Genomic DNA, 55,800 nt, shown 5'->3' on the forward strand with positions numbered 1-55,800 from the left:
GCACCCCGTCCAGCGACGCCTTCAACTCGCCCGAGATCGCATCGGTGCGACCCTTGAACCGGTCGAAAGCGGAACGCCCCGCACCCTGGAAACGGCCCTCCAACGGCTCAGCCGCCTCCAACAACTTCCGCACCAGCAGCGACAACTCATCACTCGAACCACTCGTCGCCTTCGACAACACCGACAGCGTGTCGGCTCCCATCGCAAACTTCATCCGAACCCTCCGCCTCCGGTGATCGTCGACACTTCGTCGAACGAGAAAACTCCTCCAGGCTAACCCGGCCCACCCAATATGGGATGGAGACAAATCCCCATGTGCCAGCTGCGGCGTCCGAGTGCGAGCCCCTGGTACACGACGCAGGCGCCGGATGCCTCGCCAAGAACGTCCAGGATCGCCACGCCGATCGCCCTTCGGGCGGCCACGGCGTGTACGCGTCGGTCCACCACGAGACATCCGCATGGGGTTCTGTCGCACGGCGAAGCGGCTGACCGGAATGTCGAGGGGAGTCAGAACGTCACCCTCGCGTCAGCCCACACCCCGATCGGTGGGGTACTTGTCGGGGATCCGCAAGCACACGCGCCGGTCGAGTTCGGCAGTGAGCCCGGTGAGGTCATCGAGCCGGCGCGATCAGCTCATTGTTGCAGTCGACCGCGCCCTGGTCCTCGTGTCGCTCCTTCGTGACATACGTCGGGGAGCCTGACCCGGTTTCCCGGACGGTTCTTGTGTGTTGATCATGCCGCGATCTCGGTGGCGGCGTGAAGGGTTTCGTAGTCGGCGGGGCTGAGGTCGCCGAGGCTGGTGTGCCGGCGGCGTGGGTTGTGGAAGCCCTCGATCCACTCGAACATCGCCGAGGCGAGCTGGCTCCTTGAGTCCCCGTTCGTGGGGTCCAGCAGTTCGTGTTGCATCGTCGACCAGAAGCTCTCGATGAGGGCGTTGTCGACGCTGGACGCGACTCTGCCCATCGATCCGAGTAGCCCGGCCTGCCGCAGCCGGTGCCCGAAGAGCCAGGACGTGTAATGCGCTCCACGATCCGCGTGGACCACGGTTCCGGGCTCGGGGCGAGGACGCCAGCGGGCCATCTCGAGCGCGTCGACGACGATCTCTGCGGTGATCCGGTCACTGATCGACCACCCCACGATCCGTCGCGAGTAGGCGTCGATCACTGCGGCGCAGTAGACCCATCCGTCTCTCGCGCGGTGTTGTGTGATGTCGCAGAACCAGAGCCGGTTCGGGGCGTCGGCGCGGAACTGACGCTTCACGAGATCCTCATGCGTTGCCGTGTCCGGCTTCCAGCCGCGGCGCTTGCGGCGATGTGAGACCCCGACCAGCCCGTCGACACGCATGAGCCGGGCGACGCGTTTGCGGCTGACGTGGACGCCGAGCCCGAGGCGCAGTTCCGCGAGCATCCGTGGTGCACCGTAGGTCTCGCGGGAGTCGGCGTGGATGCGCCGGATCGTGGTCGTCAGCTCCGCGTCCGCGACCGCCCGCGGTGACGGCGGTCGCGTCAGCCAGTCGTCGTAGCCGGAGGTCGAGACGTTCAGGAACCGGCAGGCCACCGCGACAGGGATCCCGCCAGCGGCGAGCTCAGGGACCAGCCGGAACCCTATTTTGGGAGGACGTTCTCCCTGGCGAAGTACGCCGACGCGCGCTTGAGGATCTCGATCTCCATCTCCAGCACGCGGTTGCGGCGACACAACTCGACGAGCTCCTTGTGCTCGTCGGTCGTGACACCGGCCTTACGGCCGGGGTCAACCGCGTCGCGGTTCATCCAGTTCCGCAGGCACGATTCGCTGATCCCAAGATCGCGGGCGGTCTGCGCGACAGGGTTGCCTTGCGCGACCAGGTCCAATGCTCGACGCCGAAACTCCGGCGGGTGGGCAGCAGGCATCTCACGGACTCCTTCCGAGACGATCATCGCCTCAACTCAGGTGTCCAGGAAACCGGGTCAGGCGCCTTCCCCGTATCTTCCCCACAGTGCGATCAGCGCGGCTAGCAAATGCAAAAAACCCCTGATCTCTCAGGGGTTTTCGTCTGTGCGCGATACTGGGATCGAACCAGTGACCTCTTCCGTGTCAGGGAAGCGCGCTACCGCTGCGCCAATCGCGCCTGGAAAGGCTATTCAGTTGTCGGCGAGGTGGCGACGGGATTCGAACCCGTGTAAACGGCTTTGCAGGCCGGTGCCTAGCCGCTCGGCCACGCCACCGCGTGTGGTTTGACCCCACGTGCCGTGGCCCTCTTCTGGACTCACCAGAAGCCGACCCCTGCACTCGAGCGGATGACGAGACTCGAACTCGCGACCCTCACCTTGGCAAGGTGATGCGCTACCAACTGCGCTACATCCGCATTTCGTTCCCGTGGCTCTCGCCCCGGGCACTTGGAAAACTCTATACGAGATTGGCCTACGTGCAAAACCAGACGCACCCCGCGCGTGTCATGCAGGTGTGGTTCGAGGCGGGGCCCGGCATCCGGTAGGATCGTTTCTCGTGCCCCTTCGGGGCCACGGGCGATTGGCGCAGTTGGTAGCGCGCTTCCTTCACACGGAAGAGGTCATCGGTTCGAGTCCGGTATCGCCCACAGCGGAGAACCCCGAGCGCGATCGCGCCGACCGCGGCTTGGTCGCCGCGACCCAGGCCGCGCACGAGTCCGTCGCTGGACTCGCCGCCGATGGGCCGGTGCGCCTCGTGAACGCCGAACGCGCCCGCCTGATGGAGCAGATCGAGCGTGCCGATCGTGCGACTGCCTGGTGGAAGCAAGCGGCAGCGGCCCTGGGGCGTCAGGTGCGGGAGCAGCGGGTCGAGGCCGACCAGCAGGAGGCGATCGTCACCGCAGCAGAGGCGACTGCTGCGCGGGTGCGGAAGGAGGTCGCCACACCACTGATCGAGCAGGCCACCGCAGACGCCACCGCCCGCCTCGCTGCACAGGATCGGATGTGGGCGGCATCGGCCGCACACGGGACCGCTCGGCGAATCGGCAGGCGTCGCACCGCCCGCGCGGTTGCTGGCGCCAACGAAGAACACAACACGGTTGAGACGGCAGGGCGGGCACGCTGGCATTCCCTGCCTGAGACGGAGGCAGGGGTCGAGGCATGGGCCACATCCATGGCGCACCGCGAGGCTGACGCCGACCCTCGCGTGACCACGGCGCAGGAGCGGGCAGCCGAGGCTCGGCAGGAACAGCACCAGCTCACCGCCAGGCAGATGCAGGAGCGCGCGGACCTCCGCGGCCAGGTGTTCGGCGACCGCAAGCCGAGCGATCCCCACGCGCAGGCCGCGCGGTGGCAAGAACGCGCCGAGACCGCCCGTCGTGACCTCACCGCGATCGAGGCCCTGCCAACCGTCGAGGCGGCGCAGCTCATCCGCACCCGCGCCGCCCAAGAGCAGGCGGCGCGCGAAGCCGCCGAGCATGCTCTGGCCGAACGGAGGGCGCGCGCCGCGCAGCTCGACTTCACTCCTCGCACGCGCGGCCACGGGCCGACCCCGCCCAGCCGAGGACTCGGACTGTAGGCCGATAGCGTTCTGGTGCCCGACGGCTCCCAGAGAAATGATCTCCGTGCCTGAGTTGTCGATGCTCGCGGGCTGGAAGCCCCGCGCAACCAGCGGCATCGCCGCGATCGCTCAATCACCAGGCATCGCCCTATACCTGGCATTACCGGGTATAGTCGAAGCGTGAGCGCCGATGACCGGGTGACGACGAATCTCCGCAAGGGGGTTCTGGAGTTCTGCGTGCTCGCGCATATCCAGGCCGGTGACGCCTATGGCTTCGAGTTGGCCCGTGTGTTGGAGGCAGATGGGCTGATCGCCGGGGAGGGCACGCTCTACCCGCTGTTGACGCGGCTGCGTTCCTCCGGGCTGGTCGAGACCAGGTGGGTCGAGTCGGACGCCGGCCGGCCTCGGAAGTACTACACGCTCACTCCCGTGGGCGTGGCGCAGCTCGAAGCGTTCCAGCGTGCCTGGATTCCGCTTCGGGACGCGGTGGATCAGACCATGAGGAGGTCGTCATGACGAACGCACTCGCATGCTCCGCTGCGGCACAGGCCTGGCTGGCGGAGGTCGAACGGCGGATCGGATCGCTGCCCGCCGCCTACCGCGACGACATCTTGGGAGGGCTGCGCGCCCATCTGGACGACTCCCTCGCCTCGGGGCTCAGCGAGGCCGACGCCTTGGCCCGGTTCGGCGATCCGCGCACGGTCGCTGACGGCGCGCTCCAGCAGTATCAGCAGGACACCGGCATCGACCCCGGGCCCCGCTACTTCACCGTCAAGCGGTGGCTCCAGTTCATCGTCCTCGCCCTCGCGCTGGCCGCGGTACTGGCGATCGCATTGCTGCCGAACTATATCCAGGTCAGCCAGACCACCGGCAGTGACGGCACGGATCAGGAAGTGATCGGTTCGGCCACCGTCCTCCAGGTTGTCGGCCTGTGGTTCCTGCTCGTGCTGGCGATCCCGATACTGCTCGCCCTGCTGCCAATCCTCGCCACGGGGAGGGCATGGCAACCCCTGTCGATCGTCTCCGCTGTGCTGCTGGGCATCTTCGCCGTCGTCGGCTCGCTGAGCATCGGCTGGTACTTCCTGCCCGCCACCCTCGTCGCGATCATCGCCGCCTGCCTCCCCACTCGACCACGACGCAATCGGACGACGGGGCGCGCTGCATGAGCCTCAGCCCCACCCCGCGAAGAACCCGATCGTGAACGCGATGCGTATCGCGGTGATCGGTGCCGGGATCGGCGGGCTGACCGCCGCTGCCGGGCTGGGCGCGGACGGGCACGAGGTTGTCGTCTACGAGCGCCGCGACGAGCCCGGCGCGGTCGGCGCTGGCCTGACCCTGTTCGGCAACGCATTCGGTGCGCTCGACGCGATCGGCCTGGGCGACTCGGTACGCCAGGTGAGCAGCGATGCGATCGCTCGGATGCGTGCGGGACAGCGCACACCGTCCGGTGACTGGCTCGTGTCGATGCCGTCCGCGATGGTCCCGACGCTGCGCAGCCTGCACCGGGCCGAGCTGCACCGGGCTCTCGTGGAGTCTCTGCCTGCCGGGAGCCTCCGGCTCGGACAGAGCACCACGGTCGCTGGAGACGGCGAGCCGGTCGTGCGCCTGGACGGAGCCGAGGAGCGGTTCGATCTGGTGATCGCGGCCGACGGGCTCCGCAGCGACGCCCGTGCACTGCTCGGGCTGGATCGCGGCGTGCGCTACGCCGGATACACGGCCTGGCGCGGCGTCACCGGATCAGGCGTCGATGTGGAAGGCGAGGCCGGCGAGACGTGGGGGCGCGGGCGCATCTTCGGCATCGTGCCGCTGCCGGATGAACGGGTCTACTGGTTCGCCACCGAGTCCACGACCGCAGGCCAGCACGCCGACGATGAGCGCGAGGCGGTGCGGGAGCGGTTCGGGAACTGGCACCGGCCGATTCTGGCGTGCATCGACGCGACACCGCCAGGCGCGGTGCTCCGTCACGACATCTACGACCTCGCCCGCATCCCGGCATCGTTTGTCAAGGGCCGGACGGTGCTGCTCGGCGACGCCGCCCACGGCATGACCCCGAATCTCGGGCAGGGCGCGGGACAGGCGATCGAGGACGCCGCCACCCTGACCCTCCTGCTGCGAAGCGGCGAGCTGGACGCGGCGCTGTCCCGGTACGACGAACTGCGGAAGAAACGGACTCAGGCGATCTGGCGGCAGTCACGCCAGATGGGGAAGGTCGCGCAAGCCTCCCATCCGATCGGCGCGGGTATCCGTGACGCGCTGCTGCGGGCGACGCCGCCCCGGTTCATGGGACGGGCGACGCAGAGCATCCAGCGGTGGACTGAGCCGTAGGAGGCAGCGCCGGGTTCAGGGCGTGTTCGCGGGGATCCCGGCGAAGTAGGCGCTCAGCACGCGGGCGGCGTCGATCGGTGCGGCCCTGGCCGTGCGGTACATCAGGAGCGCGTCGATCAGGCCCACGAGGTCGGGGGCGTGCGCGGCGGGATCGGCCACGCCGATCGCCCGCAGTAGCTTCTCGGCCTCGGCGGTCAGCGGTGCCCGCACCGGGGCGTGCGCGGTGAGCGTGTCGCGCAGCTCGTCGTCGTCGCGCAGCTCGAACATCAGGGCGAAGCGTGCCGCCTGCGCGTCCTCGCGGCGGGCCATGTGGTCGAGGACGCCCGCGGCCACATGGACGGCCTCGGCGCGGGTGAGCACGGCCGGAACGCTCGCCCCGTCGAGGTCGGCCTGGGAGCCCTCGGAGAGCCGACCTGTGACGAGGGCGATCAGGTCGCGGCGGGTGCGTGCGTAGTAGGACGTGGAGCCGCGGGGAAGGCCGGCCTCTGCGTCGACCGCGAGGTGGGTCAGGGCGTGGACGCCGCCGCGCGCGATCAGTCGCACTCCCGCGTCGGCGATCTGCTCCCGTCGCGTCACGTTGCCCTCCCGTTGGCTTGTCCTCTACGATCTTAGAGACTCTATGATCGTAGAGGTTTTGCGAGGAGAGCGAAGGAGAGCAGGATGCGGGTAGCGGTCGTGGGCGGCGGAGCATCCGGCAGCGCGATCCACCGAGCACTCGGCGAGCGTGGAGCGGACCCCGAGCTGTTCTCCCGCACCACCGGGTTCGACGTGCTCCGCGACGACGCGACCGCACGCCTGGCCGACGCCGACGTGATCGTGGAGGCCACCGGCCGGTTCACGATCAGCCGCCGCGCGGCGACCGACTTCTTCACCCGCTCGACCCGCGCCGTCGCCGCAGCCGCCCGCGCTTCCGGTGCGCGCCACATCCTGCTCTCGATCGTGAACGGCGATCTGCCCCAGGTGCAGGGCTACGGCTACCTCGCGGGCAAGACCGCGCAGGAGCGCGTCGCCCGGCAGGAGAGCCCGGACCTGACGATCGTGCGCTCGACGCAATGGTTCGACTTCGCCGGGCAGAACCTCGACCGGATGAAGCTCGGCCCATTCGCGATCGTGCCCGCCATGACGATCCAGCCCGTCGCACTCGACGCCGTGGCCGACGTGATCGCGGACGCCGCGACCGGCGCTCGGCTTGGTGTGCTCCACGAGGTCGCCGGCCCCGAGGTCACGACGCTGTGGGACATGACCACACAACTCCCCGACAAGCGCGTCACCCCGATACCGCTGCGCATCCCCAGCCGCTACGGGCGAGCGTTCCGCGACGGGACGCTCCTGCCCGCACCCGGCGTCGAAGTGATCGGCCCTCACTACGCCGACTGGCTCAACACCCGAAGCGCCTGAGCACAGGCCTTGCCCGCGCGGACGCGGCCTAGGCCTGTGGCGGCCGACGCTTCTGCTCCTGCGCGGAGCGGAACCACCGCCACAGCGCGGGAGCGGTGGCGAGCAGGAAGATGGCGAACACGGTTTGGTTCACGACGCCGAACAGAGGATTGCCGCCGATAGTGAAGAAGACAGTCCAGTTCACGGTGATGTCGGCGAGGATGACGACGAGGCCCAGGGCGATGCCGGCGCGCTTCCGAAGCAGGAGGAGCAGCAGCGTCAGGGGGTCGAGGACGGTCAGCGAGAGCCAGAACACGCGCAGCGTGGGCGGAAACTCGCTGTAGGTGTCGGCTCCGCCCACGATCAGGTCAAGGACATGACTGGCCGTGCCGATGAGGAAGCCCGTGATCCAAACGACCAGGATCACCAGGCGGAGGCGATCAGCGGTCGAAGGCGACATGCTCACAGACTAGGAGAGCCAGGATCGTCGGCGTCCTCCAGGCTCGGAGTCAGGACTTGCGGCGGTGACCCTGGGAGAACGGCGGGTTGCTGCCGTAGAGTTGACGCATGACTCCAACCGTTGCAGAAGTGCTCGACGCCGCCAAGGCGCTCCCGCGCGCCGAGCGAGCGGAGATCGCGCAGGAACTGCTCTCCACGCTCGGCACCGCGGATGTCTCGGATGAGGCGCGGCTCACGGCACTCCGAGCAGCCGTTGACGCCGGTATCGCCAGCCTCGACGCTGGCAAGGGCATCCGCATCCCGGCTGGTGGTCTGCGGGACTACCTGCGAGAGCGCGGACGGCTGGCGACCGAGCGCGCCGACGCCAAGACCGCGTGACGTTCGACCTCGACCTCGCCCCGGAAGCCGAGGCGGACATCGACGACATCCTGGAATGGTCGGTGACACAGTTCGGTGCGGCGGTCCGCAACGGATACGAAGCACTCATCGACGTGGCTATCCTCAGCATCCTGGACAACCCGAATCGCGCCGGCTCGCACGATCGCACCGACCTGGGGCCGCGGAATCCGCACCCTGCATCTGGCGTCGAGCCGGGATGACGTCAGCCAGGACGTACGAAGGATCGCCAGCCCCCGTCACTTCGTGGTCTACCGTCAGGTCGAAGGCGTGATCCAGGTCGTCCGTCTGCTCCACGAGGCGATGAACCTGCCCGAGCAGCACATCCCCTGACGCGCTGAACCGCTCACCCCGAAATCACCCCGACGACGGCTTCAAGGGTCTGTGAGCCACCCGGAGGCCCCGGAGAATCAGGGGAACCCGCGACCCGGGCGCCTTCACACGGAAGAGGTCATCGGTTCGAGTCCGGTATCGCCCACCACACAGAGCCCTTGGCAGCACGCCAGGGGCTCTCGGCTTCTTGCAGGGGTCGCCTCTGTTGACCCGGGGTGCGGCCAGAGTCTTCGCACGCGCTCGACACGCTCAACACCGCGGCATCCAATGCCCCCAACGAGCGCGCCAAGAAACTCCCCGACACAGCAGCTTCGGCGCCGCGCCCACGCGCCGCCATCAACGCCGCGCTCGATGCGATCCGCACCCGCCGCGACCTGAAATGGGGCGTGCCCGCAATGCTCCTGACGGGGCCCTACCTCCTGGCGGGTCGGAACTTCACCGCGATGGTCTGCGCGGATCGGATCGTCGAACGCTGCGCCGTCCGTCTCTTGGAACCGTGGGGTATTCGTTCGATCGCGAAATTCATCACGGTTTCGTAACGAACGATTGCGCCACAACCGCGTCGTTCTGCGGGATCGGCTTTCCCGCGGGAATGGTTTGTCGATCCCCACCGCTTGCGCACGACTCACTCGCTTGCTCTGGTTCTACCAGAGCGTTAATAATGGCGTAGTAGTGCTCGGTGATGCACCATCGCCGAGCAACGCGAGCAGGCGCCCAACGTCGCCGTCTCACTACCCAGCCTCGAAGGAAACAACAATCCAACGAGGTGCGATATCTCAAGGAGGAGATCACGTTGAAGAAGACCACCACCGTGGCGCTACTCACAGCTTCCGTACTTGCGCTCACTGCGTGCTCAGGCGGCACTCCAACCGGAGACAGCGTCGATAACGAGTCCTACAGCTGGGACATGACGATCACCGTGTCGGAGACCTCGACCTGGTGGGCAGGCGCCGAGAAGTTCGCTGAACTCCTCGATGAGAAATCGGACGGCCGTATCACGCTCAACATCTTCGCGAACGAGCAGCTCTCTGGCGGCGATCCTGCGGCTGGCGTCGAGATGCTCGCGAACGGCGACAAGGCCTTCTCCTACAACTCGCCGATCATCTACTCGGGTATCGATCCTCGGTTCTCCGCGATCACCGCGCCATTCCTCTATGCGGATTACGACGAGGCGGACGCGTCCATCGCTGGCGGCGGCGCCGAGGCGTACCAGCAGCTCACCCAGGAGATGGGTATCAAAATGCTCGGCTTCGGAGAGTCGGGGTTCCGCCAACTCACCAACAGCAGGCACGAGGTCACCACGCCGGACGACGTCAGGGGCTTGAAGCTCAGAGTTGCAGGCTCCGAGCTCTTCCTCGACATCTACAAGCAGCTGGGATCCGATCCCGTCACCATGAATTTCTCCGAGGTCTTCACCTCACTGCAGAACGGCACGATTGACGGACAGGAGAACCCCTTCGATGTGATCTACTCGAACGGCCTGATGGAGGTCCAGGAGTACCTCACGGTCTGGAACTATGTCTACGATCCGCTGATCCTCGGTATGAACCTGGATCTCTACGAGAGCCTGAGCGACGAGGACCAGAAGCTCATCGCAGAGGCCGCCGCCGAGGCGAACGCCTACCAGATCGCGCTGAGCCGCGACAACGAGGCCGAGCAACTCGCCGAGATGAAAGAGCGGATGACGGTCACCGAACTCACGGCCGATCAGCTCGCAGTATTCCGTGAGGCCATGCAGCCCGTCTACGACCTGCACGCCGACAAGTGGACGGCAGAGGTCGCCGAGGCCGTTCGGCCCAAGTGAAGCGCTCCGTTCGAGGGGCGGTGCTGCCCACCGCCCCTCGAGGAGTCGGATAGCCATGCTTGATCTGATCCTGCGGAGGCTGGAGACCGCGATCATTGCGATCACGTTCCTCTTCATCACGCTGTTGGCATTCGCCAATGTGATCGCGCGGTACGTCTTCCACGCTTCCTTTTCGTTCACCAGCGAGCTGCTCATCAATCTCGCTGTGCTGCTGACCATGGTCGGCGCCTCCGCCGCAACACGGCTTGGCACCCATCCCAGCTTCAGCCTGCTCCGCGATTCCACTCGCGGGGCGCTCCACAAGATCATCATCGCCCTCGTGTGCGCCGGCATGCTGGTCTTCTTCTTGATCCTGATGTGGCTCGGATTCGAGACCGCGATGAAGCAGTTCGACTCGGGCCGCCTCACACCCGCTTTGCAGATGCCTCAGTGGCTTTTCTCGATGGGCCTGCCGTTCGGTGCTCTGCTGGGCGCCATTCGCAGCGTGCAGGTCGCGGTCATCGCGTTCCGCGGCGGCGAGGCGTTCAAAGGTGAGGAGGCGGAGGCGCTCGAGACAGTCGAAGCCTTCGAACAGGCCGAGGCTGCCACCACCCGAACGCCCGCCCCTCCGTCCACCCCACCGACCAAGCGCGATGCGAAGAAGGGAGATTGCTCATGATCGAGCTCGTACTCTTCGGAACCTTCGTCGTCTGCCTGTTCCTTGGTGTTCCGGTCGCGGTGTCGATGGGCCTGTCGGCGTTCGCCACGATCGTCTTCACCAGCGGCGTGAAGGCGCTCGCCCCCGCCTCAAGCATCCTGTACGCGGGGCTCTCCTCCGAGACGCTGCTGGCGATCCCCTTTTTCATCCTCGCCGGCGTCATCATGGAACTCACCGGCATTTCGCGACGCCTGGTTGAGTTCGCGGACGCCTGCTTCGGGCACATGAAGAACGGCATCGCCCTCACTGCGATCCTCACCGCCCTGCTCTTCTCCTCGATCTCTGGCTCTGGCCCCGCGACGGTGGCGGCGATCGGCGGCATCCTCATCCCCGCGCTCGCGAAGCACGGATACAGCAAGCGTCACTCGGCGTCGCTCGTCGCGACCTCGGGAGAGCTGGGGATCATCCTGCCTCCGAGCATCGCCTACATCGTGTTCGCCGTCGTTGCCGCCGACTACGCCGGACCCGGCGTCGGCCGCGTGACGATCGGCCGGCTCTTCATGGCGGGCGTCGTACCTGGTCTGACCCTCGTGGTGGTGCTCTACCTCATCGCCCGGTTCCTTCCGCGCGACATGGAGATCGCCAAGGTGAATGCCGCAGCACACCTGAGCCAAGCGATGGGCGAGAGCACCAGGCGACAGAAGCCGACTGTCACCGCAACCGGCGCTATCGCGAGCACGGCGGACGACACCGGGCTGCTGACCATGAGCGAGGTGACTCCCGAGAACGCCACCTCTGGCGGCGAGATCGGCATGCCCGTCAAGCGCGCGCGAGCGAGCGTCGTGTTCAAGACGTTCCTGCGCGCAGTGCCGGGCCTGCTGGTGCCCGTCATTATCCTCGGCGGCATCTACGGCGGCATCTTCACGCCGACGGAATCCGCCGCGGTTGCCTCGGTATACGCCCTTGTGGTGGGCCTCTTCGTGACCCGCGAACTGAAGCTCTCCGAGGTGTTCAAGATCTTTACCACGGCGGGGGTGATGTCGGGGCGGATCATGCTCATCATCGCGTCGGCGACGCTTTTCGCCTACGTGATTACGCGGAACCAGATCGCGCGTCACGTGGCCGACTGGATGCTGAATCTGACCGACAGCATCGTGCTGCTCGTGCTCATCGTCAACCTTGCGCTGCTCATCGCGGGCATGTTTCTCGACGCGATCTCGGCGTTCTACCTCTTCATCCCACTCTTCGTGCCGGTGCTCCTCGAACTCGGTATGGACCTCACGACCATCGGCGTCATGATGACGATGAACCTCGCGATCGGCCTCATCACGCCACCGGTGGGGATCGACCTCTTCGTGGCGGCGAGCATCGCCAAGATCTCGTTCGGCGAAGCGGTGAAGGGCATCATCCCCTTCGTCTTCTCGGGCGTCGTGGTGCTCCTGCTCGTCACGTTCATCCCTGCCCTGAGCAACTGGCTGCCAGACCTGCTCGGGCTATGACGTCTCAGATTCCCAAGGAGTGAACAGCACAATGCCACAAGAACTCTCCGGAAAGGTCAGCGTCGTCACCGGCGGGGCCGGGGGTATCGGCGCGGCGATCGCGGAAGAACTGGCCTCTCGCGGGTCGGATGTCCTCATCATTGACATGATCGACGCGGTTGATACCGCCGACAGGATCGCGGATCGGACCGACGATGCCGTCCGGGTGCGCAGCGAGGTCGTCGACATCAGGGATCGCGCCGCGGTGCGAGCCTGCCTCGACGGTCTCGTTGCCGACTGGGGGTCGCTCGACGTGCTCGTGAACAACGCTGGCACCGCCGGTCGACTGAGCCTCGAGGACATGACCGACGAAATCTGGGAACGCGACATCAAGACGAACCTCACCGGCACCTTCCTGATGACCCAGAGTGCGGTCTACCCGCACATGAAGACAGCCCGCTCTGGTGCGATCGTCAATGTGAGCTCGATCTCGGGCATCATCGGCGGCGCCAACTCCGGGGCTGAGGGAGCCGCGGCGCGGACGGGGCCGGCTTATGCCGCCTCGAAAGGTGGCGTGATCGCCTTCACACGATGGGTAGCGAAAGAGGTCGGCCCGCTAGGGATCACCTGCAATACCGTCGCCCCCGGCCCAGTGGAGACCTCCATGACACGGGGGGTGCCATACCCCGTCGAGGCGCAGGCCATCAAGCGCATCGGCCGGCCGGAGGATGTCGCGGCAGCTGTGGCGTTCCTCGCCTCACCGGGAGCCACCTATGTGACGGGCGAGACGCTCAAAGTCTGTGGAGGCACTGCTATCGGTTGAACCCTCCATCGGCACCCCGGTGGTGCGCTCACCATCTCCGCGCGCACCACTGGCCACAGCCCCGCACCAGGGGCGACACCGTGGACTCCCCCACCTCCCCGAAGTCACGAACTGTAAGGAGGCTTCGATGCAACCACTCGTGCATCCCGGCCCGCCCACCCAACCTCGGATCATCTCAGCAGCCGTGCGCACGCGACGCAGCGTCTGCGATCTGCAGCCGAACCGGCCCCTCGTCGACCAACTCCACGAGGCGTTGGCTTCGCTCGGCTCGGACAGCGGCTTCGCAGAGATCCACGGCGGCGACTACGCGCCTCTGAGCTACTGCATTCCCGACGTCGGGACAGAGGAGCGGGCGCTGAGCTTCTCCGACACCCGAGCGCGAGAGCGCGCCCACCTGATCTACGGGTCTGTCACGCTCGGTCTACGCGAAGAGACGCCCTACATGCACAGCCACTGCTTCTGGCAGGCGCCCGACGGGAGCTACGAAGGCGGGCATGTGTGGCTCGAAACCGCGGTCGGCGAGCCCCCTCCGTTCGTCACTGTGACCGCCATTTTCGACGCGCAGTGGCGAAGCGCGACTGATCCGGAGACAAGAATGCCGGTGTTCACGCCGGTGGAGCGGAGGACAGCCATGGGAACGCAGGACAGCGGTGACGTCGACACGATCATCTCGCGCGTGCTCCCGAACGTCGACATCACCGAAGCGCTGCTGGAGGTCTGCCGCAGAGCAGGATTCGAGCGGGCCTCAGTGCGAGCCGGTCTCGGGAGCCTCGCCGGAGCAACTTTCGTCGACCGCGCAAGCGGCAAGCAGATCTCGGTCGACGGTCCAGCAACCGAAGTCATCGCCCTCTTCGGCGATGTGCGGACCGTCGACGGGGAGCCGGCCGCGCGCTTGAGCTGCACGTTGGTCGACCGCCACGGGGAAATGCGCGCAGGTGAACTAATGCCCGGAGAGAACCTCGTCGCGGCGACGTTCGAACTCACCGTGCAGCGCATCGACCCCTCTACGCGGACGGTGCAGTCGCAGCCGACCCCTACGGAATACAAACCCAACAACTGACGAGCAAGGAGAAACAGCATGGATGTGAAACTCACCAAGGACTTCCTCGGCGACGAAGAGGACGCCGACCTCGTGGAATGGCTCATCGACGACGGCGCGACCATCACCGAGGGCCAAGAAATCGCGATGATCGAAACGTCGAAAGTCGTGACTGAACTCACCGCACCCATCGGCGGCGTCATCTCGCTCAAGAAGCAAGCAGGCGAACTGGTCGAACTCGACGAGACCATCGCTACGATCCAGTGAGGACCGGGATGTCGAGCTACGTCGCAACACAACAGGGCCTCGCCGGACTTGAACTCATGGCGAAGATCCGTGAGTTCGAGCGCCGCATGCCGCTGCTGTCCGAGGAGGGCTTGATCCGCGGATCCACACACCCCTCGCTCGGGATGGAGGCGGTCGCCGTCGGCGTCTCCCTCGCCCTCACGGAGGACGACGCGATCGCGAGCAACCATCGCGGACACGCACACACGCTCGCCAAGGGGGCGGACTTCGGTCGCACCATGGCTGAGATCCTTGGGCGATCCGATGGCTACTGCGGAGGCAAGGGCGGATCGATGCACATCGGGGTGAAGGAGATCGGCGTTCTCGGAACCAACGGGATCGTCGGCGCCGGGATCGGCATCGCCACCGGTGCCGCCCTGGCGGCGAAGCAAAAGGGGGACGGCACTGTCGCGGTCTCGTACTTCGGCGACGGTGCCTCCAACCAGGGTGTGCTCGCGGAGGCCTTCAACCTCACGGCGATCTGGCGTCTTCCGGTTGTCTTCGTGCTCGAGAACAACCACTATGCGCAGTCCGCGTCGATCGAGGAGATGATTGCACAGACCGACCTCAGCCAGCGCGGCGAAGCGTACGGCGTGCCCTCGGTGAACGTGGACGGAATGGACCTACAAGCCGTGTTCGAGGCGGCGGAGGCCGGGGTAGCGCGCGCCCGTGCAGGCGAGGGACCGAGCTTCCTCGTCTGCGACACCTACCGGTATCTCGGCCACATGGCCGGCGACACGGAGATCTATCGCAACGCGGCCGAAGTCGAGGCGGCGAAGACCAAGGACCCGATCGCGAACCTGCTCGCTCGGCTCATTGAGCAGGGCGTCATCACCCAAGAGGAGTGGGACACCACGACCGCGAGGATCTTCGAGGAGGTCGAAGCGGCGGAGCAGTTCGCACGCAACTCACCCTTCCCGAACCCGACCGAGGCCTTCACCGACGTGTACTCGAAGGGAGCGCGCGCATGACCGCAGAGACGAAGAACATGGTGACGTGGCGATCGCTCAACACTGCCCTGCATGACATCCTGGATGACACCCCCGAAGCGTTCGTGCTTGGTGAAGACATCACCACTTGGGGCACGGGTGGCGGAATCTACGGTGTCACCCGCGGGCTGCTCGAAAAGTTCGGACGCGACCGCGTGCTCGACACCCCGATCAGCGAAGAGGTGTTGCTCTCTGCCGTCTCTGCCGCCGCCGCGCGCGGCACAAGGCCGATCCTCGAGATTATGTACTCCGACTTCTCGTTCCTCGGCTTCGACGGGATCATCAATCAGGCCGCCAAAGCGCGGTACATGTTCGGCGGCCAGTTCGATACGCCACTCGTCATCCGAACCAACGGCGGATCGGGCATCGGCAAGGCGGCGCAGCACTCACAATCGCTGGAGACCCTGTTTGCCCACATTCCTGGCCTCGAGGTCGTCGTGCCGGGAACTCCAGGCGACGCCTACGGCCTGCTGCGGCACGCGGTGACGACGGACAACCCGACGATATTCCTGGAACACAAGAACCAGTACTACGACCGGGGTCCCGTCGACTTCGCCCCGATCCCCTTCGGCCGGGCGCGCGTCGCACGCGAGGGCCAGCACGCGACCGTCGTCGCGACCCAGCAGATGCTCGCTCGCTCGTTTGCGGCGGCCGAGGAACTCGCTGCGGACGGAATCGAGATCGAGATCATTGACCCGAGAACGCTTTACCCGCTCGACATGGACACGATCTACGCGTCCGTCGGCAAGACCAGACACCTCGTCGTCGGTCACGAGGCCGTGCGCGACTTCGGCTGGGGCGCGGAATTCGTCGCTCAGACGGTCGAAGCGGCCTGGGACAAGCTCGACGCCGCGCCTATCCGAGTCGGTGGAGCGCGAACTCCGATCCCGTACTCTCCGCCGCTTGAAGAGGCTGTGATCCCGTCGAAGGACGACTTCGTGACTGCGGTCAGACGCTCGCTCGCGTGAGCGCACGGTCTGAACCCACTGGGAGGGTGGAGGCCGCCTCTCCATCCCGAACTCGCTCGAAAGGCGATCCATGAATCGGCTCCTGAACAAGATCTGCCTCATCTTCGGAGGCGGCTCTGCCGGTGGCGAAATCAACAACGGTCTCGCGGCGGCCGTCACCTATGCGCGAGAGGGAGCCTCCGTCGCGATCGTCGATATGAACGAGGAGGCCGTACGGGGTGGCACCGGCCGCATACGGGCGGAGTGCACGGCGCTCGGGATCATCCCGAACGTGCTCGGCATCGTCGGAGATGTCACCGACGAGGAGTCGGTGCAGTCGGCAGTCGCACGCGCGATCGCGGAGTTCGGCCGCATCGATGTGCTTCACAATAACGTCGGGATCGCACGCATGGGCGGTCCCACCGAACAATCCGTCGAAGAGTGGCGGTATGTGCTCGACGTGAACCTCACCAGCATGTTTCTCACCTGCAAACACGTGCTTCCACACATGCTCTCGCAGGGCGCCGGCAGCATCGTCAACATCGGCTCCGTCGGGGGGATGCGCTACATCGGATACAACTACCCAAGCTACTCGGCGACGAAGGGGGCCGTTGCGCAGTTCACTCAGAGCCTCGCCCTGGAGTATGCCTCAAGGGGCATCCGCGCGAACACCATCGCACCCGGCTACATTGCCACACCCATGATGTACCACCAGATCAGCGCCGCCTACGGCACTCTCGAGGAGATGGTGGCCGCCCGCCACGCGCTCTCACCGACCGGACGGATGGGCGACGCCTTCGACGTGGCCAACGCCGCCCTCTTTCTCGCATCCGACGAGGCGCGATACATCAACGGCATCTGCCTTCCCGTCGACGGTGGGCTCGTCCAGAGCTCCGCCCCGCCACGCTCCCGGCCCTAACCTAGCCGTCTCATTCGGCAGGCTCCCTTTCGGCAGCCTCCCTTTCGCGCAGCACGCCCAGCCAGGCGAAGTGAGCATCGATCGCCTCTGTAGCCGCCTGCGGATCCCGCTGTCGCACCGCGAGCAGCACGTCGTTGTGCACGCGGCGCATCGTCTCGAAGTCCTGCTCCAACGTGAGGTGCCGCAGCGTGCCCCGCAGGACCGCATAGAGCATCTGAGAGAAGAAGATCAACGCGGGCGAGGCGGACGCCGCGAACAGTGCACGGTGGAAGGCGTCATCGGCCTCAAGCAGTTCCCTGCCGTCCTCGGTGCGGTGCATGGCCGCCGCACTCTCGCTGAGCGCAGTGAAGTTCTGCTCGTCTCCGTTCACGCACGCTTCGATCGCGGCTTGGCGTTCGAGAGCGTGGCGCACAGATGTCAAGGACTCCAGCGTCATCTGCTGGAACATGAGGCTGAGAAGCAGCACATCCCCGGTGCGCTCCGCCTGGACGCCCGTGTAGTAGGTGCCGAGCCGTTCCTTGCGGGTCAGTGCTCCCATCGACTCGAGGCGCCCTATTCGATCGCGAAGGGTGTTCCGGCTCATGTTCAAGGTCTGTGTGAGCTCGCGCTCGCTCGGTAGCCGCGCTCCCGGTTCTGTGTCGAGGAGCAACTCCACCAGTGACCGAAGAGCCGGGTCGTTCAGAAGATCCGCGTAGAAGCGATGGTTCTCCAGCGAGGTTTCCGGTGCTCGACGGTTCTGCTCAGCCCGCACCATGTGTCGCGCTCCTCACTTCGCCTGCCGTTCAAAGATATACCGCCGTGCATTCAGCGCACCGCCCGACGAGTCTGCTGCACGAGTAGATGTCATCGGATCCGGCGGCGGCCTATCTATGGCAGGCAAGCCTGCTCGGGAAGGCTCTACCGGCTCGTGGCTGAGACCGCCGACGCGAGTTCTGGACGCGGCGCTGCGCGGCTGCGCGCGGCCATCAGCCGGTCATCTTTGACCAGTACTCCCCGGCGACGCCTCGCATTCAGCGAGCGCGTCCGTGCCAGGCGCAACGCCCACAGCCCGCCGATCACCGCGAAGGCGACACCGCCGCCCCGAGTGGGCCACGTGCGCATCGTCAGCGAATTCCCACCGGCCACCCGTAGCGCTCGTGCAGTGCGGCGGCCACCCTCACGAACCGCTCCAGGTCGAGCGCGGCCGCCTCGCGACGCAGGCCGTCCGCGTGCACGCTGTACACCTGCTCGATGTCGATCCACGAGGGGCGTCCCTGCGAGTCCCATGGGCCTGAGCCGATCGACAGGAAGTCGCGGTCGCCGTCGTGCGACTTGCTGGTCAGCCGCACGGCGTACACGCGCTCGGCATCTTGTCGCCCGATGACCAGCACCGGACGATCCTTCCCGCGCCCGTCGTTCTCGGCGTAGGGAACCCAGGTCCACACGACCTCGCCGGCGTCGGGGTCGCCGTCGTGATCAGGCGCGTACTGGATCTGCAGCGCCCGCGGCCCGGGCGGCGTGATCTCCACTGTGGCCGCGACGCCGGAGCGCCCCGGCTCGCCGGTGCCCGCGCGACCCGGCTCGCCGGCGCCCCGACGTGCGGGACGGAACATGCGGCCGAGGGCGGCGAGAACGCCTTTGCGTGGAGTCACACCGTCACGATAGCGCCGCGCCCGACCGCGCCCCGCTCTCGGCGGACGACGAGGAGAGGCGCCGCGGCCGATGCCGCGACGCCCCTCCCTGCTGTGCGTGTGACTCAGACGCGCTCTTCGAGGAGGTAGCCCTCTTCGCCGTGGACGACGGTGTCGACGCCGGCGAGCTCGTCCTCGTTCTTGATGCGGAACCCGAGCGTCTTGTCGATCGCGAAGCCCAGGATCCAGGCGACCGCGAACGAGTAGATCAGCACGCCGAGCGCTGCGATCACCTGCAGGATCAGCTGCTCCCAGCCGCCGCCGAGGAACAGGCCCGTGCCGGTGGCGAAGAAGCCGAGGTAGATCGTTCCGATCAGACCGCCGACCAGGTGCACGCCGACCACGTCGAGCGAGTCGTCGTAGCCGAGTTTCCACTTGAGCTCGACCGCCAGAGCGCAGACCGCCCCAGCGATGACGCCGAGCAGCAGAGCCCAGCCCGGGGTCAGGTTGGCGCACGACGGGGTGATCGCGACGAGGCCCGCGACGGCACCGGTTGCCGCGCCCACCGAGGTCGACTTGCCGTCCTTGAACTTCTCGACGACGATCCAGCCGATGATCGCCGCGGCCGTGGCGCCCAGGGTGTTGACGATGATGAGGCCGACCGACGAGTCCTCGGTGCCCAGCAGACCGAAGGTGCCCTCGGCGCCGGCGTTGAAGCCGAACCAGCCGAACCACAGGATCGCTGCGCCGAGCATGACCAGCGGCACGTTGTGCGGCTTCTGGATGCCCTTCTGGAAGCCGATGCGCTTGCCGAGCACGAGCGCGAGCGCAAGCGCTGCGGCACCGGCGTTGATGTGCACCGCGGTTCCACCGGCGTAGTCGATGACCGACGTCGAGAACCCGAAGGTCTCACCGAGGCCCATGATCCAGCCGCCGCCCCAGACCCACGCGGCGACCGGGAAGTAGACGACCGTCGCCCAGATGCCGGCGAAGATCATCCACGAGCCGAACTTGGCGCGATCGGCGATCGCGCCCGAGATCAGCGCGACGGTGATGATCGCGAAGGTCGCACCGTAGGTGACGCCCACCAGCGTGTCGCTGTCGGCGCCCGAGAGACCGAAGTCGCTGAACGGGTTGCCGGCGAACGCCCAGGTGTTCTCGACGGCGCTCATGTTGAAGCCGTAGAGCACCCACAGAACGCTCACCAGGCCCAGCGCGCCGAAGCTCATCATCATCATGCTGACGACGCTCTTCGCCTTGACGAGGCCACCGTAGAAGAACGCCACTCCCGGCGTCATGAAAAGCACCAATGCCGTCGCTGCGACGGACCAGGCGAGGTTACCGCTGTCCATGAGAATCCTCATCCATGTCGTGTTACTCGAGGGATACCCAGAGGACTTGCGGTTCGGGTCGCTTGCTCTCGGGGCCGAGGCCCAGTTTCGCGATCGACCGTTACCGGTGGCGTGCGAGTCCTGTTTCGCCTTGGTTACGTGGGACGCTCTCGCGTAAACATCAGGTTTCGCGAGAGCGTGAGGGTACCCCGAGTCTGCTTTCGGAGGGTTGCGGACTCAGCATCCGAAAGCCGTGCGACGGATGCCTCGGCGGCATGCTCCGGCTCAGGCCAGCGTCGAGGCGACGAGGCGTGAGATCGCGCGCAGGTACTTCTTGCGGTAGCCCCCGGCGAGCATCTCCTCGGGGAACACCAGGTCCAGCGACACCCCGGTGGCGCGGATGGGCAGCTGGGCGTCGTAGACGCGATCGACGAAGGCCACGAACCGCAGCGCGGCGGACTGGTCGTCGAACGGTGCCACGTCGCGCAGCCCGACCGCCGACAGCCCGTCGATCAAGCGGATGTAGCGCGACGGATGCACGCGCGCGAGGTGCGACACCAGGTCGGCGAAACCGTCGTCCGACACCAGACCGCGGATGGAGGCATCCGCCACCGCCGCCTCGTACTCGGCAGGCGAAAGCACCGCGGCGTGGCCGTCGACCGCGCGATGGCGAAAGTCCGTGCCGTCGATGCGCAGTGTCTGGAAGCTCTCGGACATCGCGTGGATCTCGCGGAGGAAGTCCTGTGCGGCGAAGCGCCCCTCGCCGAGGGCGTTCGGCGGCGTGTTCGAGGTCGCGGCGAGCCGAGTGCCGGTGGCGACCAGCTCTGCCAGCAGCCTGGTCATCACCATCGTGTCGCCCGGGTCGTCGAGTTCGAACTCGTCTATGCAGAGCAGGTCCGCGCCGCGGAACAGGTCGACGGTGTTCTTGTAGCCGATCGCGCCGACGAGCGCGGTGTACTCGATGAACGAGCCGAAGTACTTCCGGCGTGCGGGCATCGCGTGATACACGGATGCCAGCAGATGGGTCTTGCCCACGCCGAAGCCGCCGTCGAGATAGACGCCGGGCTTGAGCTCGGGGCCCCTCTTCGCCCGGCGGAACAGCCCGCCCCGAACCGGCGCGACACCGCCGCCGGCGAAGGCGATCAGCGTGTCCTTCGCCTCCTGCTGCGACGGGAACGCGGCGTCGGCGCGATAGGAGTCGAAGGTCGCCGCGTCGAACTGCGGCGGCGGCACGAGCTGGGCGACCATCTCGGCGCCCGAGAGCTGCGGGGCGCGCTCGGCCAGATGCACGATCCCGGTGCGTGCCTCGGTCGTGGTCATGGTGCTCGTCTCCGGCGAGACGGAGCCCGCCCGTGTAGAACTGCCCGGCGGATGAAACCTCCGGTAACAGGATGACGGAATCAGTGCGCTCCCCCGCGCGGAACCCTATCGTCGAAGGCGACGCAAGCGGGGGATGCCTCAACCCTACGCCGTCCCCCACCCCCGACGACCAAGGAGCACTCCGGTGACCGTAGAGTTCGACACCACGTCCCCCAAGTTCGCCGAGTACGCCGCGCCCGGCCGTCTCGTGACGGGCGACTGGCTGCAGGCGCGTCTCGGCCGGCCCGGCCTGGTCGTCGTCGAATCCGACGAGGACGTGCTGTTGTACGAGACCGGACACATCCCCGGCGCCGTCAAGGTCGACTGGCACACCGAGCTGAACGACCCGGTCGTTCGCGACTACGTCGACGGCGACGGCTTCGCGGCCCTCCTCAGCCGCAAGGGCATCGCGCGCGACGACACCGTCGTCATCTACGGCGACAAGAACAACTGGTGGGCCGCGTACGCCCTGTGGGTGTTCTCGCTGTTCGGCCACCAGGACGTGCGCCTGCTCGACGGCGGCCGCGACCGCTGGATCGCCGAGGGGCGCCCCATCACGACCGACGCGACCGAGCGCGAGGCGACCGAGTACCCAGTCGTCGATCGCGACGACAGCATCCTGCGCGCATACAAGGAGGATGTGCTCGCCCACCTCGGCAGCCCGCTCATCGACGTGCGCTCGCCCGAGGAGTACAACGGCTCGCGCACGTCCGCGCCCGCCTACCCCGAAGAGGGCGCGCTGCGCGCCGGTCACATCCCGTCGGCGCAGAGCGTGCCGTGGGCACGTGCCGTCGCCGAGGACGGCGGATTCAAGCCGCGCGCTGAGCTCGACGCGATCTATCGCGGCGAGGCGGGCCTCAAGGACGGCGACGCGATCGTCGCCTACTGCCGCATCGGCGAGCGCTCCAGCCACACGTGGTTCGTGCTGAAGCACCTGCTCGGTTTCGACAACGTCCGCAACTACGACGGCTCGTGGACCGAGTGGGGCAGCGCGGTGCGCGTGCCGATCGTCACCGGCGACGCCCCGGGAGAGGTCCCCGCCCGCTCGTGACGGCGCTCTCCGGCCCCGCCCGTGGGATGATGGCGGGGATGACAGAGTCGACCCTGCCTGCGAGCCTCGCGATGATCCGCGACGAGTTCCTCGACCTCGAAGAGCCTGAGCGCCTCCAGCTGCTGCTGGAGTTCTCGAACAAGCTCCCCGACGTGCCGGAGCGCTACGCGGGCCACAAAGAGCTGTTCGAGCAGGTGCTCGAATGCCAGTCGCCGGTGTTCATCGCGATCGAGGTCGGCGACGACGACCGGGTCGCGATGTTCGCCACGGCACCGCCTGAGGCCCCGACCACGCGCGGCTTCGCGAGCATCCTCGCGCAGGGGCTCACCGGGCTCACGGTCGACGAGGCGCTGGCCGTCCCCGACGACTTCCCCGATTCGATCGGCATCCGCCGCGCGGTCTCACCCCTGCGCCTGTCGGGCATGACCGGCATGCTCGCGCGAGCCAAGCGTCAGATCCGCGCCAAGCGCCACGCCTGATGCTCGTCACCGAGGTCGTCCCCCGGTCTCTTCAGGCGACGGATGCCGCAGCCGACGCCGGCCGCGCCTGGCTGCGCGAGCGCTACCGGCTCGACGAGCGGCCCTCTGTGCGCCTCAACATGGTGACCAACCTCACCGGGGCCGCCGCAGGGTCCGACGGCACGAGCGACACACTCACCAGCCGAGTGGACCGCACCGTGCTCGGCGCCATCCGCGCGCACGCCGATGTCGTGCTCGTCGGTGCGCAGAGCGTCCGCGCCGAGGGCTACGTCGTGCCAAAGGCGACGCGGCTCGCGATCGTCACCGGGTCGGCGCGCCTCGACGGGCACCGCCTGCGGATCGATCCTCAGGCCGATCCCGATCGGGTGATGCTCGTCGTGCCCGAGGCGCTCGCGCCGATCGCGGCGCAGCGCGCCGGACTTGCCGGGGTCCGCGTGCTGGGTGTCCCCGGCTCCGGCAGGCTCGATCCGCGGGCGATCCTCGCGGCACTGGCCGCAGAGGGGCTCGCGCGCGTGGTGTGCGAGGGCGGCCCGACGCTCGCTGCGCAGTTCGCGGCGGCCGGAGTGATCGACGAGTTCTGCATCACCGTGGCCCCCGCGATCGGGCCCGCCCCGCAGCCCTTCCTGCCGGTCGACGCGGGAGTGCGCACCGAGGTGGCGGGCATGCTCGTCGACGAGGCGGGCTTCAGCTATCTGCGTCTTCGCGCGACGAGATGATCCCCTGCCGCTCGAGCCACTCGCGGATGCTCGCCGACCAGCGCTCCTGGTCGTAGTTCCACAGCTTCGTGTGGCGCGCGACCTCGAACACTTTCAGCTCGACGAGGTCCGGGCGCGCGACGACCAGGTCGTGCGAGGCATCCGACGGCACGAATCCGTCGTCGTCCGAGTGCAGGATGAGGATCGGATGCCGCAGCTCGGCCGCGCGCGAGACGATGTCGAGCTGGTCGAACGGTATCGCCCCGCCCGCACGGGTCACCGTCGCGCCCCAGTCCGAACCGAGCGCGCCGATCGCGAGGTCTGATACGGCCGCGGGGAGCTTCAGCAGCCGGGCCTGGTAGTCCAGCACGATGCGCCAGTCGATGACCGGCGACTCCAGCACGAGCCCCGCGATCACCGAGGCGTGCGGCGAATTGAGCGCGAGCTGCAGTGTGACCGCGCCGCCCATAGACCAGCCCATCAGCACGACGCGCTTCGCGCCGTGGCGCCGCGCGAAGCCCACGGCCGCATCGACGTCGCGCCACTCCGTCGCACCCAGTGCGTAGGTGCCGGTGCGGCTGCGGGGCGCCTCGCCGTCGTTGCGGTACGAGACCACGAGCGAGGTGATGCCGAGGCCGTGGAAGACCGGCACGGCGCGAAGGCATTCCGCGCGCGTCGTGCCGCGGCCGTGCACGGCGATGACCCACACGTCACCGTCGCCGGCGGGGAACAGCCATGCCGGGCACGGCCCGAGCGGCGAGCCGATGAGCTCCGATGTGAACGGCAGGTGCAGGTCTTCGGGCCGGTCGAAGTACCAGCCGCTGAACGCGGCCTCGGGCGCCAGCCGCGAGTCCGCTCCGACGTGTGTGAGGAGCTTGCGCTTGACGCTCACGGTGTCTTCGGCGAGCACCGAGCCGAGCTTGAGGTAGTTCTCGGTGCCGCTCGTGAACAGCCCGTACCGGCCCGGGAGCACGGTGTCGGGCGTGCGCGCCAGGGTGATCGTCTGCGCCGAGGTGTCCAGCGCCAGGATGCGGGTGTCGGCGAGGCGTGCCGCAGGGGTCACGACCTTCTTGGCGACACGCATCGAAATCACTCCGAGCACCGCGAGAACGCCGAGCAGAGCCGCGCTCAGCACAGTGAGCGCGGTCTTCACGCCCGCCACCAGCGCGGGTGCGGCGCCGCCGCCTGCGGCGCGCCTGGGAGTAGCCATCGAACGTTCACTCTAGTCTGTCCGCGTGGCCGAGCCTCGTACTCCCACCCCATCAGCCTTCGCGCGCGCCAGCGCCGAGGTCAGGGGCGTGCGGCTGCGCTCCGATCTGGCGGTCGAAGAGATCGCCGCGCCTGAGGGTCTCGCACCGGAGTCGCTGGCGCTGGCCGCCGACGTGCGACCGGTGCAGGGCGATCCCGAATCAGCTTCCGCGACGGGACGGTTCGTGCTCCTGCACGACCCCGACGCGCCCCACGCGTGGGGCGGCCCGTGGCGCATCGTGTGCTTCGCACAGGCGCCGTTGGACACCGACATCGGCAGCGATCCGCTCCTTGCCGATGTAGCGTGGTCCTGGCTGGTCGATGCGCTCGCAGCGCACCGCGCCGGCTACCACTCCGCCTCCGGCACGGCGACCAAGATCATCTCGAAGGGCTTCGGCACGCTTCGCGATGAGGGCGACGGATCCCAGATCGAGCTGCGCGCGTCCTGGTCGCCGCACGCCCCGCTCGGAGCGCATGTCGAAGCCTGGGCGGAGCTGGTGTGCATGTTGGCCGGTCTGCCGCCGGGCTCGGAAGAGATCGCGGTGATCTCGACACGAAGGACGATGCGTGGCTGAATACGACGTGCTCGCGGATGCCGCGGGCCTCGAGGAGGCCGCGGGGCGCCTGTCCGCCGGCACCGGACCCGTCGCGGTGGACGTCGAGCGGGCCTCCGGCTTCCGCTACTCGCAGCGCGCCTACCTGATCCAGGTCTTCCGCCGCGGCTCGGGGGTGTTCCTGCTGGATCCGCCGGCGATCGGCGAGTTCGGCCTGCTCCAGGAGGCGATCGGGTCCGAGGAGTGGGTGCTCCACGCGGCGAGCCAGGATCTCCCCTCGCTGCGCGAGGTCGGCCTCGAGCCCCCGTCGATCTTCGACACCGAACTGGCCGCCCGCCTCCTCGGCCACGCGCGAGTGGGCCTCGGCGCAGTCGTCGAGGACACGCTGGGGATCACCCTCGCAAAGGCGCACTCGGCATCCGACTGGTCGATCAGACCGCTCCCGCAGTCGTGGCTGGAATACGCCGCGCTGGACGTCGAGCACCTGATCGACGTCCGCGACGCACTGGCAGCCGAGCTCGCCGACCAGCACAAGACCGAGTTCGCGGCGGAGGAGTTCCAGGCGGTGCTGGAGCGCACGCCCAAGCCCGCCCGTGAGGAGCCCTGGCGGCGCCTGAGCGGCCTGCACACCGTGCGGGGCCGCAAGGCGCTCGCCGTCGCGCGGGCGCTGTGGACTGCGCGCGAGGAGTACGCGCAGGCGGAGGATGTCTCACCCGGCCGCCTCGTGCCCGATCGCGCCCTGGTGGCGGCCGTCCTGGCCGACCCGAAGTCCAAGCAGGAGCTCGCCGGGGTGAAGGAGTTCACCGGGCGCGCGAGCCGTACGCAGCTCGACCGCTGGTGGGCCGCGATCGAGGCGGGCCGCGCGGACGGCCGGCCGCCGCTGGAGCGCGCGACCGGCGGCGACAGCCTTCCGCCGCCCCGCGCGTGGGAGGACCGCAACCCCGAGGCCGATGCGCGGCTGAAAGCCGCCCGTCCCGTGGTGGACGCGCTGGCCGAGACGCTCGGCATGCCCGTCGAGAACCTGCTCACCCCCGAGCTGCTGCGAAGAGTGGCGTGGGCTCCCCCGCAGCCGATCACCGCGGCATCCGTCGGCGACGCCCTCGCAGCTCTCGGCGCGCGTTCCTGGCAGATTGCACAGAGTGCACAGGCCATCGCCGAAGCGTTTGTGAATTCGGCGCAAAATACTGCACAGGCCGCCGAAACCGCTTCGTAGGTTCGATCCAAGCGTTTTCGTGAGACTCGGTCTCACCGTAGGCTGAACCCAATCCCAAACTTTGGAGGCAGAGTGGCCGAGATCTCGGACGTCTTCTTCGTCGATGGCATGCGCACCCCGTTCGGTCGCGCCGGCGAGAAGGGCATGTACTGGAACACGCGCGCGGACGACCTCGCCGTCAAGGCGACGATCGGTCTCATGGAGCGCAACCCCGGCGTTCCCGCGGAGCGCATCGACGACGTCGCGATCGCCGCGACCAGCCAGACCGGTGACCAGGGGCTGACGCTCGGTCGCTCGGTCGCGATCCTCGCGGGGCTCCCGCAGACGGTCCCCGGCTTCGCCATCGACCGCATGTGCGCGGGCGCCATGACGAGCGTCACCACGATGGCGGCGTCGATCGGCGTCGGCATGTACGACCTCGCCCTCGCCGGCGGCGTCGAGCACATGGGCCGGCACCCCATCGGGACCAACGCCGACCCGAACCCCCGCTTCGTGGCCGAGCGCATGGTCGACCCCGGCGCCCTCAACATGGGCGTCACGGCCGAACGCATCCACGACCGGTTCCCGCACCTCACCAAGGAGCGAGCCGACCGCTTCGGCATGCTCAGCCAGCACAAGGCGCAGGCCGCGTACGAGGCCGGCAGGTTCCAGCCCGATCTGGTGTCGGTCGCCGTGAAGGACGCCGAGGGCGCGTGGGGCCTGGCCACCGAGGACGAGGGCCGCCGGCCCCAGACCACGATGGAAGACCTCGCCGGGCTGAAGACCCCGTTCCGCCCGCACGGACGGGTGACCGCGGGCACCTCCTCACCGCTCACCGACGGTGCGACCATGTCGCTGCTTGCCGGCGGCACCGCCGTGAAGGAGCTGGGCCTTGCTCCCAAGATGAAGCTCGTCTCGTTCGCGTTCGCGGGCGTCCAGCCCGAGATCATGGGCATCGGCCCGATCCCCTCGACCGAGAAGGCCCTCAAGAAGGCCGGCCTCACGATCGACGACATCGGCCTGTTCGAGCTGAACGAGGCCTTCGCGGTCCAGGTCATCTCGCTGCTGGACCACTTCGGCGTCGCCGACGACGACCCCCGCGTCAACCAGTGGGGCGGCGCGATCGCACTCGGACACCCGCTCGCGGCAACCGGTGTGCGCCTGATGATCCAGCTCGCGGCGCAGTTCGCCGAGCGCCCCGACGTCCGCTACGGCCTCACGGCGATGTGCGTGGGCCTCGGGCAGGGGGGCTCCGTGATCTGGGAGAACCCGTTCTACGACGGCAAGAAGCGCAAGTAAGGGCACGCGAAGAATGACGAACTACGACGACATCGACTTCTCCCCCATCCTGGCTGCGACCGAGGGCGAGGTGATCACGCACACGCGCGTCCGCGACATCCGCCTCGCCTCCGGCAAGGTGCTCGCGCTGGTGACGCTCGACAACGGCCGTGACCACACGCGCCCGAACACGCTCGGCCCGGCCACGATGTTCCAGCTCGGCGAGACGCTCGACGCGCTCAAGGCCCGCGCGGCCGCCGGCGAGATCCAGGCCGTCGGCATCACCGGCAAGCAGTACATCCTCGCTGCCGGCGCCGACCTCAGCGACATCACCAAGGTCGGCTCGAAGGACGACGCGCGCCTGGTCGCGCAGCTCGGGCACAAGGTGTTCGGCAAGCTGTCCGAACTCGGCGTTCCGGTCTTCGCCTTCGTCAATGGGCTCGCGCTCGGCGGCGGGCTCGAGATCGCGCTCAACAGCGCGTACCGGACAGTGGATGCCTCGGCCGCCGCCATCGCGCTGCCCGAGGTGTTCCTCGGCATCATCCCCGGCTGGGGCGGCGCGTACCTGCTGCCGAACCTCATCGGCATCGAGAACGCGCTCGAGGTGGTGATCTCGAACCCGCTCAAGCAGAACCGCATGCTCAAGCCGCAGCAGGCGTTCGATTACGGCATCGTCGACGCGATCTTCCCGGCGGCGAACTACCTCGAGGACTCGCTCGCGTGGGCCGACGGCGTGCTCACCGGCAGGATCAAGGTCGAGCGCAAGAACGAGCCCGGCAAGATCGAGCGCCTCACCAAGTGGCCGATCGCGATCAAGATGGCCCGCGGCATGCTCGAGTCGAAGATCGGGACGGTGCCCAAGTCGCCCTACGCGGCGCTGGAGCTGCTCGACAAGGCCAAGAGCGGCACGAAGGCCGAGGGCTTCGCCCGCGAGGACGAAGCTCTCGCCGAGCTCGTGACGGGCGACCAGTTCGCGGCATCGATGTACGCCTTCGATCTCGTGCAGAAGCGCGCCAAGCGGCCCGTCGGCGCCCCTGACAAGGCGCTCGCGCGGCGCGTGAACAAGGTCGGCATCATCGGCGCCGGCCTGATGGCGAGCCAGTTCGCGCTGCTTTTCGTGCGCAAGCTGCAGGTGCCGGTGCTCATCACCGACCTCGACCAGGCGCGCGTCGACAAGGGCGTGGCGTACATCCACGACGAGATCGGCAAGCTCGAGGCCAAGGGACGCCTCGACGGCGACGCCGCCAACCGCCTGCGCGCGCTCGTGACCGGCACCACCGACAAGAGCGCGTACGCCGACTGCGACTTCGTCATCGAGGCCGTGTTCGAACAGACCGGTGTGAAGCAGCAGGTGTTCGGCGAGATCGAGCAGATCATCGCACCTGACGCGATTCTGGCGACCAACACCTCGTCGCTGTCGGTGGAGGAGATCGGCTCGAAGCTCGCCCACCCCGAGCGCCTGGTCGGCTTCCACTTCTTCAACCCGGTCGCGGTCATGCCGCTGATCGAGATCGTGAAGACGCCGCACACGAACGAGCAGACCCTCTCGACGGCGTTCGTCGTCGCCAAGGGCCTGGGCAAGAACGCGGTGCTGACCGCCGACGCGCCCGGTTTCGTCGTGAACCGCCTGCTGGCGAAGGTGATGGGCGAGGCGGCACGCGCCGTCTACGAGGGCACTCCCCTGCTGACGGTCGAGAAGGCTTTCGCCCCGCTCGGCCTGCCGATGACGCCGTTCCAGCTCATCGACCTGGTCGGCTGGAAGGTCGCCGCCCACGTGCAGGACACGATGGCCGGCGCGTTCCCGGACCGCTTCTATGCGTCCGAGAACTTCCACGAGCTGGCGGAGCTGTCCGAGGTCGTCGACAAGGACAAGAACGGCAAGGTCACCGGCTGGACGAAGGCCGCCGAGAAGACGCTCAAGGGCGCCGTCGGCTCGACGCCGTCTACCGAGGCGACGATCCTCGGCCGCGTGCAGGACGGTCTCGCGCAGGAGATCCGGATCATGCTCGACGAGGGCGTCGTGCCCGAGGTCGAAGACATCGATCTGTGCCTCATCCTGGGTGCGGGCTGGCCGTTCATCGACGGCGGCGCGTCGCCGTACCTCGACCGCGAGGGCGCCTCTGAGCGCGTGTTCGGCGACACGTTCCACCACCCGGTGATCCGCGGCATCGGCGGCTGATCCGACCGCCTCCTCGAGGGCGGTCCTGCGTTGCGCAGGACCGCCCTTTCGCATTCCCGTCGTGACGTGTAGTTTTCTGAACATGTTCAGTTCTGATGCGACCGAGCGGATGCCGCAGACGAAGTCCGAGCGCACGCGCGCCGCGCTGCGCGAGATCGCGCTTCGATCGTTCCGCGAACGCGGTTACGACGAGACGACGATCCGGCTGATCGCGGCCGAAGCCGGGGTCTCGGTCGGCACCACGAACTATCACTTCGCCTCGAAGAACCACCTGGTTCAGGAGCTCTACCTCGAGGTGCAGGAACGGCATCGCGCGGTCGCAGAGCCGCTCCTGGCCGAAGCGCCCGGCCTGGTCGACCGGCTGGCGATCGTCTATCGCACGGGCATCGCCGAACTCGAGCCGTACCGCGCGCACGCGGCCGAGTTCGTGTCGGCGTCGATCTCGCCGCGATCGCCGATCAACCCGCTCTCGCACGAGTCCTCCGCAGCCCTCGGCGTGCTCGAGGATCTGTTCCACGAAGCCGTCGAGGGTTCGGGCCATGCCTTGCCCGCCGACATCCGTGACCTTCTCCCCCGCGCCCTCGTGCTCGCGCATCTGCTGCTGGCACTGTTCTGGGTCTACGACTCGTCGCCCGATCAGCGGCGCACGCGAGAGCTGCTCACGCGCGGGCTGGCGCTGTTCACGGTCGCACTGCCCTTCCTGCGCCTGCCCGTCGTGCGCGGGCCGCTGCGTCAGCTCCTGCAGCTGCTCGGCGGGGTGACGGCGTGAGCACCGTCGAGCCGACGCCGCGAACGGATGCCGAGCCCATGGCGTTCACCAAGGACGAGTTCCTCCTGGGCACACTCGCCTCGTGGTTGGCATTCAATCTCGTGTTCGACACGGTGCTCACGGGCGCTGCGATCGCGACGTTCAACCCGCTCTGGGGACCTCTCGGAGCGAGCATCGTCGCACTTGTGGTGTACGCCGTGCCGATCGCGCTCGTCGTCTCGGGGATCGTCGCCCTGCTTCTCTGCAGCGCTGCGTGGTGGCTCGGGCGCCTGCTGCGCCGCGTCCGCTCCCTGCTCGTCCATGCGGTCGCCTATGCAACCCTGGGCACCGCGATCGGCGTGCTCGTCGTGGGGTCGTTCCAGCTCGTCGTGGCTGGCTCGCTCAACCTGGGCAATTGGCTCGCTCAGATCACTCTCGTCGGCTCCGCTGCCGCACTCCCCCTGGGGTGGGGCTGGTCGGTGTGGCGGTGCCGGCGGATCGAGGCGGGGAAGGCACGCGCGCCGCGGCGCGGTATCGACGAGTCGTTCGAGGACTCGCTCTAGCTGCGCTGGTCTCGGCTACGAGCGAGACCGGAAAGCGTCGGGATCTCGCCCGTTGCCGCGCGGGCGACGGGGATGCGCGTGCCGAGCACCTGGGCAACGACGTCCTGCGCGATCTTGGCCGCGGTTAGGCCCGCGTCGTCGAGAATCTGCTCGCGGGTCGCGTGGTCGATGAACTCGTCGGGCACGCCGAGCTCGTCGACCGCGGTGTCGACGCCCGCCTCGCGCAGCACCTGGCGCACACGCGTTCCTATGCCCCCGACGCGGATGCCGTCCTCGATCGTGATGACCAGGCGATGGGATGCCGCCAGCTCGACGATCGACGGCTGCACGGGCACGACCCACCGCGGGTCGATCACCGTCGCACCGATGCCCTGCGCGCGCAGGCGCTCCGCAACGTCCATCGCGATGTGCGCCATCGGGCCGATGCCGACCAGCAGCACGTCCTGCGACTCGTCACGGGAGAGGACGTCCACGCCGTCGCGAAGGCGCTCGAGGGCCGGCAGCTCGGGTGCGACAGAACCCTTCGGATAACGCACGACGGTCGGGGCGTCGGCCACCGCCACCGCCTCGCGCAGCTCTTCGCGCAGCCGCTCGGCGTCGCGCGGGACGGCGATGCGGATGTTCGGCACGAGCTGCAGCATCGCGAGATCCCAGATGCCATGGTGGCTCGGCCCGTCGGGGCCGGTGATGCCCGCCCGATCGAGCACGAAGGTGACGCCGGCGTCGTGCAGGCCGACGTCCATCAGCACCTGGTCGAAGGCACGGTTCATGAACGTGGCGTACACCGCCACGACCGGGTGCAGCCCGCCGAACGCGAGGCCTGCTGCGGAGGTCACCGCGTGCTGCTCGGCGATGCCGACGTCGTACACCCGCTCGGGGAAGCGTTGCGCGAACGGAAGCAGACCCGTGGGACGCAGCATCGCCGCCGTCATCGCGATGATGTCGTCGCGCTGCTCGCCGAGCGAGGCGAGCTCTTCGGCGAACACGTCCGTCCAGCCCTCGACGCCGCTTCCGCCGCCGACGGTGGCGCCGGTGATCGGGTCGATTCTGCCGACCGCATGGAACTGGTCGGCCTCGTCGTCGAGCGCGGGCTGGAACCCGCGACCCTTCTCGGTGATCGCATGCACGATGACCGGCGCCCCGTACTCCTTCGCGAGCTGGAGGGTCTGGATCAGTGACGCGAGGTCGTGTCCGTCCACCGGTCCGAGGTATTTGATGTCGAGGTTGGAGTACAGCGCCGCGTTGTTGGTGAAGCGCGACAGGAAGCCGTGCGTGCCGCCGCGCACGCCGCGATACACGGCGCGTGCCGCCGGACCGAGCTTGCGCGAGAGCGTCTCGGAGCCGCGGTGCAGGTTGCGGTACGTGTCGGCCGTGCGCACACGGTTGAGATACCGCGCCATGCCGCCGATCGTCGGGGCGTAGGAGCGGCCGTTGTCGTTCACGACGATCACCAGGTTGCGGTCGTTGTCGTCGGAGATGTTGTTGAGGGCCTCCCACGTCATGCCGCCGGTGAGCGCCCCGTCGCCGACGAGGGCGATGACATGGCGATCCTTGCGGCCCGTGCGCACGAACGCCCGGGAGATGCCGTCGGCCCAGCTCAGCGAGCTCGACGCGTGGCTCGATTCCACGACGTCGTGCACGCTCTCCGAGCGCTGCGGGTAGCCCGCCAGCCCGCCACGCGAACGAAGGTCGGAGAAGTCCTGACGCCCGGTCAGGAGCTTGTGCACATAGGACTGATGCCCCGTGTCGAAGACGATCGGGTCGTTCGGCGAGTCGAACACGCGGTGGATCGCGATCGTGAGCTCGACCACGCCGAGGTTCGGGCCCAGGTGCCCCCCCGTGCGGGCGACGTTCTCGATGAGGAACGAGCGCACCTCGCCGGCCAGTTCGTCGAGCTGCGGAAGACTCAGGGCATCGAGATCCCGGGGTCCCGAGATCGACGGCAGCAGAGGCATCCCGTCTCCTTTCATCGACGCGGCCCGGCGACCAAGTCTACCGGCGCGCACTCATGCGAGAGGGGCCGGACTCGGACGAGCCCGGCCCCTCTCGGCGAACTCAGACGAGCGAGCGCAGCACGTACTGCAGGATGCCGCCGTTGCGGTAGTAGTCCGCCTCACCGGGGGTGTCGATGCGCACGACGGCGTCGAAGACGACCGTCTGCTTGCCCTCGGGCGAGAACTCGCTCGGAGCCGCGGTGACCTTGACGGTCTTCGGCGTGACGCCCTCGTTGAGCTGCTCGAGGCCCTCGATCGAGACGATCTCGGTGCCGTCGAGGCCCAGCGACTTCCAGCTCTCGCCGGCGGGGAACTGCAGCGGGACCACACCCATGCCGATCAGGTTCGAGCGGTGGATGCGCTCGAAGCTCTCGGTGATGACCGCCTTGACACCCAGCAGGCTCGTGCCCTTGGCCGCCCAGTCGCGCGACGAACCCGAGCCGTACTCCTTGCCGCCGAAGACGACCAGCGGAGTGCCCTGCGCCTCGTAGTTGACGCACGCGTCGTAGATGAAGGACTGCGGGCCGCCCTCGCGCGTGAAGTCGCGCGTGAAGCCGCCTTCGATGATCTGCCCGTCGTTGACCGCGGCGACCAGCTCGTTCTTCAGGCGGATGTTCGCGAACGTTCCGCGGATCATCACCTCGTGGTTTCCACGGCGCGAGCCGAACGAGTTGAAGTCCTTCTGCGCGACGCCGTGCTCGGTGAGGTACTGAGCGGCGGGCGTGCCGGCCTTGATGTTGCCGGCGGGGCTGATGTGGTCGGTCGTGACCGAGTCGCCGAGGGTCGCCATGACGCGCGCGCCTGTGATGTCGGCGACGGGGGTCAGTTCCATCGACATGCCGTCGAAGTACGGCGCCTTGCGCACGTAGGTCGAGTCGCCCTCCCATTCGAACACCGGGCCCGTCGGCGTCGGCAGGTTCTTCCAGCGGTCATCGCCCTCGAAGACGGTGGCGTACTGGGTGATGAACTGCTCGCGCGAGATCGAGGAGTCGATGATCTCCTGCACCTCGTCGGGGGTGGGCCAGATGTCCTTGAGGAAGACGTCGTTGCCGCCCAGGTCCTTGCCGAGCGGGTCGGTCTCGAAGTCGAAGTTCATCGAGCCGGCCAGCGCGTACGCCACCACGAGCGGGGGCGAAGCGAGGTAGTTCATCTTCACGTCGGGCGAGATGCGACCCTCGAAGTTGCGGTTGCCCGAGAGCACCGCCGTCACGGCGAGGTCATGATCGTTGACCGCGGCCGAGACCTCTTCGATGAGTGGGCCCGAGTTGCCGATGCAGATCGTGCAGCCGTAGCCGACGGTGAAGAACCCGATGTCTTCGAGCGACTTGTCCAGGCCCGACTTCTCGTAGTAGTCGGTGACCACCTTCGAGCCGGGGCCGAGCGTCGTCTTGACCCACGGCTTGCGCGTGAGCCCCTTCTCGACGGCCTTCTTCGCGACCAGCCCGGCGGCGATCATCACCGAGGGGTTGGACGTGTTGGTGCACGAGGTGATCGCCGCGAGGGTGACCGCACCGTTGTCGATGATGTAGGGCGAGCCCTCCGCCGGCGTGATCTTCACGGGCTTGGAGGCGTTCACCGGCCCGCCGCTGTTGATGTGCACGTCGCGGGTCACAGTCTCTTCCTCACCGGGCACCGCGGCCGGGTCGGAGGCCGGGAAGGAGTGCTTCGACTCGAGGTCGACGATGTCGTCCGACGTGCTGGCGCTGGCGTAGTTCAGGATGTCCTTCTCGAACTGGGCCTTCGACTCCGACAGCAGGATGCGGTCCTGCGGACGCTTCGGGCCGGCGATCGACGGGACCACCGTCGACAGGTCGAGCTCCATGTACTCGCTGAAGTTCGGCTCGTGGGCTGCGTCGTGCCAGAGCGACTGCTCCTTGGCGTATGCCTCGACCAGCGCGACCGTCTGCTCGTCGCGTCCGGTGAGACGCAGGTAGTCCAGCGTCACCTCGTCGATCGGGAACATCGCCGCGGTCGAGCCGAACTCGGGGCTCATGTTGCCGATGGTCGCGCGGTTCGCGAGCGGAACCGAGGCCACGCCCGCACCGTAGAACTCCACGAACTTGCCCACGACGCCGTGCTTGCGCAGCATGTCGGTGATCGTCAGCACGACGTCGGTCGCGGTGACCCCGGCGGGGATCTCGCCGGTCAGCTTGAAGCCGACGACGCGCGGGATGAGCATCGACACCGGCTGACCGAGCATCGCGGCCTCGGCCTCGATGCCGCCGACGCCCCAGCCGAGCACGCCCAGGCCGTTGACCATCGTGGTGTGCGAGTCGGTGCCGACGCACGTGTCGGGGTAGGCGCGCAGCACGCCGTTGACTTCGCGGTCGTAGACGACCTTCGCGAGGTGCTCGATGTTCACCTGGTGGACGATGCCGGTTCCGGGCGGCACGACTTTGAAGTCCTGGAACGCGGTCTGGCCCCAGCGCAGGAACTGGTAGCGCTCGCCGTTTCGCTCGTACTCGATCTCGACGTTGCGCTCGAGGGCGTTCTCGGTGCCGAACAGGTCCGCGATCACCGAGTGGTCGATGACCAGCTCAGCCGGCGAGAGCGGGTTGATGCGGTTCGGGTCTCCGCCGAGCGCCGTCACGGCCTCGCGCATGGTGGCGAGGTCGACGATGCAGGGCACGCCGGTGAAGTCCTGCATCACCACGCGAGCGGGGGTGAACTGGATCTCGGTGTCCGGCTCGGCATCCGCGTTCCACGAACCGAGCGCCTCGATCTGAGCCTTCGTGACGTTCGCACCGTCTTCGGTGCGAAGCAGATTCTCGAGCAGCACCTTGAGGCTGAACGGGAGCTTGTCGTAGCCCGCGACCGTGTCGATGCGGAAGATCTCGTAGTCGGTGCTGCCGACCGTCAGGGTGCTCTTCGCACCGAAGCTGTCAACCGTGGACACGTCAGTCTCCTCTGTCGGCGGGGTGGGCGAAGTCGCCGCGGCATCCCCATTCTCCTCCGACGCACGAGGCCTGACCAGTGAGGCAGACCTAACCCGGGTCCGAGGAGATTTATCTTGATGTCAAGATAAATGTATCACTCCGGGGCAGGCTCGGACGGCCCCTCGGAGGCCTTCGGATACAGCGCTCGCGCGGCGAGCCAGGTCACCGCGACAAGCGGTGCGAACAGCGGCAACCCCATGATCAGCTTGTAGGTTCCGAGTGTCGCGGCAGTCGCCCCCGTCAGGTACAGCGGGAACTGCACGGCCAGCCGCGCGTAGAACAGCGCCGCCCACGCGATCGCGAGCCAGAAGAACACACGCCGCTTGCGGCGATCCTTCCGCCACGCCGTGCCCTCGTTCATCAAGAAGCCGGCCGCCAGGCCGATCAGCGACCACCCGATCAGCGCCGAGACCAGGAAGGCGGTGCCGTATAGCGCGTTCGTGAGGAAGCCGAGGATGAAGTTGTCTTGACCACGGCCGGTGACAAGGGCCAGCGCCGCGGCGACCGCCGTCGCGACGAGCCCGCCCAACGCCGCCGACACCGTCGAGCGCTGCACGAGCCGCACGAGGGTGAAAACCGCCGCGATCCCGACCGAGAGCCCGAGCGACAGCCAGAGATTGCCCTGCCCGCTCGCGGGATCCATCGTGAGCGTGAAGGCCACGATGAACACCAGGCCCGGCAGCACAGACTCCAAGATGCCGCGCCAGCCGCCCATCGCCGCCCACACGACGTGGTGGGTCGGGGCATCGGCGGCGGGGTCGAGTCCCGCCTTGCGCGCGGCGGCGCCCAGTGCGGCGCCGACCAGATCGGATGCCGACGGGGCGTCGGAGCCGACGGGGTCGGAGCCGTCGCGGCGCGCAGCCGCCTCGGCGGGGTCGTTGGACCCGCTCATGCCGAGCCCGGCGTCGCGGGCATCTTCAGCGGGATGAGGTCGCGCGGGGGCATGGGCGCCGAGCCGCGCACGACGACGATCGAGCGGAAGAGGTCCTCGACCTTGGCCGCCGCCTCGACGTCGACCGCCGCCGCGCCGCCGATCACGCCGCGCAGGAACCAGCGCGGGCCGTCCACACCGACGAAGCGCGCGATGCGCTTGCCCGCGGTGCCTTCGGCTCCGGCGATGACGGGCACCTCGGCGAGCAGCTCCGGCCCCAGCGGGCCCTCGCGCTCCTCGACGCGACCGCCCTGCTGGCGGATCTGACCGCGGATCTGCTCGCGCGTCTCGTCCCACAGCCCGGCGTTGCGGGGGGCGGCGAACGGCTGCACCTGCAGCGTCGAGTCCGCGTAGTCGAGGCCGACGGCGACGATGCGCTTGGTCTGCTCCTCGACCTCCAGCCGCAGGTTCAGTCCTTCGCGCGGCAGGACCTTGATGCCGCCGAGATCGATGTAGGGGCGCACCGGGTTCGCCTCGGACTCGTCGAAGGGACCCGAGGTCTCCCGATCGTCCGGTGCGACCTTCTCGGCCTCTGGGGGCATGGCGTCGCTCATGCGGGGACTCCGTCCTTCTGGTAGCCGGTCGAGCCGAAGCCGCCTTCGCCGCGCACGCTTTCGGGCAGCGTGTCGACCGGGATGAATGTGGCCCGCGGCACGGGCATGACGATGAGCTGCGCGATGCGATCCCCGACGGCGACCTCGTAGGAGTTCTCGGCATCGGTGTTCAGCAGGGCGACCTTGATCTCGCCGCGGTACCCGGCGTCGACCGTGCCCGGCGCGTTGACGATCGTGATGCCGTGCCGGGCGGCCAGGCCGCTGCGCGGCACCACGAAGGCGACGTAGCCCTCCGGGAGCGCGATCCGCACTCCGGTCCCCACCAGGGCGCGCTGGCCCGGTGCGAGCCTCGCGGGCTCGGCTGCGACGAGATCGGCGCCCGCGTCGCCGGGGTGCGCGTACACCGGAACCTCGGCAGCGATAATGGGGATGTCAACCGTTTCAGCCACGCATCGAGGGTAATGCAGATACCGTCCGCCCATGTCGGCGCCCGTCCCGCAGTCACGACCTACCGAGAGCGCCTCAGCCCGTCGCTGTGGGCGATCGTGGCCGCAGCGGTCTGCGCGCCCATGGCCGCGCTCGTCCTCACGCCGATCGACACGACCCTCGCTCTCCTGGTCGGAGTCGCCGTCGGGGTGGGCGTCGTGGCGGCGATGGTCTTCGCCTCGCCCGTCGTCGAGGTGCGCGACGGCGAGCTGCGCGCCGGCCGGGCGCACATCGACCTCGAGTGGCTCGCGAACCCGCGGGCGCTCACGGCCGACGCGGCGCGGACCGCGCGCGGCGCAGAGCTCCACCCCCGGTCGTGGCATCTCATCCGCGGCGGGATCGACGGGATCGTCGTGGTGGACGTGACCGATCCCGACGATCCGGCGCCGTCCTGGGTGCTCTCGTCGAGGACGCCGGATCGTCTGGCGTCGGCCGTGCGGCGTGCCGCTGCTACGCAGCGCACTCCACGCAGATAGGGCCGTCGGCGCCGTCGTGGTCGAGCTGCGAGCGGTGCTTCACGAGGAAGCAGTTGACGCAGGTGAACTCGTCCTCCTGCGGCGGAAGCACGACGACGTCGAGCTCGAGGTCGGACAGATCTGCGCCGGGCAGTTCGAAACCACCGGGGTTGTCGGCATCCTCCGCATCGACCGAGCCCGACAGCTTGTCGGGCACGCGCTCCTTGAGAGCCTCGATCGACTCGCTGTCGTCCTCAGACTTGCGGGGTGCGTCGTAGTCGGTTGCCATGCGTGAACGTCTCAACTTCCGGTGAATGCGGGGTGCTGCCTGTGCGGGCGGCCCATAGTTTGCACTACTGCGCGGTTTTTAGCAAATGTGATCGCTGTATGCGTTCGCGTGAAACTCGCGGCACGCGCCGGATATTCCCGCCGCCCGGCAACGCCTGTGTCAGCATGGGTTCCACCGCGGATCGGAGAGGCGTCTTTCCATGGAACAGCTCAAAGTCATCGGAACCGAGGACGACGCGCTCGTCCTCGCCACCGAGTCAGGCGAGCGCTTCACGCTCCCGGTCGACGACGCGCTGCGCTTCGAGCTGCGCAGGACGCGCCGTGACCGTGCGCCGGAGCCCCGTGTCTCGAAGGCGTCCCCTCGCGAGATCCAGATGCACATCCGCGCCGGACTCTCTGCCGAAGAGGTCGCGAGCCTGCTCGGGGCGAAGGTCGAGGACATCGCCCGGTACGAGGGCCCTGTTCTCGCTGAGCGTGAGCACATCGTCGGCCAGGCGCTGGCAGTTCCGGTGCTGATGGGGGGCGAACTGGAGCAGGACGCACTGCCGACCTTCGGCGCCGCCGTGCGCGCGAAGCTCACCGAGGCGGGTGCGACCGGCGAGCGCTGGACGAGCTGGAAGGAACCGACCGGCTGGATCGTGAAGCTCGAGTTCTCGGCGAACGAGGTCGCCCATGACGCCCGCTGGAGCTTCGACCCGCGCCGTACGATTCTCTCGCCGCTCAACGCGGATGCCGTTCAGCTCTCGCGCCAGGGATCGCTGCCCGATGGCCTCATACCCCGGCTGAGGGCGCTCGAGACGGTTCCCCCGCGCGACGACACGCGCTTCGACAGCGGCGCCTTCGGCCCGCGGCGTCCTCCCGAGGCCGACATGGCGTCGCCCGAGCTTCCCGCGCCGGTCGCACCCGCCGTGCAGCAGGCGGCGATCAAGCGTGCGACCGAGCCCGTCGTGACCTCCGCCGAGACTGCGGATCTGCTCGAGGCGCTGCGTCGTCGCCGCGGGCAGCGCGAGCCGTTCCCGGGCATCGACGAAGTTCCGTCGACGCCGACATCGAAGAGCCCCGTGGCTCTGTTCGATGCGCTCGAGCCCGGCTACGACGACACGATCGTCGAGGCGCCCGCCGGTGAGCAGCCGGCCACCCCCGCGCGGCACGAGCCGGCGCCGTCCTCGCTGCGGCTCGACCCTGCGCCGACGACCGAGGGGGCGGGTCGGCGCAAGGGCCGTGCGGCGATGCCGTCCTGGGACGAGATCGTGTTCGGAGCGCGCACCGACGACTGAGCGCGCCGCGATTCAGCGGCGAGCGAACACGCCCATCCCGATGAGCGGGACCACGCGCTCCTCGTCGGTGAGCGATCCGTGCTGGCCCACCATCTTCTGCGGCGCCTTGTCGTCGAGACGATCGTCGTAGTAGGCGATGCCGGCCCGTGCTGCGACGAGCACGTCGCCGATGCGCGGCAGCACCTCGGAGTCGACCGGGCCGAAGAGCCCGGCCCCGACGGCCTCATCTCGAGACACCACCCACGACCTGCCCGCCTCGGATTCCTGCCACACGTCGAGCACGCGCTGCGCGCTTCCGCGCTCGGCATACAGGTGTAGCATCCGCGGCTCTCCGCCGATATGGCGCACCCCCTCCACCAGCGGACTCGACGCGTTCAGCAGGACATGCCGGTGGCGAGGAACGTCGATCATGCCGTGGTCGGCCGTCAGCACAGCGCCGGTGCCCGGCGCGAGCGCCGTAGAGAGGCGCTGGGCCGCGGCATCCACCCGCTCGAGCCCGGCCGCCCACTCGTCGGACTCCCACCCGTGCTTGTGCCCGATGACGTCGAGGTCGGGCACGTAGAGGTAGACCAGAGCGCCGGGATGCCGGGCGGCGAGCTCGGCCGCGCGCTCGACGCGTGCCGACAGATCGTCCTCGCCGACGAACGCCGCCCCGCGCATCGTCGCGAGCGTGAACCCCGTGCCGGCGTACTGCCGCTTCGTGACGACGAAGACCGGACGGCCCGCGGCGCCCTCCGCCGCGAGGATCGGCTCGGCGCGCTGCCACGCGTAGGGGTCGAGCCCGTCGGTGTCCCACCCGCGCAGCTGGTTCAGCACGCGATCGGTCTCGGGCTCCAGCGCCCGGTAGCCGACGATGCCGTGCCTCCCCGGCCTCAGCCCGGTGAGCAGGCTCGTGAGGGCCGAGGCCGTCGTCGACGGGAAGACGGTGCGCGCGGCGTCCTTCTTGGCCCGGATCGAGGCGAGGAACCGGGCGTGACCCGTCCGCGCGCCGAGGTTGTGGGCGCCCAGCCCGTCGACGACGCACACGATCGCGCTCGTCGCGGGTTCGAACCACGCCGGATCGGCGGCCACGTCCGCGGCGCCGTTCGCCCCGGAACCGCGCCGCAGCGAGTCGAGCAGCTGCGGCAGGAGCCCCGCGAGGCTCCGGGCTGAGGGCGGGTCCGCCGGTAGGCTGGTGGGCATCGGGGTCAGTCTCGCACACCCGCGCACACGATCCCTCCTGACACCACCCGAGGCCGAGAACGTCCATGCCCGCATCCCGCTCCGAGTCCATCCCCGCCGAACACGGCCGCATCGAAGACGTCGATGTCACGTCCGAGATGCAGGGGTCCTTCCTCGAGTACGCGTACTCGGTGATCTACTCGCGAGCCCTCCCCGATGCGCGCGACGGGCTCAAGCCCGTCCAGCGGCGCATCCTGTACCAGATGGCCGACATGGGCCTGCGACCCGACCGGGGACACGTCAAGAGCGCGCGCGTGGTCGGCGAGGTGATGGGAAAGCTGCACCCGCACGGTGACGCGGCGATCTACGACGCGCTCGTGCGCCTCGCCCAGCCCTTCTCGCTGCGGGTGCCGCTCGTCGACGGCCACGGCAACTTCGGCTCGCTCGACGACGGCCCCGCGGCCCCGCGGTACACCGAGGCGCGCCTCGCACCGGCCGCCCTCGCCCTCACCGAGAACCTCGACGAGGACGTCGTCGACTTCATCCCGAACTACGACGGGCAGTTCCAGCAGCCCGAGGTGCTCGCGGCGGCCTTCCCGAACCTGCTCGTCAACGGCGCGGCGGGCATCGCGGTCGGCATGGCCACGAACATGGCGCCGCACAACCTCATCGAAGTCGTCGCGGCCGCGAACCATCTGCTCGAGCACCCCGAGGCCACCGTCGAAGAGCTGATGGAGTTCGTCCCCGGCCCCGACCTTCCCTCGGGCGGCGTGATCGTCGGCCTGGACGGCATCAAAGATGCCTACGCCAACGGCCGCGGCACGTTCCGCACGCGTGCCAAGGTCTCGATCGAGTCGCTCGGCCCGCGCCGCACCGGGCTCGTGGTCACCGAGCTGCCGTATCTCGTCGGTCCCGAGCGGATCATCGAGAAGATCAAGGACGCCGTCAACGCCAAGAAGCTCCAGGGCATCTCGGACGTCACCGATCTGAGCGACCGCCACCACGGGCTGCGTCTCGTCATCGGCATCAAGACCGGATTCGACCCGCAGGCCGTGCTCGAGCACCTGTATCGCCTCACCCCGCTCGAGGACTCGTTCGGCATCAACAACGTCGCCCTCGTGGGCGGCCAGCCGCAGACGCTCGGCCTGAAGCAGATGCTGCGCGTCTACCTCGATCACCGCATCCAGGTCGTCACGCGCCGCAGCCGCTTCCGGCTCGCACGCCGCCGAGAGCGCCTGCACCTGGTCGAGGGACTGCTCATCGCGATCCTCGACATCGACGAGGTCATCCAGGTCATCCGCACATCCGACGACGGCGAGCAGGCGCGCACGCGCCTCATGTCGGTGTTCGACCTGTCCGAGCTGCAGGCGGAGTACATCCTCGAGCTGCGTCTGCGCAGGCTCACCAAGTTCTCGCGCATCGAACTCGAGCGCGAGCAGGACGAGCTGCGCAAAGAGATCGCCCGGCTCGAAGAGCTCCTCGCGAGCGACGCCCTGGTGCGCGCCCAGGTGGCGCGCGAACTCGACGCCGCAGCCGAGGCCCACGGCACGCCGCGGCGCACGCTCCTGCTCAACGGCGGGCCCGTCCAGCCCCGCTCGCGCGCCGCCGCCGCCCCTGCCCAGCTGCAGATCGCCGACTCCCCGTGCCGTGTGTTCCTGTCCGCATCGGGCCGTATGGTGAGGGCTGAGACGGCGGCGGATGCTCCGAACGGCGGCGTCGTCACGCCCTCGCGACGCTCCAAGCACGACGCGATCCGCTCCGCGGTCGAGGGCACCACGCGCGGCGATCTCGGCGCAGTCACGAACACGGGTCGCCTGATCCGGTTCTCGCCCGTCGACCTGCCCTCGGTGCCCGGCAACTCCGTGCAGCTGGCCGCCGGTACGCGCGCCGACCAGTACCTCGGCCTCACCGGCGCGGAGCACGTCGTCGCGCTGGTGCCGCTCACCGCCGAGCCCCCGTTCGCGATCGGCACCGCCCAGGGCGTCGTCAAGCGCGTCGCGGCGTCCGAGATCGCGAACAAGCACGATGTCGAGGTGATCGCCCTGAAGGAGGGCGACAGTGTGGTCGGCGCAGCCTCCGCTCCCGACGGCGCAGAGCTCGTGTTCGTCGCGAGCGACGCGCAGCTGCTCCGCTTCGACGCCGCGTCGGTGCGCCCGCAGGGGCGCGCGGCGGGCGGCATGGCCGGCATCCGCGTCACTCCGGGCGAGCGGGTCGTGTTCTTCGGGGTCGTGGGGGCAGAGGCATCCGCCGACGCCGTCGTGGTGACCATCGCCGGAAGCTCGCAGGCGATCGCCGGGGCCGACGCGGGCGCGGGCAAGGTGTCGTCGTTCGATGAGTTCCCGCCGAAGGGCCGCGCCACCGGCGGCGTGCGCGCTCAGCGGTTCCTGAAGGGCGAGGACACCCTCACCCTCGCGTGGGTCGGCGACGAGCCGCGCGCGATCGGCGCGGACGGCTCGGTGCGCACGCTGCCGGCCCCGGGTGCGAAGCGGGATGCCTCGGGTCAGCCGCTCGACGGCGTCGTGGCTGCGGTCGGCACCGTGGTGCGCTGACCGCGCGCGCCGTCAGGCGTCGATCCGCTCGCGGTCGAGGCGCGCGCTGGAGTCGATGATGAACTCGCGGCGCGGGGCGACCTCGTTGCCCATGAGCAGTTCGAAGACGGATGCCGCGGCCTCGGCATCCGGCAGCTGCACGCGTCGCAGCGTGCGGCCCGCGCGGTCCATCGTGGTTGTGGCGAGCTGGTCGGCGTCCATCTCGCCGAGGCCCTTGTAGCGCTGGATCGGCTCGTGCCAGCGCTTGCCCGCCTTCGTCAGCTTCGCGAGGAGGGCGTGGAGTTCCTGCTCGGAGTACGTGTAGATCGTGTCGTTGGGCTTGGAGCCGGGGTTCACGACGATCACGCGATGCAGCGGCGGCACCGCCGCGTACACACGGCCCGCCTCGATCAGCGGGCGCATGTAGCGGAAGAACAGGGTCAGCAGCAGCGTGCGGATGTGGGCGCCGTCGACGTCGGCGTCGCTCATCAGGATGATCTTGCCGTAGCGGGCGGCGTCGAGATCGAACGTGCGCCCCGAGCCGGCGCCGATCACCTGGATGATCGCGGCGCACTCGGCGTTGGAGAGCATGTCGCTGATCGAGGCCTTCTGCACGTTGAGGATCTTGCCGCGGATCGGCAGCAGCGCCTGGTACTCGCTGCTGCGCGCGGCGCGGGCGGTGCCCAGGGCCGAATCGCCCTCGACGATGAACAGCTCGGAGTCGGCGACGTCGTTCGAGCGGCAGTCCACGAGCTTCGCGGGCAGCGACGAGGACTCCAGGGCGTTCTTGCGACGCTGGGTCTCTTTGTGCGCGCGCGCCGAGATGCGCGCCTTCATCTCGGCGACGATCTTGTCGAGCAGCATCGCGGTCTGGGCCTTGTCGTCGCGCTTGGTCGACGCGAAGCGCTCGCCCAGCGCCTTCGCGACGACGTTCGAGACGATGGTGCGCACCGCGGGGGTGCCCAGCACCTCTTTCGTCTGCCCCTCGAACTGCGGCTCGGGAAGCCGCACGGTCAGCACGACGGTGAGCCCGGCGAGGATGTCGTCCTTCTCGATCTTGTCGGTGCCCACCTTGAGCCGCCGCGCGTTCTGATCGATCTGAGTGCGCAGCACCTTCATGAGCCCCTGCTCGAAGCCCTGCTGATGCGTGCCGCCCTTGGGCGTGGCGATGATGTTCACGAACGAGCGCTGCACCGTCTCGTACCCGGTGCCCCACCGCACGGCGATGTCGACCACGCACTCGCGCTGCACCTCGGTGGGAACCATGTGCCCGTTGGCCTGGAGCACCGGGACGGTCTCGGTGAAGGTGCCCGTGCCGGTCAGCCTCCAGGTGTCGGTGACGGATGCGTCGGGCGCGAGGTAGTCCGCGAACTCCGAGATGCCGCCATCGAACCGGTAGCTGGTCTCGCTCGACTCGTCGCCGCGCTCGTCGCGGATGACGATCTCGAGGCCGGGCACGAGGAAAGCGGTCTGGCGGGCGCGCTGCTCGAGTTCTTCGAGGTTGAACGCCGCGTCTTTCGTGAAGATCTGGCGGTCGGCCCAATAGCGGATGCGCGTGCCGGTGAGCGCCTTGGCGGTCTTGCCGACCACGCGCAGTTCGCTGCTGGACTCGAACGGTGTGAAGACCGAGTCGGGCGAGCCGTTCGCGAAGACGCCGGGCTCACCGCGATGGAACGACATCGCCCACGTCTTGCCGTCGCGGTCCACCTCGACGTCGAGCCGTTCCGAGAGCGCGTTGACGACCGAGGCGCCCACGCCGTGCAGACCGCCGGATGCCGCGTACGACCCACCGCCGAACTTGCCGCCGGCGTGGAGCTTCGTGAACACGACCTCGACACCGGACAGGCCTGTGCGCGGCTCGATGTCGACCGGGATGCCGCGTGCGCGGTCGCGCACCTCGACGCTTCCGTCGGCGTGCAGCACGATGTCGATTCGACTGCCGAAACCGCCGAGAGCCTCGTCGACCGAGTTGTCGATGATCTCCCACAGGCAGTGCATGAGACCGCGCGAGTCCGTCGAGCCGATGTACATGCCCGGGCGCTTGCGGACCGCTTCGAGCCCCTCGAGCACTTGGAGGTGATGGGCGGAGTACTCGGAAGTCATAATCCTCAAGGCTAACCTCCGCGTCCGACACGCCGTGCCCGACACGCATCTGCGCGGCACCGGTACGCGGTGAGCGAAATGTGATCGGTTTGCGGCATTCTCGAAACAAAGCCGTGGTTGTATCTGAGGACCGGTACGTGAGTTCTACGCATACGAGGAGGCACTGAGATGAGCACGATATCGACACCGACTGAGGCCACTGCCGTCCTCGAGTACCGACTCACCGCCACGGATCGCTGCGATTCGTGCGGCGCCCAGGCCTACATCTCCGCCGAGGTCAACGGCAGCGAGCTGCTGTTCTGCGCACACCACGGCCGCAAGTACGAACAGAAGCTTCGCGCCGTCGCCACCAACTGGCACGACGAGACCTCGCGACTGACGGCTTCGGCCTGAGTCAGCCTCCGAGGCCGAGTCAGCCTCCGACGTAGACCCGCCGCACCGTGGGCGAGACCCGCAGTGCGATCTCTTCCCCGATCGTCCCGATCTGCTCGGCGAGGTCGGTCGCGCTCGAGTGCGCGTTCCCGCCGTGAACTGCGACCCACTCCCCCGCCGCGGCGTCCGCCCACGGCTCGACCCGCGACTGCCGGTCGTCGATCCGCAGCACGCGACGCTCACCCTCCGGCGTCGCCACCGTGAAGCGTCCGGCGAGCGTCGACGGCAGTCCGTCCAGGGCTCCGATGCCGAGGACGACGGCGTCCGGCTCCACGCCGACGACGGGCACCGAAAGGGTCGCGATGGGGCGGATGCCGAGAGCGTCATCGCCCGGTCCGCCCGCGGGACGGATGCCGTAGCAGAACGCCCCGATGCGGCACATGTCGTAGCGGAACTCCGCGCGTTCGAACGAGGCGGCGCTCGCGGCGAGGTGCCGTAGCCGCGGCCGCAGCCCCGCTGCCTCCGCCTCGGCCACGGCGCGGTCGAAGGCCGCGCGGGCCGCGTCGTCTTCTTCATCGGATGCCTCGGCGATGTGGCTCCAGATGCCGACGACCTCGATCGCCCCCGCCGACTCGAGTTCGGCCGCCCGCGTGACGAACGCTCCCCACTCTTCGGGCCGCACGCCGTTGCGGTGCAGGCCCGAGTCGATCTTGAGGTGCACCCGCACCGGCCGCTCGCCCGCGCGCGCCGCGATCTCTTCGAGGAGCGCCGCGTCGCCGACCCCGAGGTCGAAGTCGAAGTCCACGACGTCGCCGAGATCCTGCGCGCCGAACGCGAGCCACACGAACACGCGCGCCTCGGCGCCGATCGCCGCGCGGACCGCGCGGCCCGTCGGCACATCCAGCGCGCCGAACCAGCGCACGCCCTCAGCCCACGCCCGTGTGACCAGCGGCGGCAGGCCGTGCGCGTACGCGTCGTCCTTCACGACGAACATCAGCTCGGCGGGCGCGATCCGCGTGCGCGCGGCGTGCAGGTTGGCGGCGAACACGTCGAGGTCGACGGTCAGGATGCCCCGGCTCATGCGTCCTCCCTCCGAACGCGCGCCCCGACGGCGGTGACGATCTCCCCCACGGTGAGTCCGGTCAGCTCCGCCCATTCGCGCACGGCGGGCTCCCCTGCTTCCGGATCCCCGAAGAACACCACCTCGTCGCCCCGGCCGGCCGCGGCATCCGCGATGTCGACGACGCACACGTCCATCGCGACCCGCCCCACGATCGGATGCGTGCCGCCCGCCACGCGCACCCGCGCGCGCCCGCCGAGCGAGCGGACGACGCCCTGCGCGTAGCCGCCGGTGACGAGCGCGACGCGCGTGTCGTGGGTCGCGCGATGCGCGTACCCGTACGACACGCCTTCCCCGGCTCTGAGCGGCTTCACGCCGAGCACGGTGCCCGCCAGGCGCATGACGGGGGCGGAGAGGTCTGCGAGACCGAAGAGCGTGGCCGCGTCGATCGTCGCACGGCCGGACGTCACGATGCGCAGGCCCCCGGGCGCGGCATCCGGCATCGCGAGCGACGCGCTCTCGTCCACGATCGCCGTCTCCACTCCCGCCCGCGCCAGCGTGGCAGCGCACCCGAGCGCGCCGTGGCCGAGGGCGTCGTCGCGCAGATCGACCACGCGCGAGCCGCGGGGCAGCCCGTCGACGAGACGTTGCGCATTGCGCAGGAGCGCGGGGTGCGAGATGCGAACCCGAGGCACGCTGTCCGTGCGCGCGGGAGTGCGCTCAGAGAAAGACGGGCTCACCCCTCCAGCCTATCGGCGCGCTCTTTGCTGCCCACCGTCGTGGGGACTTCACAACTCATGCCGGCGAAGAGGACCCACTGCTCAGGCTCGAACACCGCGGGGGTCGGGTTCGGGGTCAGATGCCGATGCTGTTGTAGGTCTGCGTGGCGCGGGACTCGATCGCGGCGCGCGCCTCCTGCGCGAACGCGTCCAGCTGTGCGTGCGCTTCTGAGGGCTCGTACGTCGTTCCGCGCGCGTCGGCGACGGTCGCCAGGATCTGGTCGGCCAGCGCCGGGTTCAGCGGCAGCAGCGGACCCTGCACGCGCAGCGCGTAGGCGTTGCTCACGCGCACGCCCTCGCCGCGGGGGCCGCCCGACGACGGCTCGATCGTGCCCTTTCCGTGGATCACCCGCGCGAAGGCCTGGACGCCGGGGTCCGGCAGCCAGACCGACGAGTGGTCCTCGAAGCCCGCCAGGCGGATGCCGGCGGCCTCGGCGACCACGTACCCCACACGTCGCTCGTTGCGGCGCTCGACGCGCAGCGGCAGGACGCCGAGCCCCGCGAGCGAGCCCTCGGCGCCTGAGATCTCGTGGCCGAGCAACTCGGCGCCGCCACCGATCGCGAGCAGCGCGCCACCCGCGGCGATGTGCGCCGACAGCGCGTCGGTGTGCCGGCGCGCATCGGCCGCCACTGAGCGCAGCGCCGAGAGCGGGCCGTTGCCGATCACGATGACGTCAGCGGCGGGAAGCTCGTCACCGGGCTCTACGAGGACGACGTCGACGTCAAGACCCGCGCGCTGGGCGCGGATCCGCAGCACGTCGACGTTGCCGCGGTCACCTGTCACGCCCAGGAGCTCGGGGTAGAGCTGGGCGATCGTGATGCGAGCGGTCATCGGCGTGCCACCTCCTGGTCGCCGTGGCCCAGCAGGCGGCGGCCGATCATCATCAGTTCGTAGTTGACGAACCAGGTCTGCCGACCCGATGCGGTCTCGGGGAAGCGCCGCATCAGCTCGACCGCCTTCTCGATGTCAGGCTCGACCGTGCCGATCGGGATGCCGGCGTACGCGATGCGCGTGGCCAGCTGGTACGCCTTCTCACCCGTGATCACATCGACGTGGTCGAACGCGTCGAAATCGACGTCGTACAGCCACGACACGTCGGGTGTTCCCTCGTCGATCGCCAGCAGCAGCCGCTCGGGCGCGGCATCCAGCGCGTCGAGATTGAGCTGCAGGCTGGGCCCGTTCTTGAACATCACGAACTCGACCTGCTCGTCGCCGGCCGGACGCAGCGGAAGCACCTCGCCACGCCCGTAGGCGGGCTTCATCGTCGCGAAACCCCGCACCGCGGCATCCGAACGGAAATCATCGCCGAGAACCTGCTGCGTCGCGGCGAGAGCGGCCGCGGCATCCACCGCGTAGTGAAGCCCGCGCGCCGGGGTCGTGAAATCCAGCGAGGCGTCGCCGAGAGCGACCGTCACGCGGTTGCCGGCGGATGCCACCACCTCGGAGTGTGCGGGGCGTTCCTTGGTGCCGGCCACGCCGCTGCGAGTGTCGACGGCGTTCGCAAGCCCGTGCGCCGAGCGCGCCAGCAGGTCGGCGGACACGCCGAAGAACGTCAGCGGGGCCTTCAGCGTCGCGTCGTCGATCTTGCTGAGATACGGATCGTCGCGGTTGATCACGACGCTCTTCGTCGCACGAGTCGACGTGTCGAGCATCATGTCTGCGACACGCTCGGTCTCGAAGAACCGGTAGAGCTGGTCGACCTGCACGTTCAGCGACACCACGACCGACGGGGCGAAGACGTCGGCGAGCTCGGCCGCGTAGCCCTCGTCGACCTCGAGCACCGCGACATCGGCGCGCACGCGACCGGTGATCGTGCCGTCGGCCAGCAGAGCGCTCGTGATGCCCTGCGGGAGGTTCGCGCCGGTCGGGTTCGTGAAGACCTTCAGTCCGTGCGCGCGCAGGATCTCGCTGATCATGTGCGTCGTCGTGGTCTTGCCGTTGGAGCCGAGCACGAACACCACGCCGCGCGGGAACCCACGGGCGATATCGGGCAGCAGTGACGGCGCGAGACGGTTCGTGAGGTACCCGGGAAACGCCGAGCCGCCGCCGCGCAGTCGCGTGGCCGCCCGTGCCGCCTTTCCTGCGAGTACCGCAGGAAGGTAACGAACTCGCGCGATGCCTGTGCGGCCGCTCACTCGAGGTAGTCCCGCAGGGACTGCGAACGCGACGGGTGACGGAGCTTGGCCATCGTCTTGGACTCGATCTGGCGGATCCGCTCGCGGGTCACGCCGAATGTGTCGCCGATCTGGTCGAGGGTCTTCGGCTGGCCGTCGCCGAGACCGAAGCGCATGCGGATCACGCCCGCCTCCCGCTCGCTGAGCGAGTCCAGCAGCGACTCGAGCTGACGCTGCAGCATCGTGAAGCCGACCGCGTCGGCCGGAACGACCGCCTCGGTGTCCTCGATGAGGTCGCCGAACTCGCTGTCGCCGTCCTCGCCCAGGGGCGTGTGCAGCGAGATCGGCTCACGGCCGTACTTCTGCACCTCGATGACCTTCTCGGGGGTCATGTCCAGCTCGCGGCTGAGCTCTTCGGGCGTGGGCTCGCGGCCCAGGTCCTGGAGCATCTGTCGCTGCACGCGCGCGAGCTTGTTGATGACCTCGACCATGTGCACCGGGATGCGGATCGTGCGGGCCTGGTCGGCCATCGCTCGGGTGATGGCCTGGCGGATCCACCACGTGGCGTACGTCGAGAACTTGAAGCCCTTGGTGTAGTCGAACTTCTCGACCGCGCGGATCAGGCCGAGGTTGCCCTCTTGGATGAGGTCGAGGAACTGCATGCCGCGACCGGTGTAGCGTTTGGCGAGCGAGACGACCAGCCGCAGGTTCGCGCCGAGGAGGTGCGACTTCGCGCGCTGCCCGTCACGGGCGACCCACTGCAGATCGAGTCCGAGCTGCGACGACTTCTCGGCCGCCGACATGTGCGAGAGCTTCTCTTCGGCGAACAGTCCCGCCTCGATCCGCATCGCGAGCTCGACCTCTTCGGCCGCGTTCAGCAGCGGCACTTTGCCGATCTGCTTCAGGTAGTCCTTGACGGGGTCGGCCGTCGCGCCGGTGATCTGGGTCGAGTAGACGGGGATGTCGTCCTCGTCGCTCGACGAGATGACGATCGCGCCCGTGGGAAGCGGGTCGGTGAAGGCCGCCGGCTTCTCTTCGTCTTCTTCTTCGTCGTCGGGCGTCTCCGCCTCGGGCTCCTCGGGCGCCTTCGCCCCGCGACGCCCCGCGGGGCGCGCGGGCGCCTCGTCGTCGGCCTCGTCGGCCGCCTCGTCGAGGTCGGCGATGTCCACCTCGTCGTCGAGTTCGACGTCTTCTTCGTCCGTCTCGGCCTTCTTGGGCGCGGCCTTCTTCGGGGCGGCCTTCTTGGGCGCGGCCTTCGCTGCGGCGGTTTTGCCCGCTGCTGTCGAGCGCGCGCGCGGCTTCGTCGTCACGTCGTCCTGCTCTTCAGCCGTCGGCTCGGCGCTCTTCGCGGCCGAGCGTGCCTTCGTGCCTGTCCCTGCGGTCACGGTTCGCCCTTTCACTGGCGGCGGGTGTCTCTCGCCCCCCGGTCGATTTCGGACACTAGTAAGACCCTTGTCAAGTCCCCCGGCCGGGCCCATGGTGCGCGGTAGGGAATGACAACGGGTCAGAGTATCTATTGTCGCACACTCGCCCGTGCGCTAAGCACGAACGCGACAGCTTAAGAGAACACCGGGCGGATGGCGAGAATTCCTGATCGCGTGGTCGACGTGAACCGCCTACGCCCGCTTGTCGTCGTCGCTGCTCGGCCGGGTCGCGAGGAATCGCTCGAGCTCGGCGGCGAGTTCGTCCGCGCTGGGCAGATCACCGGTGTGGATGATGGGCGTCGCATGGGTCGAGCCCGCCATGTAGGCGTCGTAGCGCTCCTCGAGGCCCTGCAGCATGCGCGACAGTTCGTCGTTGCCCGACACCTGCTCCTCGACCCGCAGGAGGTACTCGCGGTTCTCTTCGCGCAGCTCGTCGCCGGCGAAGACGAGACCGGTCGCGACGGTGAGGCTGTCGAGCGCCGCGAGCGTCGCCGCCGGGAACTCGGTGTCGCCGAGATAGTGCGGGATCAACAGCACGAAGCCGGCCACGGATGCCCCAGATTCGGCGAACCGCAGCTCGAGCAGGTGCCCCGCCGTGGCCGGCACCTGCGTGTGCGGCTTCCACACCGAGTGCGCCTCGGTGAGGTCGCCCCGCGTGCCGCTGACGGTGGTGCCGATCGGGCGCGTGTGCGGGACCGGCATCGGGATGGCATGCACCCACGTCACGGTCGACACCGCGTAGGCGCGCGCGAATTCGAGGACGGCCTCGGCGAAGGCATCCCACATGAAGTCCGGCTCGTAGCCGGCCAGCACCAGGAACGGCTGACCCAGCGCGTCGTGCGCGAGCGAGAGCTCGAGGCGGGAGGGCCGGTAGTCGGTCAGGTGGTCCGTGTCGAACGACACGATGGGGCGGCGGGCCCGGTAATCCAGCAGCACGTCGTTCGAGAACACCGCGAGCGGCGTCGGGTCGAGAACGTCGCGCACGTACCCGATCAGCCCGCTCACGGCGCCGCCGGCGTCGGTGAAACCCGTCAGCGCGATCACGAGCGGAAGCCCCGAAGGCACGGGCGGCGCCGATGCGCTGCTTTCGAACAGGGGAACGGACCACGGCATGACTCCATGCTACGAGCCACGCGGGCACCGGCGACGGCGCGAGAAGCGCCGAGAGCGAACATGCCCTCCCTAGGATGGGTGCCATGGCGTACCCCGACCTCGAGTACCGCACCGATCCGATTCGAGACACCGACGCAGACGCGATCCTGCTGGCACTGCCGCCGCTCGACGACGAACAGCTCGCCGACTGGCCGGGACTGCGCGACGCGCTGCTGGCCGTGGGGTTCACCGGCTCCCCCTCCTCGTTCGTGCGGGTCGCCGCTCCGCAGGCGACCGAGCGGCCGCTCGCGGTGGTGGGACTCGGCTCGAATCCGGATGCCTCGGCCCTCCGCGACGCCGTCGGCACCGGCATCCGCACGCTGACCGGGTTCTCGACGGTCGCCGTCTCGGCCCCGACGACCGACCCCGCCCTGTGGCGGGCAGCCGCCGAAGGCGCGACGCTGGGCGGCTACCGCTTCGACGGCTACAAGACCGAGGCGCCCAAGCCGCGCGCGGCGAAAGTGGTCGTGCACGGCACCGCCGAGGCTGCGGAGGCCGAGATTGCGGCGGTCGTCGCCGAGGCCGACGCGGTCGCGCTGGTGAAGGATCTCGTCACCACGCCCGCGCAGTGGCTGGGCCCGGCCGACCTCGCCGATCGAGCGGCGGCGTCCGTCGAGGGGCTGCCGGTCACCGTCGAGGTCTTCGACGAGATCGCGCTCGAGGAGGGCGGCTTCGGCGGCATCCTCGGCGTCGGGCAGGGCTCGGACCGCCCGCCGCGCCTCGTGCGCCTGGCCTACTCCCCCGCGGGCGCCACCCGCCACGTCGCCCTCGTCGGCAAGGGCATCACCTTCGACACCGGCGGGCTCTCGCTCAAGCCCGCGGCCGGCATGGTCGGCATGAAGTACGACATGGCGGGCGCTGCGACCGTGCTGAGCGTGCTGCGCGCGGTGGCGACCGTCGGCGCACCCGTCAAGGTGACCGCATGGATGTGCATCGCCGACAACATGCCCTCGGGGCGTGCGACCCGGCCCGGCGACGTGCTGCGGATCGCCGACGGCTCCACCGTCGAGGTCCTCAACACCGATGCCGAGGGCCGGCTGGTGCTCGCCGATGGTCTGGTGGCGGCCAGCCGCGAGCATCCGGATGTCATCGTCGACGTCGCGACCCTCACCGGCGCGATCACGATCGCCCTCGGCACGCGACACGCCGGGGTCATGGGCGACGACGCCGCCGTCGCCGAATACCTCGCCGCCGCGCGCGCGACCGGCGAGTTCGCGTGGCAGCTTCCCCTGCCCGACCACATGGTCGAAGAGCTCGACTCGCCCATCGCCGACCTGCAGAACGCCAAGATCGGCGACCCGGCCGGCGGATCGCTGTTCGCGGGACTGTTCCTGCGCCACTTCGTGGGACGCACATCCGACGACGCGGACGCGCCGCGGATCCCCTGGGTGCATCTGGACATCGCCGGGGTCGGCATGCACAAGGGCGGCGGGTTCGGCTTCACCGACAAGGGCCCGACCGCCGCGACGGTGCGCTCGCTCATCCGGTTCGTCACCGCGGTCGAGGAGGCCTGATGGCCGAGCACACGTTCGACCTGGTCGTCCTCGGCGGCGGAAGCGGCGGCTACGCGGCGGCCCTGCGCGCTGCCGAGCTCGGCAGGAGCGTCGCCCTGATCGAGAAGGACAAGGTCGGCGGCACGTGCCTGCACCGCGGCTGCATCCCGACGAAGGCGCTGTTGCACGCCGCCGAGGTGGCCGACACGGCTCGGGATGCCTCGGCCATCGGCATCCGCGCGACGCTCGACGGAATCGACCCCGACGGTGTGCGCGCGTACCGCGAGGGCATCGTCGCGAAGAAGTACAAGGGTCTCGCCGGGCTCATCAAGGCTCGCGGCATCACCGTGGTCTCCGGCACGGGAGCGCTCGAGGCGGGCCCGGCCGTCCGCGTCGGAGACGACCTGTACCGCGCGACAGACGTCGTGCTCGCGACCGGATCGCACACGCGGACGCTCCCGGGGCTCGAGATCGGCGGGCGCGTGCTCACGAGCGAGGAGGCGCTCGAGCTAGCGGAGGTGCCCTCGCGCGTCGTCATCATCGGCGGCGGGGTCATCGGCGTCGAGTTCGCGAGCATCTGGCACTCGTTCGGCGCAGAGGTGACCATCGTCGAGGCGCTCGACCGGCTGGTGCCGGGCGAGGATCCCGCGCTCAGCAAGGCGCTCGAGCGCGCCTTCCGCCGCAAGGGCATCGCGGCCAAGACGGGGGTGCGCTTCAGCGAGGTCCGGCAGACGTCCGACTCGGTCACCGTCACGCTCGAGGACGGCACGTCTCTCGACGCCGACTACGCGCTCGTCGCGGTCGGCCGGGGACCGGCCACTGCCGGCGCCGGCTTCGAAGCGGCGGGGGTCGGGCTCGATCGCGGCTTCGTCGTGACCGACGAGCGCCTGCGCACCTCCGTCCCGCACGTGTGGGCGGTGGGCGACATCGTCGCCGGGCTGCAGCTGGCCCATCGCGGGTTCCAGCAGGGCATCTTCGTCGCCGAGCAGATCGCGGGGCTCGATCCGGTGGTCGTGCCGGATGCCGTCATCCCGCGCATCACGTACTGCAGCCCCGAGGTCGCCTCGGTCGGGCTCACCGAGCCGCAGGCGGTCGCGACCCACGGCGC

55 protein-coding genes, 4 tRNA genes and 1 pseudogene (1 of these 60 only partly in view) are annotated in these 55,800 nt (G+C 68.8%); 33 read left to right on the plus strand and 27 right to left on the minus strand.

What is annotated here, in order from left to right:
• The 6 genes and pseudogenes from AB1K54_RS10570 to AB1K54_RS10595 form a co-directional block, all read right to left on the minus strand.
• Window positions 1–214: pseudogene (locus AB1K54_RS10570) on the minus strand (hypothetical protein); the annotation flags it as partial.
• A 518-nt stretch (window positions 215–732) separates the two neighbouring features.
• Window positions 733–1,695: an IS3 family transposase gene (locus tag AB1K54_RS10575; RefSeq protein WP_371202714.1), complete on the minus strand. Its 963-nt coding sequence runs from the start codon at window positions 1,693–1,695 to the stop codon at window positions 733–735.
• Complete coding sequence (locus tag AB1K54_RS10580; protein ID WP_371202715.1) at window positions 1,605–1,889, minus strand: transposase; 285 nt, start codon at window positions 1,887–1,889, stop codon at window positions 1,605–1,607. The genes AB1K54_RS10575 and AB1K54_RS10580 overlap by 91 nt, the downstream gene beginning before the upstream one ends.
• Before the next feature lie 146 nt (window positions 1,890–2,035).
• Window positions 2,036–2,107 (minus strand) — tRNA-Val (locus tag AB1K54_RS10585).
• Window positions 2,108–2,133: 26 nt separating this feature from the next.
• Window positions 2,134–2,204 (minus strand) — tRNA-Cys (locus AB1K54_RS10590).
• 67 nt (window positions 2,205–2,271) lie between these two features.
• Window positions 2,272–2,344 (minus strand) — tRNA-Gly (locus tag AB1K54_RS10595).
• Window positions 2,345–2,502: 158 nt separating this feature from the next.
• Between AB1K54_RS10595 and AB1K54_RS10600 the strand changes: the two genes are divergently transcribed.
• From AB1K54_RS10600 to AB1K54_RS10620, 5 genes are all read left to right on the plus strand, one after another.
• A tRNA-Val gene (locus AB1K54_RS10600) sits at window positions 2,503–2,575 on the plus strand.
• 38 nt (window positions 2,576–2,613) lie between these two features.
• The gene (locus AB1K54_RS10605) at window positions 2,614–3,504 is read left to right on the plus strand and encodes a hypothetical protein (protein WP_371202716.1); all 891 of its coding nucleotides are present in this window, start codon (window positions 2,614–2,616) and stop codon (window positions 3,502–3,504) included.
• Between the two features lie 162 nt (window positions 3,505–3,666).
• Window positions 3,667–4,002 (plus strand): PadR family transcriptional regulator, encoded by a 336-nt coding sequence (locus AB1K54_RS10610; RefSeq protein WP_371202717.1) that lies wholly within the window; start codon window positions 3,667–3,669, stop codon window positions 4,000–4,002.
• Window positions 3,999–4,652 (plus strand): hypothetical protein, encoded by a 654-nt coding sequence (locus AB1K54_RS10615; RefSeq protein WP_371202718.1) that lies wholly within the window; start codon window positions 3,999–4,001, stop codon window positions 4,650–4,652. Before AB1K54_RS10610 ends, AB1K54_RS10615 begins: the two co-directional genes overlap by 4 nt.
• Window positions 4,653–4,692: 40 nt before the next feature.
• Window positions 4,693–5,811: an FAD-dependent monooxygenase gene (locus AB1K54_RS10620; RefSeq protein ID WP_371202719.1), complete on the plus strand. Its 1,119-nt coding sequence runs from the start codon at window positions 4,693–4,695 to the stop codon at window positions 5,809–5,811.
• A 15-nt stretch (window positions 5,812–5,826) separates the two neighbouring features.
• On the opposite strand, the gene AB1K54_RS10625 is transcribed toward AB1K54_RS10620, so the two are convergent.
• Window positions 5,827–6,387, minus strand: a complete 561-nt coding sequence (locus AB1K54_RS10625) for a TetR/AcrR family transcriptional regulator (protein ID WP_371202720.1) — start codon at window positions 6,385–6,387, stop codon at window positions 5,827–5,829.
• Window positions 6,388–6,471: 84 nt separating this feature from the next.
• On the opposite strand from AB1K54_RS10625, the gene AB1K54_RS10630 reads away from it, so the two are divergent.
• Entirely contained in the window at window positions 6,472–7,209 is a 738-nt protein-coding gene (locus tag AB1K54_RS10630) for a hypothetical protein (RefSeq protein WP_371202721.1), read from the plus strand.
• 28 nt (window positions 7,210–7,237) lie between these two features.
• Here AB1K54_RS10630 and AB1K54_RS10635 read toward each other — a convergent pair whose 3' ends face one another.
• Complete coding sequence (locus tag AB1K54_RS10635; protein ID WP_371202722.1) at window positions 7,238–7,648, minus strand: hypothetical protein; 411 nt, start codon at window positions 7,646–7,648, stop codon at window positions 7,238–7,240.
• A gap of 107 nt (window positions 7,649–7,755) precedes the next feature.
• Between AB1K54_RS10635 and AB1K54_RS10640 the strand changes: the two genes are divergently transcribed.
• The 12 genes from AB1K54_RS10640 to AB1K54_RS10695 all read left to right on the plus strand — a co-directional run bounded on the left by AB1K54_RS10640 (window position 7,756) and on the right by AB1K54_RS10695 (window position 17,297).
• Window positions 7,756–8,025: a hypothetical protein gene (locus AB1K54_RS10640; protein ID WP_371202723.1), complete on the plus strand. Its 270-nt coding sequence runs from the start codon at window positions 7,756–7,758 to the stop codon at window positions 8,023–8,025.
• Window positions 8,022–8,246 carry a type II toxin-antitoxin system RelE/ParE family toxin gene (locus tag AB1K54_RS10645; protein WP_371202724.1) on the plus strand — a complete coding sequence of 75 codons (225 nt, stop codon included), beginning with the start codon at window positions 8,022–8,024 and terminating at the stop codon, window positions 8,244–8,246. The genes AB1K54_RS10640 and AB1K54_RS10645 overlap by 4 nt, the downstream gene beginning before the upstream one ends.
• Window positions 8,247–8,591: 345 nt before the next feature.
• Complete coding sequence (locus AB1K54_RS10650; protein ID WP_371202725.1) at window positions 8,592–8,915, plus strand: hypothetical protein; 324 nt, start codon at window positions 8,592–8,594, stop codon at window positions 8,913–8,915.
• Between the two features lie 254 nt (window positions 8,916–9,169).
• A complete protein-coding gene (locus tag AB1K54_RS10655) occupies window positions 9,170–10,180 on the plus strand; it encodes a DctP family TRAP transporter solute-binding subunit (RefSeq protein ID WP_371202726.1) in 1,011 nt (336 codons plus the stop codon).
• A gap of 55 nt (window positions 10,181–10,235) precedes the next feature.
• Complete coding sequence (locus AB1K54_RS10660) at window positions 10,236–10,838, plus strand: TRAP transporter small permease (RefSeq protein WP_371202727.1); 603 nt, start codon at window positions 10,236–10,238, stop codon at window positions 10,836–10,838.
• Window positions 10,835–12,316: a TRAP transporter large permease gene (locus AB1K54_RS10665; protein WP_371202728.1), complete on the plus strand. Its 1,482-nt coding sequence runs from the start codon at window positions 10,835–10,837 to the stop codon at window positions 12,314–12,316. The genes AB1K54_RS10660 and AB1K54_RS10665 overlap by 4 nt, the downstream gene beginning before the upstream one ends.
• Window positions 12,317–12,347: 31 nt before the next feature.
• Window positions 12,348–13,118: an SDR family NAD(P)-dependent oxidoreductase gene (locus AB1K54_RS10670; protein ID WP_371202729.1), complete on the plus strand. Its 771-nt coding sequence runs from the start codon at window positions 12,348–12,350 to the stop codon at window positions 13,116–13,118.
• A gap of 127 nt (window positions 13,119–13,245) precedes the next feature.
• Window positions 13,246–14,178: a PPC domain-containing DNA-binding protein gene (locus AB1K54_RS10675; protein ID WP_371202730.1), complete on the plus strand. Its 933-nt coding sequence runs from the start codon at window positions 13,246–13,248 to the stop codon at window positions 14,176–14,178.
• An 18-nt stretch (window positions 14,179–14,196) separates the two neighbouring features.
• Window positions 14,197–14,424, plus strand: a complete 228-nt coding sequence (locus tag AB1K54_RS10680; protein WP_371202731.1) for a lipoyl domain-containing protein — start codon at window positions 14,197–14,199, stop codon at window positions 14,422–14,424.
• Between the two features lie 8 nt (window positions 14,425–14,432).
• The gene (locus AB1K54_RS10685; RefSeq protein ID WP_371202732.1) at window positions 14,433–15,413 is read left to right on the plus strand and encodes a thiamine pyrophosphate-dependent dehydrogenase E1 component subunit alpha; all 981 of its coding nucleotides are present in this window, start codon (window positions 14,433–14,435) and stop codon (window positions 15,411–15,413) included.
• A complete protein-coding gene (locus tag AB1K54_RS10690; RefSeq protein ID WP_371202733.1) occupies window positions 15,410–16,399 on the plus strand; it encodes an alpha-ketoacid dehydrogenase subunit beta in 990 nt (329 codons plus the stop codon). The genes AB1K54_RS10685 and AB1K54_RS10690 overlap by 4 nt, the downstream gene beginning before the upstream one ends.
• A gap of 70 nt (window positions 16,400–16,469) precedes the next feature.
• Complete coding sequence (locus tag AB1K54_RS10695) at window positions 16,470–17,297, plus strand: SDR family NAD(P)-dependent oxidoreductase (protein WP_371202734.1); 828 nt, start codon at window positions 16,470–16,472, stop codon at window positions 17,295–17,297.
• A gap of 10 nt (window positions 17,298–17,307) precedes the next feature.
• Here AB1K54_RS10695 and AB1K54_RS10700 read toward each other — a convergent pair whose 3' ends face one another.
• From AB1K54_RS10700 to zapE, 4 genes are all read right to left on the minus strand, one after another.
• Window positions 17,308–18,051, minus strand: coding sequence for a FadR/GntR family transcriptional regulator (locus AB1K54_RS10700; RefSeq protein ID WP_371202735.1), 744 nt, complete (start codon window positions 18,049–18,051; stop codon window positions 17,308–17,310).
• Between the two features lie 349 nt (window positions 18,052–18,400).
• On the minus strand, window positions 18,401–18,928 hold the full coding sequence (locus AB1K54_RS10705) for a type II toxin-antitoxin system PemK/MazF family toxin (RefSeq protein WP_371202736.1): 528 nt from the start codon (window positions 18,926–18,928) through the stop codon (window positions 18,401–18,403).
• A 104-nt stretch (window positions 18,929–19,032) separates the two neighbouring features.
• Entirely contained in the window at window positions 19,033–20,259 is a 1,227-nt protein-coding gene (locus tag AB1K54_RS10710; RefSeq protein WP_371202737.1) for an ammonium transporter, read from the minus strand.
• Window positions 20,260–20,523: 264 nt separating this feature from the next.
• Window positions 20,524–21,558 carry a cell division protein ZapE gene (gene zapE / locus AB1K54_RS10715; protein ID WP_371202738.1) on the minus strand — a complete coding sequence of 345 codons (1,035 nt, stop codon included), beginning with the start codon at window positions 21,556–21,558 and terminating at the stop codon, window positions 20,524–20,526.
• 184 nt (window positions 21,559–21,742) lie between these two features.
• Here zapE and AB1K54_RS10720 point away from each other — a divergent pair, with 184 nt between their 5' ends.
• The 3 genes from AB1K54_RS10720 to AB1K54_RS10730 are packed head-to-tail and all read left to right on the plus strand — an operon-like array spanning window position 21,743 to window position 23,843.
• Window positions 21,743–22,648, plus strand: a complete 906-nt coding sequence (locus AB1K54_RS10720; RefSeq protein WP_371202739.1) for a sulfurtransferase — start codon at window positions 21,743–21,745, stop codon at window positions 22,646–22,648.
• 38 nt (window positions 22,649–22,686) lie between these two features.
• Window positions 22,687–23,127, plus strand: coding sequence for a SufE family protein (locus tag AB1K54_RS10725; protein WP_371202740.1), 441 nt, complete (start codon window positions 22,687–22,689; stop codon window positions 23,125–23,127).
• A complete protein-coding gene (locus tag AB1K54_RS10730; protein ID WP_371202741.1) occupies window positions 23,127–23,843 on the plus strand; it encodes a dihydrofolate reductase family protein in 717 nt (238 codons plus the stop codon). Before AB1K54_RS10725 ends, AB1K54_RS10730 begins: the two co-directional genes overlap by 1 nt.
• On the opposite strand, the gene AB1K54_RS10735 is transcribed toward AB1K54_RS10730, so the two are convergent.
• Entirely contained in the window at window positions 23,812–25,032 is a 1,221-nt protein-coding gene (locus AB1K54_RS10735; RefSeq protein WP_371202742.1) for an alpha/beta hydrolase family protein, read from the minus strand. The two genes, AB1K54_RS10730 and AB1K54_RS10735, sit on opposite strands and share 32 nt — an antisense overlap.
• A 25-nt stretch (window positions 25,033–25,057) precedes the next feature.
• Between AB1K54_RS10735 and AB1K54_RS10740 the strand changes: the two genes are divergently transcribed.
• The 6 genes from AB1K54_RS10740 to AB1K54_RS10765 all read left to right on the plus strand — a co-directional run bounded on the left by AB1K54_RS10740 (window position 25,058) and on the right by AB1K54_RS10765 (window position 31,584).
• Window positions 25,058–25,645 (plus strand): DUF3000 domain-containing protein, encoded by a 588-nt coding sequence (locus tag AB1K54_RS10740; RefSeq protein ID WP_371202743.1) that lies wholly within the window; start codon window positions 25,058–25,060, stop codon window positions 25,643–25,645.
• Window positions 25,638–26,837, plus strand: coding sequence for a ribonuclease D (locus tag AB1K54_RS10745; RefSeq protein ID WP_371202744.1), 1,200 nt, complete (start codon window positions 25,638–25,640; stop codon window positions 26,835–26,837). Before AB1K54_RS10740 ends, AB1K54_RS10745 begins: the two co-directional genes overlap by 8 nt.
• Window positions 26,838–26,909: 72 nt before the next feature.
• On the plus strand, window positions 26,910–28,115 hold the full coding sequence (locus AB1K54_RS10750; protein WP_371202745.1) for an acetyl-CoA C-acyltransferase: 1,206 nt from the start codon (window positions 26,910–26,912) through the stop codon (window positions 28,113–28,115).
• A 13-nt stretch (window positions 28,116–28,128) separates the two neighbouring features.
• Window positions 28,129–30,273: a 3-hydroxyacyl-CoA dehydrogenase NAD-binding domain-containing protein gene (locus AB1K54_RS10755; protein WP_371202746.1), complete on the plus strand. Its 2,145-nt coding sequence runs from the start codon at window positions 28,129–28,131 to the stop codon at window positions 30,271–30,273.
• Window positions 30,274–30,355: 82 nt separating this feature from the next.
• A complete protein-coding gene (locus AB1K54_RS10760) occupies window positions 30,356–31,042 on the plus strand; it encodes a TetR/AcrR family transcriptional regulator (RefSeq protein ID WP_371202747.1) in 687 nt (228 codons plus the stop codon).
• On the plus strand, window positions 31,039–31,584 hold the full coding sequence (locus AB1K54_RS10765) for a hypothetical protein (RefSeq protein ID WP_371202748.1): 546 nt from the start codon (window positions 31,039–31,041) through the stop codon (window positions 31,582–31,584). Before AB1K54_RS10760 ends, AB1K54_RS10765 begins: the two co-directional genes overlap by 4 nt.
• Here AB1K54_RS10765 and dxs read toward each other — a convergent pair.
• From dxs to dut, 5 genes are all read right to left on the minus strand, one after another.
• A complete protein-coding gene (gene dxs, locus AB1K54_RS10770; RefSeq protein ID WP_371202749.1) occupies window positions 31,581–33,539 on the minus strand; it encodes a 1-deoxy-D-xylulose-5-phosphate synthase in 1,959 nt (652 codons plus the stop codon). The genes AB1K54_RS10765 and dxs overlap by 4 nt on opposite strands.
• A 100-nt stretch (window positions 33,540–33,639) precedes the next feature.
• Entirely contained in the window at window positions 33,640–36,474 is a 2,835-nt protein-coding gene (gene acnA / locus AB1K54_RS10775; protein WP_371202750.1) for an aconitate hydratase AcnA, read from the minus strand.
• A 134-nt stretch (window positions 36,475–36,608) separates the two neighbouring features.
• On the minus strand, window positions 36,609–37,406 hold the full coding sequence (locus AB1K54_RS10780) for a DUF3159 domain-containing protein (protein WP_371202751.1): 798 nt from the start codon (window positions 37,404–37,406) through the stop codon (window positions 36,609–36,611).
• Complete coding sequence (locus tag AB1K54_RS10785; RefSeq protein ID WP_371202752.1) at window positions 37,403–37,999, minus strand: DUF3710 domain-containing protein; 597 nt, start codon at window positions 37,997–37,999, stop codon at window positions 37,403–37,405. The genes AB1K54_RS10780 and AB1K54_RS10785 overlap by 4 nt, the downstream gene beginning before the upstream one ends.
• Window positions 37,996–38,448: a dUTP diphosphatase gene (gene dut, locus AB1K54_RS10790; RefSeq protein WP_371202753.1), complete on the minus strand. Its 453-nt coding sequence runs from the start codon at window positions 38,446–38,448 to the stop codon at window positions 37,996–37,998. The genes AB1K54_RS10785 and dut overlap by 4 nt, the downstream gene beginning before the upstream one ends.
• 12 nt (window positions 38,449–38,460) lie before the next feature.
• Here dut and AB1K54_RS10795 point away from each other — a divergent pair, with 12 nt between their 5' ends.
• The gene (locus tag AB1K54_RS10795) at window positions 38,461–38,961 is read left to right on the plus strand and encodes a DUF3093 family protein (RefSeq protein ID WP_371202754.1); all 501 of its coding nucleotides are present in this window, start codon (window positions 38,461–38,463) and stop codon (window positions 38,959–38,961) included.
• Here the strand turns inward: AB1K54_RS10795 and AB1K54_RS10800 are convergent.
• Window positions 38,936–39,229 (minus strand): DUF4193 domain-containing protein, encoded by a 294-nt coding sequence (locus AB1K54_RS10800; RefSeq protein WP_371202755.1) that lies wholly within the window; start codon window positions 39,227–39,229, stop codon window positions 38,936–38,938. The genes AB1K54_RS10795 and AB1K54_RS10800 overlap by 26 nt on opposite strands.
• Before the next feature lie 199 nt (window positions 39,230–39,428).
• On the opposite strand from AB1K54_RS10800, the gene sepH reads away from it, so the two are divergent.
• A complete protein-coding gene (gene sepH / locus AB1K54_RS10805) occupies window positions 39,429–40,505 on the plus strand; it encodes a septation protein SepH (RefSeq protein ID WP_371202756.1) in 1,077 nt (358 codons plus the stop codon).
• A 12-nt stretch (window positions 40,506–40,517) separates the two neighbouring features.
• On the opposite strand, the gene AB1K54_RS10810 is transcribed toward sepH, so the two are convergent.
• On the minus strand, window positions 40,518–41,687 hold the full coding sequence (locus tag AB1K54_RS10810) for an alkaline phosphatase family protein (protein ID WP_371202757.1): 1,170 nt from the start codon (window positions 41,685–41,687) through the stop codon (window positions 40,518–40,520).
• Between the two features lie 65 nt (window positions 41,688–41,752).
• On the opposite strand from AB1K54_RS10810, the gene AB1K54_RS10815 reads away from it, so the two are divergent.
• A complete protein-coding gene (locus tag AB1K54_RS10815) occupies window positions 41,753–44,215 on the plus strand; it encodes a DNA topoisomerase (ATP-hydrolyzing) subunit A (RefSeq protein ID WP_371202758.1) in 2,463 nt (820 codons plus the stop codon).
• A gap of 12 nt (window positions 44,216–44,227) precedes the next feature.
• Here AB1K54_RS10815 and AB1K54_RS10820 read toward each other — a convergent pair whose 3' ends face one another.
• Window positions 44,228–46,297, minus strand: coding sequence for a type IIA DNA topoisomerase subunit B (locus AB1K54_RS10820; protein ID WP_371202759.1), 2,070 nt, complete (start codon window positions 46,295–46,297; stop codon window positions 44,228–44,230).
• Between the two features lie 168 nt (window positions 46,298–46,465).
• Here AB1K54_RS10820 and AB1K54_RS10825 point away from each other — a divergent pair, with 168 nt between their 5' ends.
• Window positions 46,466–46,690, plus strand: coding sequence for a hypothetical protein (locus tag AB1K54_RS10825; RefSeq protein ID WP_371202760.1), 225 nt, complete (start codon window positions 46,466–46,468; stop codon window positions 46,688–46,690).
• Between the two features lie 19 nt (window positions 46,691–46,709).
• On the opposite strand, the gene AB1K54_RS10830 is transcribed toward AB1K54_RS10825, so the two are convergent.
• The 6 genes from AB1K54_RS10830 to AB1K54_RS10855 all read right to left on the minus strand — a co-directional run bounded on the left by AB1K54_RS10830 (window position 46,710) and on the right by AB1K54_RS10855 (window position 53,160).
• The gene (locus AB1K54_RS10830) at window positions 46,710–47,750 is read right to left on the minus strand and encodes an alanine racemase (RefSeq protein ID WP_371202761.1); all 1,041 of its coding nucleotides are present in this window, start codon (window positions 47,748–47,750) and stop codon (window positions 46,710–46,712) included.
• Window positions 47,747–48,469, minus strand: a complete 723-nt coding sequence (locus tag AB1K54_RS10835) for an alanine racemase C-terminal domain-containing protein (RefSeq protein ID WP_371202762.1) — start codon at window positions 48,467–48,469, stop codon at window positions 47,747–47,749. The genes AB1K54_RS10830 and AB1K54_RS10835 overlap by 4 nt, the downstream gene beginning before the upstream one ends.
• 115 nt (window positions 48,470–48,584) lie before the next feature.
• Window positions 48,585–49,340: a hypothetical protein gene (locus tag AB1K54_RS10840; protein ID WP_371202763.1), complete on the minus strand. Its 756-nt coding sequence runs from the start codon at window positions 49,338–49,340 to the stop codon at window positions 48,585–48,587.
• Entirely contained in the window at window positions 49,337–50,644 is a 1,308-nt protein-coding gene (locus AB1K54_RS10845) for a MurT ligase domain-containing protein (protein WP_371202764.1), read from the minus strand. Before AB1K54_RS10845 ends, AB1K54_RS10840 begins: the two co-directional genes overlap by 4 nt.
• Window positions 50,641–52,008 carry an RNA polymerase sigma factor gene (locus AB1K54_RS10850; RefSeq protein ID WP_371202765.1) on the minus strand — a complete coding sequence of 456 codons (1,368 nt, stop codon included), beginning with the start codon at window positions 52,006–52,008 and terminating at the stop codon, window positions 50,641–50,643. The genes AB1K54_RS10845 and AB1K54_RS10850 overlap by 4 nt, the downstream gene beginning before the upstream one ends.
• Window positions 52,009–52,239: 231 nt before the next feature.
• Window positions 52,240–53,160 carry a proteasome assembly chaperone family protein gene (locus tag AB1K54_RS10855; protein ID WP_371202766.1) on the minus strand — a complete coding sequence of 307 codons (921 nt, stop codon included), beginning with the start codon at window positions 53,158–53,160 and terminating at the stop codon, window positions 52,240–52,242.
• Window positions 53,161–53,243: 83 nt separating this feature from the next.
• Between AB1K54_RS10855 and AB1K54_RS10860 the strand changes: the two genes are divergently transcribed.
• Complete coding sequence (locus AB1K54_RS10860) at window positions 53,244–54,713, plus strand: leucyl aminopeptidase (RefSeq protein WP_371202767.1); 1,470 nt, start codon at window positions 53,244–53,246, stop codon at window positions 54,711–54,713.
• Window positions 54,713–55,800: the 5' portion of a dihydrolipoyl dehydrogenase gene (gene lpdA / locus AB1K54_RS10865; RefSeq protein ID WP_371202768.1), read on the plus strand. 286 nt of this gene lie beyond the right edge of the window; the window shows 1,088 of its 1,374 coding nt (coding positions 1–1,088); its start codon is at window positions 54,713–54,715; its stop codon lies off the right edge, out of view. The genes AB1K54_RS10860 and lpdA overlap by 1 nt, the downstream gene beginning before the upstream one ends.

This window comes from Microbacterium sp. BWT-B31 (genome assembly GCF_041379855.1).
In the GTDB taxonomy this organism is placed as follows: Bacteria; Actinomycetota; Actinomycetes; order Actinomycetales; family Microbacteriaceae; genus Microbacterium.

Excerpts from the sequence above, each read along its gene's own strand:
- AB1K54_RS10785 (WP_371202752.1), bottom strand. The coding sequence starts at position 37,999 with ATGAGCGACGCCATGCCCCCAGAGGCCGAGAAGGTCGCACCGGACGAT.
- AB1K54_RS10780 (WP_371202751.1), bottom strand. The coding sequence starts at position 37,406 with ATGAGCGGGTCCAACGACCCCGCCGAGGCGGCTGCGCGCCGCGACGGC.
- AB1K54_RS10710 (WP_371202737.1), bottom strand. The coding sequence starts at position 20,259 with ATGGACAGCGGTAACCTCGCCTGGTCCGTCGCAGCGACGGCATTGGTG.
- AB1K54_RS10735 (WP_371202742.1), bottom strand. The coding sequence starts at position 25,032 with ATGGCTACTCCCAGGCGCGCCGCAGGCGGCGGCGCCGCACCCGCGCTG.
- AB1K54_RS10630 (WP_371202721.1), top strand. The coding sequence starts at position 6,472 with ATGCGGGTAGCGGTCGTGGGCGGCGGAGCATCCGGCAGCGCGATCCAC.
- AB1K54_RS10755 (WP_371202746.1), top strand. The coding sequence starts at position 28,129 with ATGACGAACTACGACGACATCGACTTCTCCCCCATCCTGGCTGCGACC.
- AB1K54_RS10820 (WP_371202759.1), bottom strand. The coding sequence starts at position 46,297 with ATGACTTCCGAGTACTCCGCCCATCACCTCCAAGTGCTCGAGGGGCTC.
- AB1K54_RS10725 (WP_371202740.1), top strand. The coding sequence starts at position 22,687 with ATGACAGAGTCGACCCTGCCTGCGAGCCTCGCGATGATCCGCGACGAG.
- AB1K54_RS10620 (WP_371202719.1), top strand. The coding sequence starts at position 4,693 with ATGCGTATCGCGGTGATCGGTGCCGGGATCGGCGGGCTGACCGCCGCT.
- AB1K54_RS10635 (WP_371202722.1), bottom strand. The coding sequence starts at position 7,648 with ATGTCGCCTTCGACCGCTGATCGCCTCCGCCTGGTGATCCTGGTCGTT.
- AB1K54_RS10800 (WP_371202755.1), bottom strand. The coding sequence starts at position 39,229 with ATGGCAACCGACTACGACGCACCCCGCAAGTCTGAGGACGACAGCGAG.
- AB1K54_RS10680 (WP_371202731.1), top strand. The coding sequence starts at position 14,197 with ATGGATGTGAAACTCACCAAGGACTTCCTCGGCGACGAAGAGGACGCC.
- AB1K54_RS10860 (WP_371202767.1), top strand. The coding sequence starts at position 53,244 with ATGGCGTACCCCGACCTCGAGTACCGCACCGATCCGATTCGAGACACC.
- AB1K54_RS10810 (WP_371202757.1), bottom strand. The coding sequence starts at position 41,687 with ATGCCCACCAGCCTACCGGCGGACCCGCCCTCAGCCCGGAGCCTCGCG.
- AB1K54_RS10640 (WP_371202723.1), top strand. The coding sequence starts at position 7,756 with ATGACTCCAACCGTTGCAGAAGTGCTCGACGCCGCCAAGGCGCTCCCG.
- AB1K54_RS10795 (WP_371202754.1), top strand. The coding sequence starts at position 38,461 with ATGCAGATACCGTCCGCCCATGTCGGCGCCCGTCCCGCAGTCACGACC.
- AB1K54_RS10730 (WP_371202741.1), top strand. The coding sequence starts at position 23,127 with ATGCTCGTCACCGAGGTCGTCCCCCGGTCTCTTCAGGCGACGGATGCC.
- AB1K54_RS10815 (WP_371202758.1), top strand. The coding sequence starts at position 41,753 with ATGCCCGCATCCCGCTCCGAGTCCATCCCCGCCGAACACGGCCGCATC.
- dxs (WP_371202749.1), bottom strand. The coding sequence starts at position 33,539 with ATGCCTCTGCTGCCGTCGATCTCGGGACCCCGGGATCTCGATGCCCTG.
- zapE (WP_371202738.1), bottom strand. The coding sequence starts at position 21,558 with ATGACCACGACCGAGGCACGCACCGGGATCGTGCATCTGGCCGAGCGC.
- AB1K54_RS10660 (WP_371202727.1), top strand. The coding sequence starts at position 10,236 with ATGCTTGATCTGATCCTGCGGAGGCTGGAGACCGCGATCATTGCGATC.
- AB1K54_RS10760 (WP_371202747.1), top strand. The coding sequence starts at position 30,356 with ATGTTCAGTTCTGATGCGACCGAGCGGATGCCGCAGACGAAGTCCGAG.
- AB1K54_RS10840 (WP_371202763.1), bottom strand. The coding sequence starts at position 49,340 with ATGACCGCTCGCATCACGATCGCCCAGCTCTACCCCGAGCTCCTGGGC.
- AB1K54_RS10690 (WP_371202733.1), top strand. The coding sequence starts at position 15,410 with ATGACCGCAGAGACGAAGAACATGGTGACGTGGCGATCGCTCAACACT.
- AB1K54_RS10580 (WP_371202715.1), bottom strand. The coding sequence starts at position 1,889 with ATGCCTGCTGCCCACCCGCCGGAGTTTCGGCGTCGAGCATTGGACCTG.
- AB1K54_RS10615 (WP_371202718.1), top strand. The coding sequence starts at position 3,999 with ATGACGAACGCACTCGCATGCTCCGCTGCGGCACAGGCCTGGCTGGCG.
- AB1K54_RS10685 (WP_371202732.1), top strand. The coding sequence starts at position 14,433 with ATGTCGAGCTACGTCGCAACACAACAGGGCCTCGCCGGACTTGAACTC.
- AB1K54_RS10695 (WP_371202734.1), top strand. The coding sequence starts at position 16,470 with ATGAATCGGCTCCTGAACAAGATCTGCCTCATCTTCGGAGGCGGCTCT.
- AB1K54_RS10830 (WP_371202761.1), bottom strand. The coding sequence starts at position 47,750 with ATGAGCCGGGGCATCCTGACCGTCGACCTCGACGTGTTCGCCGCCAAC.
- AB1K54_RS10670 (WP_371202729.1), top strand. The coding sequence starts at position 12,348 with ATGCCACAAGAACTCTCCGGAAAGGTCAGCGTCGTCACCGGCGGGGCC.
- AB1K54_RS10700 (WP_371202735.1), bottom strand. The coding sequence starts at position 18,051 with ATGGTGCGGGCTGAGCAGAACCGTCGAGCACCGGAAACCTCGCTGGAG.
- AB1K54_RS10825 (WP_371202760.1), top strand. The coding sequence starts at position 46,466 with ATGAGCACGATATCGACACCGACTGAGGCCACTGCCGTCCTCGAGTAC.
- AB1K54_RS10665 (WP_371202728.1), top strand. The coding sequence starts at position 10,835 with ATGATCGAGCTCGTACTCTTCGGAACCTTCGTCGTCTGCCTGTTCCTT.
- AB1K54_RS10855 (WP_371202766.1), bottom strand. The coding sequence starts at position 53,160 with ATGCCGTGGTCCGTTCCCCTGTTCGAAAGCAGCGCATCGGCGCCGCCC.
- sepH (WP_371202756.1), top strand. The coding sequence starts at position 39,429 with ATGGAACAGCTCAAAGTCATCGGAACCGAGGACGACGCGCTCGTCCTC.
- AB1K54_RS10675 (WP_371202730.1), top strand. The coding sequence starts at position 13,246 with ATGCAACCACTCGTGCATCCCGGCCCGCCCACCCAACCTCGGATCATC.